Source organism: Anaerococcus nagyae (genome assembly GCF_017874535.1).
Classification (GTDB): domain Bacteria; phylum Bacillota; class Clostridia; order Tissierellales; family Peptoniphilaceae; genus Anaerococcus; species Anaerococcus nagyae.
This window is the reverse complement of record NZ_JAGGLS010000004.1, coordinates 1-57,671: the sequence shown is the minus strand read 5'-3', so window position 1 is coordinate 57,671 and position 57,671 is coordinate 1. Positions and strand designations below refer to the sequence as shown.

The 57,671-nt window shown below is 29.2% G+C and carries 56 protein-coding genes, 1 tRNA gene and 2 other RNA genes (1 of these 59 running past the window's edge); 6 read left to right on the top strand and 53 right to left on the bottom strand.

The genetic code is table 11. The annotated features are described in order from the left end of the window. The 21 genes from J2Z39_RS04245 to J2Z39_RS04145 all read right to left on the bottom strand — a co-directional run. Nucleotides 1-63: the start of a YfcE family phosphodiesterase gene (locus tag J2Z39_RS04245; protein WP_209813949.1), read on the bottom strand. Its footprint begins 420 nt before the window's first position; only the first 63 of its 483 coding nucleotides appear in the window; the start codon lies at nucleotides 61-63; the stop codon falls past the left edge of the window. Between the two features lies 1 nt (nucleotide 64). Continuing rightward, nucleotides 65-643: an RdgB/HAM1 family non-canonical purine NTP pyrophosphatase gene (gene rdgB / locus J2Z39_RS04240; RefSeq protein ID WP_117521571.1), complete on the bottom strand. Its 579-nt coding sequence runs from the start codon at nucleotides 641-643 to the stop codon at nucleotides 65-67. Nucleotides 644-693: 50 nt separating this feature from the next. Then, the gene (locus J2Z39_RS04235; protein WP_117521569.1) at nucleotides 694-2,172 is read right to left on the bottom strand and encodes a hypothetical protein; all 1,479 of its coding nucleotides are present in this window, start codon (nucleotides 2,170-2,172) and stop codon (nucleotides 694-696) included. Next, nucleotides 2,156-3,604 (bottom strand): sensor histidine kinase, encoded by a 1,449-nt coding sequence (locus J2Z39_RS04230; protein ID WP_209813947.1) that lies wholly within the window; start codon nucleotides 3,602-3,604, stop codon nucleotides 2,156-2,158. The genes J2Z39_RS04235 and J2Z39_RS04230 overlap by 17 nt, the downstream gene beginning before the upstream one ends. Further along, the gene (locus tag J2Z39_RS04225) at nucleotides 3,595-4,293 is read right to left on the bottom strand and encodes a response regulator (protein WP_117521565.1); all 699 of its coding nucleotides are present in this window, start codon (nucleotides 4,291-4,293) and stop codon (nucleotides 3,595-3,597) included. The genes J2Z39_RS04230 and J2Z39_RS04225 overlap by 10 nt, the downstream gene beginning before the upstream one ends. Next, entirely contained in the window at nucleotides 4,283-5,185 is a 903-nt protein-coding gene (locus tag J2Z39_RS04220; RefSeq protein WP_209813945.1) for an ROK family protein, read from the bottom strand. The genes J2Z39_RS04225 and J2Z39_RS04220 overlap by 11 nt, the downstream gene beginning before the upstream one ends. A 14-nt stretch (nucleotides 5,186-5,199) precedes the next feature. Then, a complete protein-coding gene (locus tag J2Z39_RS04215) occupies nucleotides 5,200-6,156 on the bottom strand; it encodes an RluA family pseudouridine synthase (RefSeq protein ID WP_209813943.1) in 957 nt (318 codons plus the stop codon). 1 nt (nucleotide 6,157) lies between these two features. Further along, entirely contained in the window at nucleotides 6,158-6,700 is a 543-nt protein-coding gene (locus J2Z39_RS04210; protein WP_245325694.1) for a DUF6648 family protein, read from the bottom strand. Between the two features lie 44 nt (nucleotides 6,701-6,744). Continuing rightward, complete coding sequence (locus J2Z39_RS04205) at nucleotides 6,745-7,167, bottom strand: hypothetical protein (protein ID WP_209813942.1); 423 nt, start codon at nucleotides 7,165-7,167, stop codon at nucleotides 6,745-6,747. Nucleotide 7,168: 1 nt separating this feature from the next. Beyond that, nucleotides 7,169-8,113 (bottom strand): tRNA modification radical SAM protein MnmL/YtqA, encoded by a 945-nt coding sequence (gene mnmL / locus J2Z39_RS04200; RefSeq protein WP_117521555.1) that lies wholly within the window; start codon nucleotides 8,111-8,113, stop codon nucleotides 7,169-7,171. Beyond that, entirely contained in the window at nucleotides 8,106-8,474 is a 369-nt protein-coding gene (locus tag J2Z39_RS04195; protein WP_117521553.1) for a DUF1292 domain-containing protein, read from the bottom strand. The genes mnmL and J2Z39_RS04195 overlap by 8 nt, the downstream gene beginning before the upstream one ends. 10 nt (nucleotides 8,475-8,484) lie before the next feature. After that, complete coding sequence (locus J2Z39_RS04190; RefSeq protein ID WP_209813939.1) at nucleotides 8,485-9,870, bottom strand: zinc-binding metallopeptidase family protein; 1,386 nt, start codon at nucleotides 9,868-9,870, stop codon at nucleotides 8,485-8,487. Nucleotides 9,871-9,887: 17 nt separating this feature from the next. Next, the gene (locus J2Z39_RS04185; protein ID WP_209813937.1) at nucleotides 9,888-10,628 is read right to left on the bottom strand and encodes a peptidylprolyl isomerase; all 741 of its coding nucleotides are present in this window, start codon (nucleotides 10,626-10,628) and stop codon (nucleotides 9,888-9,890) included. Continuing rightward, on the bottom strand, nucleotides 10,628-11,380 hold the full coding sequence (locus tag J2Z39_RS04180; protein ID WP_245325693.1) for a S1 RNA-binding domain-containing protein: 753 nt from the start codon (nucleotides 11,378-11,380) through the stop codon (nucleotides 10,628-10,630). Before J2Z39_RS04180 ends, J2Z39_RS04185 begins: the two co-directional genes overlap by 1 nt. Before the next feature lie 66 nt (nucleotides 11,381-11,446). Then, nucleotides 11,447-12,283, bottom strand: coding sequence for a YitT family protein (locus J2Z39_RS04175; protein ID WP_117521547.1), 837 nt, complete (start codon nucleotides 12,281-12,283; stop codon nucleotides 11,447-11,449). An 80-nt stretch (nucleotides 12,284-12,363) separates the two neighbouring features. Then, on the bottom strand, nucleotides 12,364-12,972 hold the full coding sequence (locus J2Z39_RS04170) for a kanamycin kinase (protein WP_209813935.1): 609 nt from the start codon (nucleotides 12,970-12,972) through the stop codon (nucleotides 12,364-12,366). Nucleotides 12,973-12,991: 19 nt separating this feature from the next. Continuing rightward, nucleotides 12,992-14,701 carry a phosphoenolpyruvate--protein phosphotransferase gene (gene ptsP, locus J2Z39_RS04165; protein ID WP_209813933.1) on the bottom strand — a complete coding sequence of 570 codons (1,710 nt, stop codon included), beginning with the start codon at nucleotides 14,699-14,701 and terminating at the stop codon, nucleotides 12,992-12,994. A gap of 66 nt (nucleotides 14,702-14,767) precedes the next feature. Then, on the bottom strand, nucleotides 14,768-15,028 hold the full coding sequence (locus J2Z39_RS04160) for an HPr family phosphocarrier protein (protein WP_117521541.1): 261 nt from the start codon (nucleotides 15,026-15,028) through the stop codon (nucleotides 14,768-14,770). Between the two features lie 62 nt (nucleotides 15,029-15,090). Further along, nucleotides 15,091-16,092: a LacI family DNA-binding transcriptional regulator gene (locus J2Z39_RS04155; protein WP_209813931.1), complete on the bottom strand. Its 1,002-nt coding sequence runs from the start codon at nucleotides 16,090-16,092 to the stop codon at nucleotides 15,091-15,093. Nucleotides 16,093-16,147: 55 nt separating this feature from the next. Then, the gene (locus J2Z39_RS04150; RefSeq protein WP_117521537.1) at nucleotides 16,148-16,591 is read right to left on the bottom strand and encodes a hypothetical protein; all 444 of its coding nucleotides are present in this window, start codon (nucleotides 16,589-16,591) and stop codon (nucleotides 16,148-16,150) included. Nucleotides 16,592-16,601: 10 nt separating this feature from the next. Next, nucleotides 16,602-17,291, bottom strand: a complete 690-nt coding sequence (locus tag J2Z39_RS04145; RefSeq protein WP_209813929.1) for a YtxH domain-containing protein — start codon at nucleotides 17,289-17,291, stop codon at nucleotides 16,602-16,604. Nucleotides 17,292-17,726: 435 nt separating this feature from the next. On the opposite strand from J2Z39_RS04145, the gene J2Z39_RS04140 reads away from it, so the two are divergent. Beyond that, nucleotides 17,727-18,512, top strand: coding sequence for an NAD(+)/NADH kinase (locus tag J2Z39_RS04140; protein ID WP_117521533.1), 786 nt, complete (start codon nucleotides 17,727-17,729; stop codon nucleotides 18,510-18,512). Between the two features lie 7 nt (nucleotides 18,513-18,519). Here J2Z39_RS04140 and J2Z39_RS04135 read toward each other — a convergent pair whose 3' ends face one another. From J2Z39_RS04135 to J2Z39_RS04095, 9 genes are all read right to left on the bottom strand, one after another. Then, the gene (locus tag J2Z39_RS04135) at nucleotides 18,520-20,049 is read right to left on the bottom strand and encodes a peptidoglycan D,D-transpeptidase FtsI family protein (protein WP_209813927.1); all 1,530 of its coding nucleotides are present in this window, start codon (nucleotides 20,047-20,049) and stop codon (nucleotides 18,520-18,522) included. Next, on the bottom strand, nucleotides 20,042-21,301 hold the full coding sequence (locus J2Z39_RS04130; protein ID WP_209813926.1) for an FtsW/RodA/SpoVE family cell cycle protein: 1,260 nt from the start codon (nucleotides 21,299-21,301) through the stop codon (nucleotides 20,042-20,044). Before J2Z39_RS04130 ends, J2Z39_RS04135 begins: the two co-directional genes overlap by 8 nt. Beyond that, nucleotides 21,294-21,797 (bottom strand): FHA domain-containing protein, encoded by a 504-nt coding sequence (locus tag J2Z39_RS04125; RefSeq protein ID WP_117521527.1) that lies wholly within the window; start codon nucleotides 21,795-21,797, stop codon nucleotides 21,294-21,296. The genes J2Z39_RS04130 and J2Z39_RS04125 overlap by 8 nt, the downstream gene beginning before the upstream one ends. A 108-nt stretch (nucleotides 21,798-21,905) precedes the next feature. After that, complete coding sequence (locus J2Z39_RS04120; protein ID WP_209813924.1) at nucleotides 21,906-23,600, bottom strand: phospho-sugar mutase; 1,695 nt, start codon at nucleotides 23,598-23,600, stop codon at nucleotides 21,906-21,908. 3 nt (nucleotides 23,601-23,603) lie between these two features. After that, nucleotides 23,604-25,487, bottom strand: coding sequence for a type I pullulanase (pulA, locus tag J2Z39_RS04115; protein WP_342589590.1), 1,884 nt, complete (start codon nucleotides 25,485-25,487; stop codon nucleotides 23,604-23,606). After that, the gene (locus J2Z39_RS04110; RefSeq protein WP_117521523.1) at nucleotides 25,477-27,732 is read right to left on the bottom strand and encodes a glycogen/starch/alpha-glucan phosphorylase; all 2,256 of its coding nucleotides are present in this window, start codon (nucleotides 27,730-27,732) and stop codon (nucleotides 25,477-25,479) included. Before J2Z39_RS04110 ends, pulA begins: the two co-directional genes overlap by 11 nt. A gap of 3 nt (nucleotides 27,733-27,735) precedes the next feature. Then, nucleotides 27,736-29,166, bottom strand: coding sequence for a glycogen synthase GlgA (gene glgA / locus J2Z39_RS04105; protein WP_209813922.1), 1,431 nt, complete (start codon nucleotides 29,164-29,166; stop codon nucleotides 27,736-27,738). Continuing rightward, a complete protein-coding gene (glgD, locus tag J2Z39_RS04100; RefSeq protein WP_209813920.1) occupies nucleotides 29,163-30,290 on the bottom strand; it encodes a glucose-1-phosphate adenylyltransferase subunit GlgD in 1,128 nt (375 codons plus the stop codon). The genes glgA and glgD overlap by 4 nt, the downstream gene beginning before the upstream one ends. A gap of 1 nt (nucleotide 30,291) precedes the next feature. Further along, a complete protein-coding gene (locus J2Z39_RS04095; RefSeq protein ID WP_117521517.1) occupies nucleotides 30,292-31,425 on the bottom strand; it encodes a glucose-1-phosphate adenylyltransferase in 1,134 nt (377 codons plus the stop codon). A gap of 156 nt (nucleotides 31,426-31,581) precedes the next feature. Between J2Z39_RS04095 and ssrA the strand changes: the two genes are divergently transcribed. Then, nucleotides 31,582-31,937: a transfer-messenger RNA gene (gene ssrA / locus J2Z39_RS04090) on the top strand. A gap of 392 nt (nucleotides 31,938-32,329) precedes the next feature. Here the strand turns inward: ssrA and J2Z39_RS04085 are convergent. The 5 genes from J2Z39_RS04085 to dnaX all read right to left on the bottom strand — a co-directional run bounded on the left by J2Z39_RS04085 (nucleotide 32,330) and on the right by dnaX (nucleotide 37,475). Further along, nucleotides 32,330-33,724, bottom strand: coding sequence for a glycoside hydrolase family 32 protein (locus J2Z39_RS04085; RefSeq protein ID WP_209813918.1), 1,395 nt, complete (start codon nucleotides 33,722-33,724; stop codon nucleotides 32,330-32,332). Between the two features lie 133 nt (nucleotides 33,725-33,857). Further along, nucleotides 33,858-34,817, bottom strand: a complete 960-nt coding sequence (locus J2Z39_RS04080; RefSeq protein ID WP_209813915.1) for a hypothetical protein — start codon at nucleotides 34,815-34,817, stop codon at nucleotides 33,858-33,860. Then, complete coding sequence (recR, locus tag J2Z39_RS04075; protein ID WP_209813914.1) at nucleotides 34,810-35,415, bottom strand: recombination mediator RecR; 606 nt, start codon at nucleotides 35,413-35,415, stop codon at nucleotides 34,810-34,812. The genes J2Z39_RS04080 and recR overlap by 8 nt, the downstream gene beginning before the upstream one ends. Then, nucleotides 35,415-35,753, bottom strand: a complete 339-nt coding sequence (locus tag J2Z39_RS04070; protein ID WP_117521509.1) for a YbaB/EbfC family nucleoid-associated protein — start codon at nucleotides 35,751-35,753, stop codon at nucleotides 35,415-35,417. The genes recR and J2Z39_RS04070 overlap by 1 nt, the downstream gene beginning before the upstream one ends. Nucleotides 35,754-35,762: 9 nt before the next feature. Beyond that, the gene (gene dnaX, locus J2Z39_RS04065) at nucleotides 35,763-37,475 is read right to left on the bottom strand and encodes a DNA polymerase III subunit gamma/tau (protein ID WP_209813912.1); all 1,713 of its coding nucleotides are present in this window, start codon (nucleotides 37,473-37,475) and stop codon (nucleotides 35,763-35,765) included. Nucleotides 37,476-37,580: 105 nt separating this feature from the next. Here dnaX and J2Z39_RS04060 point away from each other — a divergent pair. The 3 genes from J2Z39_RS04060 (at nucleotide 37,581) to cbpB (ending at nucleotide 38,491) form a co-directional block, all read left to right on the top strand. Then, nucleotides 37,581-37,671 (top strand) — tRNA-Ser (locus tag J2Z39_RS04060). Next, nucleotides 37,671-37,938: signal recognition particle sRNA large type (gene ffs / locus J2Z39_RS04055), an RNA gene on the top strand. Before J2Z39_RS04060 ends, ffs begins: the two co-directional genes overlap by 1 nt. Nucleotides 37,939-38,026: 88 nt before the next feature. Continuing rightward, complete coding sequence (cbpB, locus tag J2Z39_RS04050) at nucleotides 38,027-38,491, top strand: cyclic-di-AMP-binding protein CbpB (RefSeq protein ID WP_117521505.1); 465 nt, start codon at nucleotides 38,027-38,029, stop codon at nucleotides 38,489-38,491. Nucleotides 38,492-38,649: 158 nt separating this feature from the next. Here the strand turns inward: cbpB and J2Z39_RS04045 are convergent, their stop codons facing one another. Together J2Z39_RS04045 and J2Z39_RS04040 are read right to left on the bottom strand one after the other, a co-directional pair. Beyond that, nucleotides 38,650-40,320: a glycogen-branching protein gene (locus J2Z39_RS04045; RefSeq protein ID WP_117521503.1), complete on the bottom strand. Its 1,671-nt coding sequence runs from the start codon at nucleotides 40,318-40,320 to the stop codon at nucleotides 38,650-38,652. 52 nt (nucleotides 40,321-40,372) lie between these two features. Beyond that, on the bottom strand, nucleotides 40,373-41,080 hold the full coding sequence (locus J2Z39_RS04040) for a glucosaminidase domain-containing protein (RefSeq protein ID WP_117521501.1): 708 nt from the start codon (nucleotides 41,078-41,080) through the stop codon (nucleotides 40,373-40,375). Between the two features lie 129 nt (nucleotides 41,081-41,209). Here J2Z39_RS04040 and J2Z39_RS04035 point away from each other — a divergent pair, with 129 nt between their 5' ends. Continuing rightward, a complete protein-coding gene (locus J2Z39_RS04035) occupies nucleotides 41,210-41,362 on the top strand; it encodes a hypothetical protein (RefSeq protein WP_181965123.1) in 153 nt (50 codons plus the stop codon). Nucleotides 41,363-41,529: 167 nt separating this feature from the next. Here the strand turns inward: J2Z39_RS04035 and pyrE are convergent, their stop codons facing one another. The 16 genes from pyrE to J2Z39_RS03955 all read right to left on the bottom strand — a co-directional run bounded on the left by pyrE (nucleotide 41,530) and on the right by J2Z39_RS03955 (nucleotide 57,277). Then, nucleotides 41,530-42,108, bottom strand: coding sequence for an orotate phosphoribosyltransferase (gene pyrE / locus J2Z39_RS04030; RefSeq protein WP_209813910.1), 579 nt, complete (start codon nucleotides 42,106-42,108; stop codon nucleotides 41,530-41,532). 8 nt (nucleotides 42,109-42,116) lie between these two features. Continuing rightward, entirely contained in the window at nucleotides 42,117-43,016 is a 900-nt protein-coding gene (locus tag J2Z39_RS04025; protein WP_117521497.1) for a dihydroorotate dehydrogenase, read from the bottom strand. Then, the gene (locus J2Z39_RS04020) at nucleotides 43,013-43,738 is read right to left on the bottom strand and encodes a dihydroorotate dehydrogenase electron transfer subunit (protein WP_117521495.1); all 726 of its coding nucleotides are present in this window, start codon (nucleotides 43,736-43,738) and stop codon (nucleotides 43,013-43,015) included. The genes J2Z39_RS04025 and J2Z39_RS04020 overlap by 4 nt, the downstream gene beginning before the upstream one ends. Further along, nucleotides 43,725-44,588, bottom strand: a complete 864-nt coding sequence (gene pyrF / locus J2Z39_RS04015; protein ID WP_209813908.1) for an orotidine-5'-phosphate decarboxylase — start codon at nucleotides 44,586-44,588, stop codon at nucleotides 43,725-43,727. Before pyrF ends, J2Z39_RS04020 begins: the two co-directional genes overlap by 14 nt. Further along, nucleotides 44,575-45,765: a dihydroorotase gene (locus J2Z39_RS04010; protein WP_117521491.1), complete on the bottom strand. Its 1,191-nt coding sequence runs from the start codon at nucleotides 45,763-45,765 to the stop codon at nucleotides 44,575-44,577. Before J2Z39_RS04010 ends, pyrF begins: the two co-directional genes overlap by 14 nt. Continuing rightward, on the bottom strand, nucleotides 45,766-46,194 hold the full coding sequence (locus J2Z39_RS04005; protein WP_209813906.1) for an aspartate carbamoyltransferase regulatory subunit: 429 nt from the start codon (nucleotides 46,192-46,194) through the stop codon (nucleotides 45,766-45,768). Beyond that, nucleotides 46,187-47,113, bottom strand: a complete 927-nt coding sequence (pyrB, locus tag J2Z39_RS04000; RefSeq protein ID WP_209813905.1) for an aspartate carbamoyltransferase — start codon at nucleotides 47,111-47,113, stop codon at nucleotides 46,187-46,189. Before pyrB ends, J2Z39_RS04005 begins: the two co-directional genes overlap by 8 nt. A 53-nt stretch (nucleotides 47,114-47,166) precedes the next feature. Continuing rightward, nucleotides 47,167-47,697: a class IV adenylate cyclase gene (locus J2Z39_RS03995; RefSeq protein ID WP_117521485.1), complete on the bottom strand. Its 531-nt coding sequence runs from the start codon at nucleotides 47,695-47,697 to the stop codon at nucleotides 47,167-47,169. Further along, a complete protein-coding gene (locus tag J2Z39_RS03990; RefSeq protein ID WP_209813903.1) occupies nucleotides 47,697-48,374 on the bottom strand; it encodes a metallophosphoesterase in 678 nt (225 codons plus the stop codon). Before J2Z39_RS03990 ends, J2Z39_RS03995 begins: the two co-directional genes overlap by 1 nt. Next, a complete protein-coding gene (locus J2Z39_RS03985; protein ID WP_209813901.1) occupies nucleotides 48,371-50,173 on the bottom strand; it encodes an ATP-binding protein in 1,803 nt (600 codons plus the stop codon). Before J2Z39_RS03985 ends, J2Z39_RS03990 begins: the two co-directional genes overlap by 4 nt. After that, nucleotides 50,170-51,180 carry a metallophosphoesterase family protein gene (locus tag J2Z39_RS03980; protein ID WP_209813900.1) on the bottom strand — a complete coding sequence of 337 codons (1,011 nt, stop codon included), beginning with the start codon at nucleotides 51,178-51,180 and terminating at the stop codon, nucleotides 50,170-50,172. Before J2Z39_RS03980 ends, J2Z39_RS03985 begins: the two co-directional genes overlap by 4 nt. After that, complete coding sequence (locus J2Z39_RS03975; protein WP_117521477.1) at nucleotides 51,177-51,746, bottom strand: histidine phosphatase family protein; 570 nt, start codon at nucleotides 51,744-51,746, stop codon at nucleotides 51,177-51,179. The genes J2Z39_RS03980 and J2Z39_RS03975 overlap by 4 nt, the downstream gene beginning before the upstream one ends. A gap of 155 nt (nucleotides 51,747-51,901) precedes the next feature. After that, nucleotides 51,902-52,471: a histidine phosphatase family protein gene (locus J2Z39_RS03970; protein ID WP_117521475.1), complete on the bottom strand. Its 570-nt coding sequence runs from the start codon at nucleotides 52,469-52,471 to the stop codon at nucleotides 51,902-51,904. Nucleotides 52,472-52,527: 56 nt separating this feature from the next. Next, nucleotides 52,528-55,968, bottom strand: coding sequence for an FtsX-like permease family protein (locus tag J2Z39_RS08680; RefSeq protein WP_209813898.1), 3,441 nt, complete (start codon nucleotides 55,966-55,968; stop codon nucleotides 52,528-52,530). A gap of 4 nt (nucleotides 55,969-55,972) precedes the next feature. After that, on the bottom strand, nucleotides 55,973-56,674 hold the full coding sequence (locus J2Z39_RS03960) for an ABC transporter ATP-binding protein (RefSeq protein WP_209813897.1): 702 nt from the start codon (nucleotides 56,672-56,674) through the stop codon (nucleotides 55,973-55,975). Nucleotides 56,675-57,109: 435 nt separating this feature from the next. Further along, a complete protein-coding gene (locus J2Z39_RS03955) occupies nucleotides 57,110-57,277 on the bottom strand; it encodes a hypothetical protein (RefSeq protein WP_209813895.1) in 168 nt (55 codons plus the stop codon). Nucleotides 57,278-57,671 lie beyond the last annotated feature (394 nt).

Below are 57,671 nucleotides of genomic sequence, written 5' to 3'. Positions count from 1 at the left end.
GATAATATAGTCACTTATATATGAATATAAACCATGTGTGTCACTTGTAACTAGTATTTTCATCCTAGTTCTCACTTATATATTCTTTAAATTTATTAAATGCTTTTGCCCTATGAGAAATTTCATTTATTTCTTCTTTAGTCATTTCACCTAAAGTTTTATTTAGCCCTTCTGGTATAAATATTTGGTCATAACCAAATTCATATTCACCTATTTCTTCTAAGGTTATTGCTCCTTTTAATCTACCTTCAAAATAATGAGTATTTTTTTCTTCGTCTATATAACATATACAAGTTTCAAAATAAGCATAACGATCATTTTTATCAGAAAGCTCATTTAGTAACTTATCACGATTATCTTTATAGCTTGCATCTTCTCCCGCATATCTATGAGATTTAACTCCTGGTCTATTATCTATAGATCTAACAAACAATCCAGTATCATCTGCGATAGTTGGCTTATCTAAAATATCATTTAAAGCTTTGGCTTTCTTATAGGAATTTTTTTTTAAACTATCTCCATCTTCAACAACCTCGAAATCATCTAATCCATAGTCCTCTGGAGTCTTTAAAACTATATCATCTATCATTAATTTTATTTGATTTACTTTATCTTTATTTCCAGTTGCAAATACTATTTCCATTATTTCTCCTTTAATTATGATATCATTTTAATAAATCTCTTTCAATAAAACTAGTCAGATTCTACTATCGTATTTAAATTTTTAAAAGAATTTTCTAAAAGCTCTGCATTAGACCCTATTTGTTGATCGAATGATACTACACCTGTAGGATTAGGAGTAGATATTGAAAAAATAGGATCTTTTTCAATTTCATTGTCGATAATTTTATGAACTAAAATCTCATCAGCTGTTTGTATTAGTATATAAGCGTCATTGCCTATTATAAAATAGTCTTTAGCTTGAGAATTAATATTTTTGACTTGATCTTTATTAATATCCGAATTAATATTAACTCTTTCTTCTAAATAATTTCTAATAGGTACTTGGCTTGATGCTTTTTTCTGACTATCTTTTGTATATATTGAAGTTTGAATTACCCAAGAACCATTATCTCTTACTATACCAAAATTATTGGATTCTATTATCAGATCATCTGGATTAAAATCAGCTGATTTACTGGTAGCTTCATTAACAACCATATTTCTAAGTTGTTCGTACGCATCATTTTCCCCAGTAAATTCATCTATATTTATTAAATTATTATCCTCTAAATCTTTTGTTGATACCACGCCATATTTACTAATTGTATTATCAGATAAGCTACTTAGATAGGAAAAAGATATATAATCTAAATCTACATAATTAATTTTTATATTCATATCAAAATCTAGGAAGCTATATCTTTCACTATTCTCTTGCTTATTCATACTATCTTCAATTCTTACTGGAAAAGCTTCTATATTATCATATAAACCAGAAAATCTATTTTTAAATGATCTAACTTTCCAATATTCATCCTGTCCTCTTAAAAAGATATCCGGTGCTTTTTCGTAGCTTATATTTCCATCATCCTTAATACTTAATAAATAAGTATAATAATTGTATTCTTGCTGGTTATCAGCTAAGTCTGTTCTTTCTCTAACCCCTATTAGAACACTTGTATCATCCATTAAATCTTTTTGATTTTCTGACTGTGATCTTTCTTTGGCTGCAAGTTTTGCATATTTATCTACGATTTCAGCATCTACACTATCCGATAATCTAGATAAGTATATTATCTTATCATTAGCAATAAAAAATATCTCATCTGGACTTCTTTGTACAAAGTCTCTAGCAAAATACTGACCTTGAGAAGTATCTACTACTACTACATTTTCATTTTTATCTATATTTTCAAAATCATACCCTCTATTTATCAAATAGTCCTCTAAGTTAACATATTTTGAAGTAAAAGTAGGAGGGAAAGCATATTCGTCGTTAAAAGCTACAAGATTCTTACTAATATATAGTTTATCTCCAATTTTGGGATAATCATTATTTGATGCAGTTATTTCTTCTATATCACTAACTTGCCATGTGCCAGCAAGAACAGGTTTGTCAGTTTCTGGAGTAAGTATTAGTTCATTTAATTCTTCTGGATTAGTTTTTGAACAGGCACTCATTATTAATACAAATATGAATAGTAAACAAATTTTAAGCCTCTTTATCATCTTCTAACCTCGGAATTTCTACTATAACTGAAGTACCACTACCATACTTACTTTTTATAATTAACTTACCATCATGAGCTTTTATAATCTCTTCACAAATAGATAGGCCTAAACCTGTCTGAGATTTAGACGAGCTTCCTTTATAAAACTTACTAGAAACAAAGGCTATCTCATCTTCTTTTATTCCTTCTCCGTTATCTTTTATACTTATAGAAACATTACTATCATTTTGTTCGATTAAAATATCAATATCCCCCCCATCAGGAGTAAATTTAATAGCATTATCTATAATGTTTATAAAAACTTCTTTCATTCTATTTTTATCAGCAAATACCATTATCGACTTATATATACTTGTAAAAGTAAAATTAATATTTTCATTTGCTGCTCTTGGTGATAGTTGAGTATGAACTTGTTCTACTAATGATACTATATCAAGCTTATCTTTTTCATATTTAAAAGTACTAGATTGAAGTCTTGAAAAATCAAGTAAGTCTTCTACCATCATAGAAAGTCTATCCCCCTCTCCTTCAATAATACTTAAACCCTGATTTAGCATATCAGTATCTTTTTGAATTTCTTTAGATTGTAAAGTTACCGCCCATCCTTTAATAGATGTAAGAGGGGTTCTTAGTTCATGAGAAACAGATGATATAAATTCATTTTTCATATCTTCTTTTTTTATTATATTTTCACTCATAAAATTAAGTGTAGACCCAAGCTCAGAAAGTTCATTGTTGCCACTAGTATCTGCCTTAGCATTGAAATCTCCTGCTGCAAGTTTTTCAGAAACATCAATAAGCTTTAATATAGGAGCAACTACCTTTTGTGATACGATTAGAGATACAAAAAAAGCTGAAACAATAATAACTATTCCAAATAAAATATAAAAGATCATATCAGCCCTAACTCTTTGGTTAACTTTTTTCATTGAAGAAGTTAGTCTTAAAATACCAGCTTGGCTATCTCCTGCTATTAAAGGATATGATAATGATAGTACTTCTTCATTTGTAGCTTCATTTGTATGATTAAAAGTTGCTTTTTTACCATCTTTAGCTTCCAAAACATCAGTTTTTACCAACTCTTTACCTACTTCACTTGTTGCAGATGAATCAAATAATACTATCCCAGAATTATCTAAAATTTGGACTTGAGTTTCATTGCTCCTATAAAAGGCATTTTTATCACCAATAATTATATCATCAAGATCATATTTATTAGCGTAATTATTAAATTGTAACTGATTTATTTTTGCTTGATTAAGCATAGAACCTACCAAAGATGATTGGTAATAATTTTTTATAGAATTTAAGGCAAATATTTCAAAACCAATTACTACCGTAATTACAAAAAGCATTATAATTCTCATAATTGTATATTTATATGAAGTATTTGCCTTAAAAAATTGATTATCTGTATTTTTTATTTCCATCTATAACCTGTACCCCAGACCGTTTCTATATATTGAGGTTTAGCTGGGTCTTCTTCTATCTTAGCTCTAATTCTTCTTATATTTACATCTACTATTTTAGTATCATTACTATAATTTTCACCCCAAGTTGCCTCCATTATTTCATTACGGGTCATAGCTTTTCCCTTATTTTGTATGAAATTTTTGAGAATAGCAAATTCTGTTGGAGTTACATCTATTTCGTTTTCTACTTTATAAAAAGTTTTAGAATATAAGTCAAGAGTAAAAGGTCCATCAGTAAGAGTCTTAGAATTACTTTCTTCTTTTACTTCTGCTGTTAAATTAACTCTTCTCATAAGAGATCTAACCCTTAAAATAAGCTCTTGAGGATTAAACGGTTTTATAATATAATCATCCGCTCCTCTTTCAAGGCCTAATATCTTATCTATATCTTGAGATTTAGCTGACACCATAATGATCCCTGTTTTAGGAGATTTTTCTCTAATAACTTGGCAAACTTCGTATCCACTAATACCAGGCAGCATTACATCAAGTATAGCTACAGATGGATCCTCTTGTTCAAATACCTTAATGGCTTCTTCCCCACTTGATGCTTCTACAGTTTGATAGCCTTGATATTCAAGATTTATTTTCATAAATTGTCTTATTGAGTCTTCATCATCCAGGATCAAAACTTTGTTATTTTCCATTTTCTACCCTTTCAAACGCTATTTTCCCTGCTCCTATAACTCCAGAATCATTTAGATATTTGGCTGGCATTACACTTACATTAAGAGTGTTATTACAAATATCGTTAAATTTTTCAATCATTCCATCCCACCATATATCTTTAGAATGTATAACTCCTCCTCCTATGACTATAACCTCTGGATCAAATATATTTCTAAGGCTAGTTAAAAAATATGCTAGATCTTCTTGATATATTTCTAAAACTTCTTTAGCTTTAGGGTCTTTATAAACTCTTTTCAATATTTGCTCTCCAGTTAGTTCATCACCAGTAAGTTTTTTATAATTTTTAGTAAGAGCGGTACCAGCACAATATGCTTCAGCACAACCATGTTGACCACAAGTACAATAATCCCCACCTGGATGTAAAATTACATGTCCTAACTCTGCGCCTTGAAAATGGGATCCAGATAATAATCCACTTTTTTCATTATAAACAGCTCCTCCGACTCCTGTTCCAAGTGTTACCATAACTATATCCTTGGATTCTGTGCAAGCTCCAATCCATTTTTCAGCTAAAAGTGCTATATTTGCATCATTTTCTACAAAAACTGGAATATCTACAAATTTTTCAACAGCTTTTTTCAAATTTAGACCACTCCATCCATCAATATTACCAGCAAATGTAACTACTCCATTTTCCGCATCTATAAATCCTGGAGTACCTATGCCAATAGCTTTAGCTTCTTTATAATTTAGACCATAAATGGTTTTTTTTATATTTTCTAGAACAACATCGCGACCCTTTTTAGCTTCAGTTTCTATAGAATTTCTTTCAAGAATTCTTCCTGTTTGATCTATAAGGCATGCATTAATTTTTGTACCTCCTAGATCAATTCCTATAACCTTATCCATAATATCCTCTTTTTTTATAATTTAAATACTTTATCTTTAAGTCTTATTAATTCATTCTTCTTTTTTGATTCAAAACTTTGTGACTTCAAATATTCTAAATTCTTTATATCATTAAAAATTATTTTATAAGCTAACAAAATTTGATTATCTATACCTAGCTTATCCTTAAGAATTTTATTTGTTTTCTTATCACCATATTTTCTATCACCAATTATTGGAGTATTATTTTTAGCTAGTGAAAATCTTATTTGGTGAGTTTTACCTGTAACAAGCTTACATTCAAGTAAACTGTATTGTCCATTGCTTTCTAAAGGCTTAAAATGGGTTATAACTCTTGATCCATTTTTAGAAGACTTAATTTTATTTCTATTCTCATTTTTTTCTATGCTAGTATCAATTGTAAAAGATTCTTTAACTTCCCCTTTTACTATAGTAAGATAGTATTTTTCAATTTTATCATTCCTAATAGCCTCATTTAGTGATCTTAAGGCAAGCGAGTTCTTAGCCCCTATAACTATTCCTGCTGTATTCCTATCTAATCGATTTACTACTGCTGGATTAAAAGTTTTATCTGCTTTGTTAACTTGCTTTGTTTTATATAAATATGATAGCATAAAATCAACTAAATTATTACCATAATCATTTTTATTAGCTGAGTGTGTCAGTAGACCACTTTCTTTATCCATTAGAATAATATTATCATCTTCATAAACTATATCGAGCTTAAAATCAGAAGGCTTAAAATCCGTTTTAGTAATCCAATTATTATAATTCTCATCAGAAATATACATTTTAATTTTGTCATTTTCTCGAACAAATGTATCCGCCTTAGCTCTCTTATTATTTATTTTAAAATTTTTTTTGCGAATATTCTTTTGTATTACTGATAAAGGAGCATTTTCAAAATATTTTCTTAAAAATCTATCAAATCTTTGATCTGCATCGTTTTTTTCTATTACTATTTCAATCATATTAATAAGATTTATTTACATATGAATCAATAAGAGATTTTCTAGGTTCACTGGAAAAAACTTCATTTTCTATTAACTTTTCTAAAATAACTTTGCTTTTTGAATGTAATATAACTTTTTCTATAGAATTTACATGTATCTCAAAAATTTTTCCTTGTAATCTCTTTGACTTTAAAATTATAAAATAAGAATCAACGTCCTTATAATCAATTAATTCCAAAACTCTAAGAGTAGCTAAGTCTTTAAGATGGTAAAAATTTTCTCTTTGATTTATTAATTTTAAATAACTCTTTTTCTTTTTTGGATTATGAGATATCTCCTGTGCCTTAAGGTTAGTTTTTTTAGCCATTAAATTATAATACTGATAGTTATAAATTGCTTGACTTATATTATTTATTGTTGAAAAAGGTTTCAAATCTAAGTTTTCTATGTAAGCTAAGTTATTTGATAAAAAAGAATCCTTATCTATTTTTGACTCATCTAATAAATCTATAGATTCCTTTCTAAATGTTTCAAATAGTTTTAATTTTTCATTTTCATTCATAATAATTAAAAAACCGCCTCATATGAGACGGCCACGAGTAATTTTTAAAAGTTAGCTTGTATAACTTCAGCTTTAATTGTTTCTGGAATATCTTCTTTTGACCAATCTAAACCTACGTAAATATCTGCTTTTGCATATTCTGAAAGTTCGCTTAATTTTTCAGATAGCTTTTCAATATTGTCTTTATTTATATCTACTAGCTCATATATTCCATCTACATAAACTTTTCCTATATCATAGTCACGAGCAAGTATACCAGCTAAAAATCCTCTGAATGAGCATTTGCAATTGATATCATAAGATTTAGCATTAATTACTCTTACATTATGATCTAGAATTCTATTTCTTTCTTCATCTGTTGTAATGTAAACAATATTACTAATATCTTTTTCCTTTTCCTTATTAGCTTCTTCTACTAAATATTGTGATTTTCCTGCTCCTGATTGTCCTGCTACGTAATAAAGCATATTATTCCCCCTTAATTTTATCATAAATAACTTTATGGGATTTATCACCTTGTGTATACCCACAGCTATTCATTATCTCAATTATTTCATCTCTAATTAGCCACCATGAAGTATTCCAATTACAAAAATCAGTTTCTTCTTTAGGTGCTCTCCCAACCAGTCTTTGAACGGCTACATCGGGTTTTATATATCTTAAAAATTCTATAACATTACGCTCATATGTTTCTTTGCTAGGCATTTTAACTTCGCCATTTTTATACATTTTAGAAAGCTTAGTACCTTTTATAACAAATAGCGAATGAACTTTTACTTCTTTAATATTAAGTACATTTAAAATTCTTGCAGTTTGTCTAATATCTTTTATATCATCCCATGGTAGAGATAATATTACATGGGCACATATTCTAAATCCATATTTATTAATAAGATTGCAAGCTTCAATAAAATCAGCTAAATCTTCACCTCTATTTAATAGTTCCAAAGTTTTATAATTGGCTGTTTGAAGTCCTACTTCAATAACTATATCCTTACCAGTAATCTCACTCCATTGCTTTAAAAAGATAAGCTTATCCTCTGTAATGGAGTCGGATCTAGTAGATATAGAAACCGCTAGTATATAATCCTTGTCACAAGCTCTTATAATTTCTTTAAATTCAGATAAACTCATGTAAGTATTAGTAAAATTTTGAAAGTAAGCTATAAATTTTTTAGCTTTATATTTTTTACCTATATATTCTCTATTTTTGTTTAACTGATCATCAACTGTCATAAAAGAAGGTAGATTTTCAAAGCTGCCACCTGATTCACTGCAAAAAATACAACCACCAAAGCAAGCTGCACCATCTCTGTTCGGACAAGTTAATGATAATTTTACAGGTAATTTATATACCTTTTCTCCATATGTTTTTTTGTAGTAATCACTTATTGTATAGTAAGGATTATTCATCTAAACTTTCTTCATCATGCTCGAATGATTCAATATCTGTGTTGTAATCTTCTACAAGATTATCTATAGATTCATCGTCCCAATAATGAGTAAATAAATGAAAAACTTCTTCTAGCTCTTCTTCATCATCTACTACTTTTAAGTCAATTTCATCATTTTCAAAACTATCTTCATAATAGAAAATATATATTTCATTTGAATCACTAGATATCAAAGCTACATAATCAGTTTGATCAACTGAAAAAACATCAATCAAATAACATTCATCAGTAACTTCACCTAAATCAATTTCTATGACTGCTTTCCCATTATTTTTCAAAAATTCTAGTTCATGTCCATGAAGTTCAATTTTTTCTGCCATATAAACTCCTTTATTCATAAATGTGAGATAACACATCATCTATAACCTCTATTACATTTAAAATGTCATCAAGATTTGTAAAGTAAATGTTATCCTCTCTTTGTTTATATTTTACCCCTAATGATACAATTTTAACATTTAACTTAGAAAAAATAACACTAGAATCTAATGAGTACTGGGTTTTGATTATATCTATATTTTCACCAGTAACCGTTTTATAAGACTCTTCAAATTTTTTTGTTAAATAATTATCCTTATTCATCCAACGCGGTATATTAAGACCTATATTAATATTGCTAGCACTTATATCAGCTGCAATCTTTGTGCGTTCTAACATCTGATCCATGTTTTCTTCTGTCAGAGACCTGTATACAATTATAAAATTAATCAAATTTTCAAAGCTTCTAGCTGTTGATAGATTAATAGAACTTATTAACTGATTAGTATTTGAATTTACACTAAATGCTCCTGTAGGAATGAGCTCTACAAAAGAAGATAAGTGAGTATAGGAAATATCAGTTAAAGGCAAATTATCAAAATCTTCAAGCTTAACAAGACTGATATCTATGTCAGGTTCATATTTTAGATTTTTTTCTAAAAATTCATTCTTATAAATTTTAAAAGTATCACAAAGATCACTTTCATAATCTTCTTTTATAATAAAATCTACATATGCACTGCTTGGTATAAAGTCATATCTATCCCCACCTTGAAATTTGCATATATCTAAATCTACTTTGGACTTAATTTTCCTAATCAAGCTCATAATTGTCTTTATTGCGTTAAGCCTTACCTTATCTAGATCTTCACCTGTATGACCACCTATTAAATTTTCTAAGGATAATCTATAACTCTTAAAACTATAGTCAGGATTAAATCTTTCTACTGGTATTTTAATATTTGATAAGATAAGCGCACTAAATTCATCAGCTATACATTTTGCTTGCTTAAGATTAAGGTTAATTACATTATCACTTCTTATAATATTAGATAAACTAGTATTATAAATAGCTATACTTTGTATATTATTAGAAGAAATCAGTACATCAAAATCATTAGCTGATGTTTCCAATAGACTTGCTATTATTAAAACTGAGTTAAATAAATTAATATTTTTACCCGAAATAACTTCTCCATCATTTTCTTCTACATCTTCTACAAAAGATATATTATTTGAATCGAAATTATTATCAATATTTAAATGAAGGATAGCTTTTGGGTGCACACCTTTTTTAATATAGTAAGATCCTTTAAGATCAATAACTTCATATTGATGAAAGCAAGCTAAATCAAGTATAAACCTATCAATTAATTTAGCTGTATTCTCAATATTTTCATAAGCCATTAACTTATATATATTTTGTTTTAGATTATTTATTATATTTTCATAATCCATATATTTCGCCTATTCGCCTAGTAATATTTTTTTACCTCAGCTTTTTTTGATAACTCATTTACAACTTTCAAATAGTTTTCTTGTCTTTTTATCATTTGATAAGTACTTTTAACTTGTTCTTTCATTTCATCAAAACTTGCTTTATGTTCATGTTTATCATCAAGCTTAATTATGTGATATCCAAATTGAGATTTAACTACTTTAGATATTTCACCAGCATTAATAGAATCAAGTCCTTCTTGGAATTCTTTTACCATAACTCCCTTAGGAAAAGTTCCTAGGGATCCTCCATTTTTACCTGATGGATCTATTGAATATTTCTTAGCCGCTTCTTTAAAATCTAATCCATTTTTTATTTCATCTAAAATATCATTTGCTTTTTTCTCATCTTCTACAAGTATGTGACTTGCCGTATATGTTATAGGAGAAAATAATGTTTCTTTGTTCTCTTCATAATATGATCTTAATTCGTCATCACTAACTTCAACTTGATCAAGTATCTTATGCATTGCATAGTTTTTTAGCATATTATCACGTACTAAATCAAGTTCTTTTACAAAGTCTTCTTCCTCTTCCATTTTTTTCTCTTTTGCATCAGCAAGTAATAGTTCTTGATTTACAACTTCATCGGCTAATACATTAAAACCTTCTGGTGAATTAAATCTCTCACTATCTTGCATACCTTGCATCAGATCGTAAACATCTGATTGATATATTTTTTTACCATTAACTTCTGCTATTAACTTATTTTCTGTCATTATATCCTCTTTACTAATTCTATCCTATTATCATATATCTTAATGTCGTTATTCTTATAAAGTCTTCCTATAGCTCTTTTAAAACTTGATTTACTCATTCCAAAAGTAGCATCAATCTTTCTAGGACTAGATTTATCAGATAAATAAACGACACCATTATTATCATACAAGTAATCTAAGATTTTATCACTATCATTATTTATTTCTAAATAAGCTCTTTGTCTTAGTGATAGTTCGATCTTGCCATCATCTTTAACTAATTTTACCCTAGCTTCGATAAGTTCTCCTTCTACATGAACTCCTTTTAGTTCCTTTATCCTTAAAAGTGAATCATACTTATCATCAATTGCAATAAATGCTCCAATAGACTTATTGATTGAATAAATTCTACCACTAACTTCATCATTTTCTTTAAAATCATGGTCAGTTGATAATAGATCTCTTATCTTTGAAGTAAGATAAACATATCCATCCTCATTTTCTTTAAAGGCAACTGGATAGACCATATCTATTATAACTCTATAGGTTCTTTCAATAAACGGCATAAAAATATGGTTTTTATTAGGCATTTGAAAATAAACACCTTTTTTATCTATATTAGTCGCTTTTAAATCATAGATAGCATTTATTTTGTAAGGAAAATCACAAGTAGCTTTTAAGATGTTATTAAAATCGTGATATAAATAGGCACGAACTTTATCTCCTTGATTTAAATATTTAACTTCTTTTTTATCTATTACTGCATCTCCCAACTTAGTTGCAAGGTATGCTTTATTTTTACTAAATCTTTTGATTTTAAATTCTTTAATTGCTAACTCCTATCTTAATTCTTTAACTGTAAATCCTTCTCCTAATACCTCAGATACGGAATAAGAGAACATAAAAGCCTTATCATCCATATCTAGTATACTTTCCTTAATAGCAGGATACATTTTTGTATTTATTATAGCCATAATAATTTTCTTTTTATTAGATGTATAGCCACCTTCAGCATGTAGCAAAGTTACTCCTCTTTGATATTTATTAATAAGAAGATCAGTTAATTCTTCGTATTTATCACTTATTATAAGTACTGCAATTTTTCTATCTAGGCCTTGAATAACATAGTCTAAACTTATCAATTGTATCATTATTGATAATACTGCATATAATGATTTTTCTAACCCAATTACCATAGTAGATAAAATAATTACTGTTAAATCAGTCAAAAATAAACTAACATGTATAGGAAAGTTTGTGTACTTGTTTAAAATAGCAGCAATGACATCAGTACCTCCTGATGAACCGCCATTATAAAATATGAGTCCTAGACCAAGCGCTATAATTATAGGTCCAAATATAACATTTAAAATCATATCATTCGTGAGTACAGTTTCTGGGAATATAGTTTCTAGAAGTATAATAGTTGCGGAAACAGTGGCAGCTGATAATACAGATTTTTTTGCAAATCTAACACTTACTAGCAATGCACCTAAAACTAAAACTATAATATTTAAAACAAGATTTAATAAGCCTACATTCACATTTAATATTTGCGCTAATACAAGAGATAAGCCGGAAATTCCTCCTGCTGCTACATTATGTTGAATTAAGAAAAAGTATAGACCAATAGCCAAAATTACTGAGCCTATAATTATATAGATATTCTTTTTCATAAAATGTCCTCCGCAAATTACTACTAAAAGCTTATCACAAAAAACTTATTTATACAATTTAAAAATAAAAAAAGGAGGAACTAATCCTCCTCAATCCATGTTGGGATAAACTGGTTAAAATTATCATACATATTTAACAAACCCTTAATATCTTCATCATTTAAATCAGTCTTCTTATTATTTCGATTATCAACAATATTAGTTAATATTATATAAGCTTGATAAAGAGACAAAAGCCTAAAAAATTTAACTGGTACTTTTTCATTTTTGAAATATTCTTCAAAGACTCCATTTGCAAAATCTTTGCTTATTAAGGCAGCTTGATTTATATTTACAAAATCAAAAGTTTTATCTCCCCGTTCTTCACTATTTATATTAAATTCTATTTCATCGCCTATTTTAATATTTTCAAAATTAATTTTTCCCAAAATAGAACATGCTTTTAAATTCTTTGTTAGGTGTTTATTGTCATTGATATAATCAATTAAAATATAATCATCATCTCCAATAAATTCACTGACTCCGTGAATATAAAATAAATAATTAGCTTTTGTATTAAACATTTCATACCAGTCTGCGTTAGAACACACCTGTTTATTATGATAGTTATGAAGATATTTGCCAAATTGTATACCCAGCTTATAGTTATCATTTGCTTTATGGGTTTTCAAGAACTCACTTAAGGTCATTTAATGTCAACTTCCTTATTTACATATTGTTATGATTTTTTATTTTCTCTTCTATTTCTTCAACAGTTTCTAACTCTAGCAAGCTATTAGAGAATTCTTCTTCTTCTTTTAAGCTTGATTTTAGAATAGTATCTTTAACTTCAGCAACTTTTGAAGATGATGCTGAAAACTCATCTAAACCTAATCCTAATAACAATTTTGTAGCTTCTGTGTCTGAGGCAAATTGCCCGCACATTCCAGTCCATTTACCAGCTTTGTGAGATTCATCAATTACATGTTTAATAGCTCTAAGAACTGCTGGATTAAAATTATTATAAAGATTATTTATATTTTCATTTCCTCTATCTACAGCCAAGGTGTATTGTGAAAGGTCATTTGTTCCTATAGAGAAGAAATCTACATATTTTATAAATTGATCAGCCATAAATACTGATGCTGGTGTTTCCACCATTATACCAACTTGTAAATCTTTATTATAGTCAATTCCTTTTTCCTTAAATTCTTTTTTGATATCATCAATTAGTTCTAATGATCTCTTAAATTCTGATATATTGATAACCATAGGAATCATTATTAAAATATTACCATAAGCTGAAGCCCTGATAAGAGCCTTAAGCTGAGTTATAAATATATCTTCTCTATCCAAACATAATCTAATAGCTCTGTAACCTAAGAAAGGATTGTCTTCTTTTGGGAAATCAAAATAATCAAGTCCTTTATCCCCACCTATATCAAGAGTTCTAATTATTAGGGGCTTTTGACCTAAAAGCTCTGTAGCTTCTTTATATACTTCAAATTGTTCATCTTCGGTTGGAAAATGATCATTTTCCATATATAAAAGTTCTGTTCTGAATAATCCTACTCCATCGCAACCATTTTCTATAGCTATCTTTAGATCTTCAATATTACCTATATTTGCAGAAACTTCTATATGCTTCCCATCAGTAGTTTCTGCCTTTTTATCCTTAACTTGACTGAGTCTATTGCGTTTTTTTTCTTGTTCTTCTAGTTTTTTCTCATATTCTTTTAATAGTTCTTCAGATGGATCTAAAATAATAAAGCCTTCATTTCCATCTATAATTGCCTTTTGTCCATTTTTCACTTTTTTAGAAATATCATTCATTCCCACAAGTGCAGGTATATCAAGAGTTTGAGCTATTATTGACGTATGGCTTGTTTTTCCACCTAAATCTGTAGCAAAACCAACTACATTTTCTTTATTCATATTAGAAGTATCTGATGGCGTTAATTCTTTTGAAATTATGATTGATTCTTCATCAATTAATGATAAGTCTTTTGGTTTAATTCCTTTGAGTTTATACATTAATTGATATCCTATATCTTTATAGTCAGATGCACGTTCTTTTAAATACTCATCATCTAGTTGACTCATTATTTCAACCATTTCATTTATAGTTTCATTTAAAGCAAGTTCCGAATTTTTATGTTCATTTTCTATCTTTGAATTAATTGTATCTGAAAAATATGGATCTTGAAGTAATTCTTTATGAGCATCTGCTATGTGAATTTGAGCTTCGGAGGCTCCTTTTCTATCATTAAGCTCATTTATATAATCATCAATAGAGTTTTTTACACGTAATTTCTCTTCTTCAACCATACTATCAGTAATTTCAGATTTATCTATAGCAACTTCTTCTCTATTAAATAAATAGATAGTACCTATAGCTATTCCATTACTGGCTTTAATTCCTTTGTATTTTGTATTCATAATTATCCTTTCCTAAATATTTTAATAAAAAAAGGATACTTAATCAGTATCCTTAATTCTTTAATATTATTCTGATAAGTTATCTATAAATTCAACTAATTCATCTGCAAATTTATCTTCGTCTTCACCTTCAACGATTAGTTTGATTTCAGTTCCCTTCGCAATACCAAGGCTCATAACGTTGAATATTGATTTAGCATTTGCTTCTTTACCATCTTTGATGATTTTAACATCACCAGGATAATTTTTAACGAATTGCACTAATGATGCAGCTGGTCTTGCATGTAAACCAGTTTCATTTTTGATAACTACATTTCTTTCTGCCATAATAGCCTCCTAATATATTCTATATAATTATTATAGTGGTTTGTTACTTAATTTTCAACTTGCTATAGTGTAGACTCTCTTTGCTTAATGGTACAGTCCATTATCCAATCTTCATGGAGTATATCTTCTTCTTTTTTGATTCTTTTTATAAGAGCTCTTATTGCTATTGCTCCTACATCATAATAAGGTATCTCAACGGAAGTTAAATTCGGTCTATAAATACTTGCTATAGTGCTATCACCAAATCCTGCTACTGATAAATCTTTTGGTACATGAATTCCATTGTCTGTACAATAATCAATTAATCCAATAGCCACTTCGTCATCAAGACAAGATACAGCACTTATATCATTTTCTTTACATACTTTAATAGTCTCCTTACCTATTTTATACCCATCATCACTACTTCTGCCTTCTGTATTTAAGATATAAGTATTTTTTTCATTCTCTTCACAAGCTTTCTTATAGCCTTCCAATTTAGCATTATTTAAGGCATTATCTTCATCTTGATTTATAAATAATACTTTTTCGTGTCCTTGATCATAAAGATATTTAACCAAATTATATTCTTCTTTCGCGTAATCAACTTTTACTGAACTAATTGTCTTAAATGATTGATATCTATCTAATAGTATGAAAGGTATCCTTGTTTCTCTAAGTTTTAGTAAAGTATCATCTGATAAATTTTCAGTTATAACAACTAGACCTTCTACTTGTTTAGTTGCTAAAAAAGCAATTGAATTATTTAAAGCTTCTTCACTTCCATAAGAGCTTGATAGTAAGATATCGTATTTGTATACTCTACCTATTTCTTCAATTCCTCTTATCAGTTGAGCCATATATTCTATTCCTATATCTTCAACTATTACTCCAACTAAATTTGACTTTCTCATAACTAGCGATCTAGCTAATTCATTTGGTTTAAAATCTAATTTTTCTATGGCATCTAATACTTTTTTTCTTGCTTCTGGACTTACAGGCTTAGAATTATTCATAACCCTAGAAACTGTAGATATAGAAACACCCGCAAGCTTAGCCACGTCTTTTATGGTAGGTTGTCCCATAGTCACTTCCTTTCCTAACAAAAAAAGGTCACCTATCGATGACCTTTGTTGTTTTTTATCTACCGGATATTACATTTTTAACTATATCAACAACATCTATGATTAAGCTTGAGTAATCACTAACAGATGCAATACCAGCACCTACTGTGTCAATACTATCTACTGCAGTTTCTCCGACATAATTTACAGTATCTCTAATGTCATCAGTAATACTATTTACATTAGTCATTGTATCATTTGCTTTAGCAATTGCCATTCTTAGATTAGGATCTTGAACAACTGTGTTTACATTACTTACTAAACTATTAGCTTGATCAACAACACCAGGAAGTTTTTCGATTACTTGGTCGATGTTATCTTCATTTTTATCTACAACTCCTTGGAATTTTTTTACTAGTTGATTAACACTCTTAAGTGTTATAATTAAATACACTAGAGCTATAATGCCTACTATAGTAAGTATAATATTTCCAAGAAGATTAAAGTTAATTGTTAGCATTTAATTCTCCCTAGTTTTTTTTCTTATTTTTATTTTTTGTATCAATTTCTACTTTTACTTTTTCATCAGCAGCTTTTGCTTCATTTACTTTTGCTTTTGCCTTATCAGCTGCCTTATCTGTACTTTCTTTTACTTCTTCTTTACTTTCTTTAGCTAAGATTTTGTTGTTATCATGTTTTTCATCTACAACTTCTTTAGCATCAGTAGCACCTTCTTTAACATCTTCTGCTACGTCTTCAGCTGTATTTGTAACTATTCTTCCTACTTCAGAAGCTCCATCCTTAACGTTATCTTTAACATTGCTAGCTGTTTGAGCTACAGATGAACCTGTTTGTTTAGCAATTTCTCTGCCTTGTTCAAATCCTTCTCTTACTGGTTCTAAATCAGTATAAGCTCTATATTTAAAGTCTTCATAAGAGTCTTTTGCATTATCAACCATATCTGAAGCATTATCAACTAAATCATTTGTTGTTTCTTTTACAGTTTTAACTGTTTCATCAAATGCTTCTCCGATATCTTCACGAGTTTCTTTACCTGATTTTGGTGCAAGTAATATACCAGCAGATACACCAACTAATGCTCCTATAAGAGCACCTTGAGTTCTCATTCTGCTATCATGATTTTTTGCTTTCCAAATCTCGTACTTGATTTCTCTTTGTTTAGAACGTGCTTGTTCTTCAATATAATCTGCTATTGACATATATATCTCTCCTTTAAGTTTTGCTAATGTATATATACCCACTAATTTTTATGTATAACACATTTATTATATAAATAAAAACAATCCTAAGGTGGCCCTTACTTTAATACCTTCTTGTTTGTGAAGGTGGGCAAGCTGTCTAGCATTTCTGAAGTCCACTCAGCGGAGGCTTTTCATCCAAACTAGAACGACGCAATCCCTTATAAAAGTTGTAGGTTTAAATTCGGACCCATTCGCCTTAGGATGTTATAATTATAATATAGACAAAAATTATTTGCAAATAAAACTTTTTCACAAATTCTACTTATATCTTATAAACAAGATATTTACACTTATGCAAATTATTTCATAAAATGTTTATCTTTTTTAGAAATATATAAATTCATACAATGCATTTCTCCTATGTTATAATGTATCTATGAGAGGATATGATAAATGAATAATGTTATAAATGTAATTAGAAATAAATCAAAATATAGTAAAAATGTTTATTATAAAACAAAAGAAATTTTAGAAAATTATGGATATCAAGTTAGTAGCACTTATGATTCAAATGCTTGTTTAAACTTAATTATAGGTGGAGATGGGACATTTTTAAAGGCAGCTCATGATACAAACTTTACAAATACCCCCTTTATAGGAATTAATACAGGTCATCTAGGTTTCTACCAAGAAGTAGAAGTTAATGAGATAGAAAAATTTGTTAAGGCCTTTAAATCAGGAAATTACCATACGCAAGAGCTTACTATCTTACAATCAACAGTTAATAAAAAAAGAATGGATTCCTTAAATGAAGTTGTTGTAAAGAGCAATAGAAATCAACTGATAAGATTAAAGGTATTTATTGATGGCAATTTTATAGAAAATTTCTCAGGAGATGGTTTGATAATTGCTACTCCTCATGGTTCAACTGCTTACAACTTATCTTGTGGAGGATCGATTCTTCATCAGTCTTTAAAAGGATTTTCATTAACTCCAATTGCCCCTGTATATTCGAATTTAAACAACGCCTTGGTTAGTCCAGTTGTCTTACCTCACGATGCAACTGTAGATATCCTAGTATCAAAAAGAGATAATTATCATACAGTATTTTTATTTGACGGAAAAGAATATTCTAGTAAAGATTATAAGATCAGTATTAAGGTTTCTAATAAGACAATAAAAAAGCTTATCCTAGATAAAAATCACTACTGGACTAATATCAAGAATAAGCTTTTATAATCTTATACTAATTTAATTTAACCTGATTAAATATATCAAACATCAAATCTCTGGCAATTGGAGCTGCTGTCACACCTCCAGTATCTCTAGAATCCTCTAAAACTATAGCCACTGCAATTTGTGGATCATATGCCGGTGCAAATCCAACAAACCAGGCATCTATGAGCCCATTTGATTTATCAGCACTTCCTGTTTTACCAGCAACTTGAATCCCATTTATGTATGCAGCCTTTCCAGTTCCTTCATTTACTACATCAACCATCATATCTCTTATAGTCTCTGCAGTATCTTTATCAGTAACTTTAGATAAAACTTTTTCTTTAGCTTTATATATTTTTTTATCATCCTTGCTTATAATTTCTGCTACCATATAGGGTTGCATCATTTTACCATCATTTGCTATAGCTGAAGTTACCATCGCCATGTGAAGTGGTGTTACCTGACTCTTGCCATAACCAAACCCAGTCATAGCTAAGTCTACTTTATTAAGCTCTTTATAAGGGATAATGGAGTCATATTTTTCTAAGTCAAAAGGATAGCTTTGGTTAAACATAAATTTATCTGTAGTTTTACTAAAGGCTTCTTTTCCTATGGCATCTGTTTTTGCTGCAAAATAGGTATTAACAGAATAAATAAATGCTTTTCTTAAATCAAGAGCACCAAATACCTGATCACCAAAGTTTTTAATTTTAAAATTTTGTATTGACTCGCTTCCTTGATCAGTATAATTTTGATCTATATTATTATCTAATATTGAGCTAGCAGTAACAATTTTAAATGTTGATCCTGGTCTATAAAGCCCCGCTGTGGCTCTATTAACTAAAGGACCTTTGTTATTTGCAATCAAGTTATCCCAATTAGCATCGACTGAATTCGGATCAAATGTAGGATTAGAAACTAAAGCATAGACTTCACCTGTTTTTGGATTCATAACTACAGCAGCACCTACATAATTGCTCATATAATTATAAGTTAGATTTTGTATGTTTTGATCAATGGTAAGATGTAAATCATTACCTGTGTCATTTTTGACAACCATTTTTCTAAAGCTACTCATATCATCATCTCGTAGATTGAGTAATTCTTTATTAAATGATTTTTCTATACCAGTTTTACCGTAGGTCTTGGAGTTATAACCTGTAATTGTTGAACTAACCTTACCATAATTATAATGGCGGATAGAGTTGCCTTCATAGTCTTTATCACTATAGGCTAAAACATTTCCATTTCTATCATAGATACTTCCTCTATTAATAGCATCCTCATTAACCCATAATCTTCTATTATTATCATTTTGAGCAATTGATTTTGCTTTAAACAATTGAAAATATACTAAATAAATAGCTAGGCCCATAAATAAAATTACAAAAAATATCATCACAAATAGCAATCTCTTATTTAGAGTTGACTTTGATAATACCTTTAGTTCCCTACTATTTTTTATCCTCTGTTTTTCCTCACTTTGCTTAACTTTATCTATAATACTTTTATTAGAAGACCTCTTTTTACTGGCCTTACGGTTTTTCTTATCAGTCATCTAATTCATCTCCATACTTAATTTCACTTGCACAATATTGTAAACATCCTAGGAGTATAAATCCAGAAAGCATGGATGAACCACCTTGTGATATAAAAGGTAAAGTTACTCCTGTAAGAGGGATTATCTTTAATACACCTCCTAAAATTATAAAAGTTTGAAGGGCAAATAAGACTCCTATACAAAATGCAAGTGCGCTGTAAAATTTATCTTGTTGGCTTAGAGAAATTTTAAAGGCCCTATAAACTAAGATCATAAATAAAAGTATAACGGCAATCCCCATAAATATACCCATTTCTTCTGATATAGCTGAAAATATAAAGTCAGACTCTGCAACTGGTATGTAGTCTGGATGACCTAAACCTATACCTGTACCAAAAAGTCCCCCACTTGCAAGTGCAAATAGTGCTTGCGTTATCTGATAGCCGGTAACATTTATATCGCTCCATGGATCAAGCCATGTTGCAACTCTTATTCTAACATGTCCAAACATAAAATAAGCAAGTATTGAACCAAAGATCATTGCTACTATGTTTATAGTTATTAAGACCCTATCTTTTTCAAAAACAAACTGGCTAAGAATCATAAGCCCAAAAAATATTAGAGCAGTACCTAAATCTTTTTGTAAGAATAAGAACCCTATAAAAATATATATAACTATATTCATATAATATCTTCCAAAAGGTTTCATAGATATTTCATTATATTTTGAATAAAAACTTGCTACATAAAATGCTAGTGGAATTTTTATAAACTCTGATGGTTGTATAGTAATTGGTCCAAGTATAATCCAGTTTTTAGCTCCTCCTATGTATGATCCAAAGACTAAAGTTGCCATAAATAACCCTACTGAAACAATTACATAAAAAAGTCTTATATTATTCCAAAATTTAAATGTTTTCAATAAACCAAAAGTTATAAAAAACAATACTATACCAACTATATAAAATTGTAGTTGTCTTTTGCCAAAAGATGGATCAAGCCTATAAATAATGGCAACCCCTATAGCAAACAGCATATTTACAATCATCAACAATATATTGTCAGCATTCGTGATTTTATTCACTAATGTTGTTGATAAAACAACCACTACCAATAAGGCTAAATATGTATAAAAGTCAGTGCTAGTAATATTGTCTATATTATAAATTAATGCCAAAGATAGTGACAAAAAGGTAAATAGAAATAGTAACACCAAAGACTTTTTTTGATACTTTTTCTCTTTTTGATCTATATCTAATTGTTTACGCATCTTCTTCACCTTGCACAAATAAGAATTGCATTTGTCCTATATGAATTATATCATTAGTCTTAAGTTCTATAGCATCTTCAATTCTTTCATCATTTAAAAAAGTTCCATTGGCAGAAGATAAATCTTCTAAAAAATATATATCTTCATCTTGGATAATTCTTGCATGAAATTTAGATAGATATTTATCTTTTATACAGATAGTATTTCTATCATCACGCCCAATAGTATTATCTTCGCCTATAAAATAATACTCTTGGACTATAAATCTAAAGCCATCTGTTCTATTTAAAAGCTTTAAGTAAGTATCAGATTCCTGTTCTTTTTTTAGTGTAGTTCTCACATCATAATAAATAATTCTTATAATAGAATATATGAAATAAAAAACTACAATTACAAATATGTATTTTAATATTGTAGAAAATAATTGATATAATGTTAAATTTCCGAGTACCTTCACTGAAAAAACATCATCTATTGCTTTAAAAAATTTCTCCATGATATCCTTCCTTATATATTAGTACATATATTTTACCACATATTAATTATTTTTGAATCAAGATATATATGCATAAAAAAACTGGAGTTTATGCTCCAGTCTTAAAATTTACTCTACAGACTCAATTGTTTCTTGCATTTGTTTAACTAATTGATCTTTTTTGTCTTCTGCTGCTTTTTCACTAGTATCTACTGCATTTACATATATTTTGATCTTTGGTTCAGTACCAGATGGTCTTAGTGCTAGCCAAGAATTGTCATCAAAATAATATTTAAGAACATTAGATTTTGGAAGGCCTGTTTCATCTAGCTTATAATCAACTATTTTTTCTGTACAAAGACCAGCAAGACCTTCTAGTGGATTGTTACGAACATATTCCATAATTCTTCCAATTCTTTCCTTGCCATCTAATCCTTGAAGAGTTATAGATATTACATCATTTGCATAGTATCCATGTTCTTTATATATTTCATCTAAAACATCAAGAAGCGATTTTCCTTGTTTTTTATAATAAGCTGCCATTTCTGATATCATCATTGCAGAATTTACAGAATCTTTATCTCTAACAAAGTCCTTATAGTTATAACCAATAGACTCCTCAAAACCAAATACAAATTTACCTTCACCACTTTTTTCAAGTTCATTTGCTACTGCATAGATATTTTTAAATCCTGTCAACACATCGTATTTTTTTACGCCATATTTTTTACAAATAGGAGCTATGAGATCTGTTGTTACCAATGATTTTACTACAGCAGCATTTTCTGGCAATTCACCATTCTCCTTAAGCGCTGATAGGATGTAATTTGTGAGTAGAGATCCTATTTTGTTTCCTGTTAGAAATACATATTGACCATTATCGTCTTTAATTTCAACAGCACATCTATCCGCATCAGGGTCTGTTGCAAGTAACAAATCTGCTCCAACCTCTTTACCAAGTTTTTCCGAATATTCAAAAGCTTCTGGCATTTCTGGGTTAGGATAACCTACAGTTGTGAAGTTTGGATCTGGGTTTTCTTGCTCAGCTACAACATGAATATTTTTAAATCCCCTCTCATCTAATATACGTCTTACAAGTTTGTTTCCAGTACCATTTAGTGGAGTGTAAACAATATTAATATCTTTATCTATATCATTATCATTTATAGTACAAGCTAAGATTTCTTTCACATAATTTTCGATTAGACTATTAGGTACCCATTCTATAATTCCATCTTTTAATCCTTCTTCAAAATCTACACGTGGTATTTCAAAAAAGTCTGGATGCTCTTCTATATGTCCTAAAATTTTATTAGCTGTTTGATCCAAAATTTGACTTCCCTCAGAATTGTAAGCCTTATAACCATTATATTCCATTGGATTATGACTTGCTGTAACCATTACCCCAGCACTGGTTTTTAAATGTCTTACTGTATAAGATAAAACTGGAGTCGGTTGGATTTCTCTATGTATATAAACCTTTATTCCATTTGCAGCAAAAACTTCTGCAGCTATATGAGCAAAGTCCTCTGATTTATGACGTACATCATAAGCTATAGCAACTCCAGCTTTTTTTGCTTGTTCACCCATTTCAGCAATAGTATCTGCAAATCCTTGACTAGCTTGAGCTACCATATAATCATTCATTCTATTAGTTCCAGCTCCAAGCTTTCCACGTAAACCAGCTGTACCAAACTCTAAAGATGAATAAAATCTATCTTTAATCTCCTCATCATTGCCTCTTATTTCTTCTAATTCTTTATGAGTATCTTCATCAAATTTATCATTGTTATACCACAATTCATAATTTTTTTTATAATCCATTTTTTATTCTCCTATTTTATAAACATTTACCGAACGTTCTTCTAAGCTTATAGTCTTTACTTTACTATTATCTTTACCCTCTTTAGAGAAAATTCTCTTAATTTCTAGATTTTTACATTCTAAAAAAACTGATATCTTCTCTTTACTAATATTTAAAGTACTATTGCCAGCATTAATTGCTACTAATATATAAGTCTTATCAGTTTTAATTTTATAAGCTATAATCGAATTATCTAAGCCATCTATAAAAGTAAGATTTTCTCTAATTTTATCTGGATCAGATTCGTTAAAAACTTTTAATTCTTTTCTTAAAGATATTATATCCTTACTATAATTAAATATGTTTTGATTATCTTGTTTTTCTTTCCAGTTAATAGCATTTATAAAAAGTGGTGAATTGTATGAATTTCTATCATTGTGCTTACTATGATTAAACTCATTTCCTTCATAAATAAAGGGCTTACCATAGGATAACATTATTAATCCCATAGCAAGTTTTACATAGTCATTAATTTTATCCAAATCATTTATAGATACTTGTAACTTATCATATAAAATCAAATTATCATGACAATTAAAGTAATTTATAGTCTCTGAAGCATAATCGCAAAATCCATTCCTACTCTTATCATAATTGATTGATCCTGCTATTCCCTCTTCAATGAGGTTTTTTAAACTATAATTACCTTGTACATACCCAATGCCATATGAATCAGTGTCTCCCTTTATTGCATCTCTGTAAACATCATTAAAAACACCAAATCCATTAGACCTTTGGCTACCTTTAACTGTATGCTTATCATAAGCAAGTGTAGTATCTAATGCCATCCAAGGTTCTCCATAGATTATTAAGTTAGGGTTTATTTTTCTTAATTCTTTTAAAGCAAGCTTTATGGTATCAACATCCACTAAAGCCATAAGATCAAATCTAAAACCATCTATTTTGTATTCATTAACCCAATGTTTTAGAGAATCAATTATTAGCTTTCTTGCAAAAGGCCTTTCACTAGCTAGCTCATTGCCTACTCCAGAGCCATTGGAAAAAGTACCATCATTATTCATCCTATAGTAATAATTAGGAGCTAGAGTATTTAGGTTAGAGTCATAAGATTTGAAGGTATGATTATAAACAACATCCATAATAACAGCTATATTTTTTTGATGAATGGCTAAAATCATCTTCTTTAATTCTCTTACACGTGAAAGTGGATTATTAGGATCAGTCGAGTAAGAACCTTCTGGTGCAAAGTATAGTTCTGGATCGTATCCCCAATTGTAATTATCGTCATCAAAAAATCTCTCATTTGATTCATCAACTGATATAAAATCATATATAGGTAAAAGCTGAACATGAGTTATTCCAAGTTCTTCTAGATTATCTAGACCTGTTTTAAATCCATTATATCTTGTATTTTTTTCACTAATTCCTAGATATTTCCCACGATTTCTCACACCGCTTGTCTCATCTGCCGTATAATTTTTGACATTCATCTCATAAATTATAGCTTCATCTTCTACTATAATTGGAATCTTACTAGACTTAAAATCTTCAGGATTAGTCTTGTCCATATCTATTACTACAGAATACATGCTATTTATAGAGCTTGTAAATGAGTATGGGTCTGTCACTTCATATTTATCCTCGACTATATAAGAATAATAGTAGCCTTCATAGTCACCTTTTAAACTTAATTCCCAAATACCTATTTTATTTTGTTGCATAGCATATATTTCTTTTCTAGGATTGCTATAATCCTTAGATAAAGATAATTTAACCTCTCGTTCTGGTGCAAACACTCTAAACATTGTTTTTTGCTTAGAATAAATCGCACCAAGCTCATAATCTTTTATATCTTCATAGGTTAATTGATCAATATTACTTATCAAAATTTAATTTCCTCTTCTCAGTGTAATCCATATCAAATTCATTGGCCCAAATAATATTACTAATTTGCTGCTTAACCCATTTTTCTTTATCTAAGTAATCTTTAGATATTTTTTCGCGGGCATCAATTAGTGATTTTAGGTCATAGAATACATTAAAAGAATCATTATACATGAGGATCTCATTATAGATTATTTTAAAGTCATAAGGAAATTGCTCATATGATTCCTTTAAAAGTCTTTCTGTGGTATATTTTACTATTTCGTTTTGATAAATAAAATCATTAGCATTATAGAAATTGTTTTCTTTTATAGATTTTATTTTAAGATATGAATCCCCCATAAAATAAAAATCATTTGTTTTATCTACATTTTCTGTTATACCGCCTCTGCTTGTTACTAAATTTGACATATTGAATAACGCATTTAATGTATTAAAATTTTGATTATCTAATAAGGGATGATTAAGATTACTATAAACATCTGCAGCCGGATACAAATATCTTAAATCTCCAACAGAAAGATCTTCTACAAATATAATTTTGATTTTTTCTCTTATAATCTTATCTGATTCTATTAAATTTTTAAGAGCAAAGATAAATTTTATAGTTTCTTTAGCTATAAAATAGCCTTCATTTGCTTTGCCTGAAAATACATATGTCCTAGGAACATAATAAGCATTAGCATTATCTCTTAGATAGTAAAACTGATAGGCAATTGCCATAGCATTAAGTATTTGTCTTTTGCTCTCATGCATAATAGATAGTTGCATATCAAATATAGAGTGCGGATTTATTTTTCCTCTACCTTCTCCCAAAAATTTGATTAATTTAAGTTTATTTTGGTATTTAATTAATTCCAAATCATTTATTAAATCTATATTATTTTTTAATTCTTCTATATTTCTTAAAGATTTAGGATCAGTTATATCTATATAATAAGATAATAAAGTTTTATCAAGATATATATTGGCACTTTTTGAATAAAGAAATCTATCTGTACCAATATTTTTATAACAAACATTTTTCGAATTTTTTTTATCTTCACTTAGAATTTTTGATAAGAAAATATAATCTTTGCTGAGGGCCATATTAATGTATTTAAACAATACTAAACCATCTACTATAAAAGGTGTAAAACCATCTTCCTTAGCTAATTCATTTTGAATCTTAACCATAGTTTCAAAAATATCTTTATTCATTTTTCTAATTTCATCTATAGGATATCTTTCAAAGCTATCATCTGTTGTAGAAAATACAATATGATGGAATATTTCCCTAGTATAAGCTATTGCCTCTTTGATAGTAAAATTATGCTCATCAGTTAAAATCCTTATAAATTCTATCAGCGCTAAAGTAGGATGAATATCGTTTATAACTACATCTGTCTTTTTGTTTATAGTTCTAATGTCATCATAGTATAAAATAAAGCGACGAACGAAATCTCTCATCGCAGATGCTGAGAAAAAATATTCTTGTTTAAGTCTAAGCATCTTACCTTCATAAGTAGAATCATCTACATATAAGAATTCTGTTATAGATGAATTATTTATATAATCATCATAAGCATTTAATAAATCCCCCTTTGAAAACTCGTTAATATTTACACTTAAAGTCGAGTCAGACTTAAATAGTCTAAGAGTATTTATAAAGCTTGCATCTTTTGATACGACAGGCATATCATAGGTTACAGTTTTATGATCTCTTCCATATATATTAATAATATTTGTAAAAGATTTTTTATGTTCCCAATTTGTTCCATATCTTAACCAAGAATAAGAAGATTCAACTTGTTTGCCACCTTCAATAATCTGTTTAAAATTTCCAGATTCATACCTTAAGGCATAGGCTGTTGTTTTAATTTTTTGATTTGTTAGGGCATTTATCAAGAAACTTGATCCTATACCCATATCACCTATACCAAGGTCAGGCTCAGGATCATATGATATTATGGTTTCATAGTCAAAGCCAATTTCACTAAGAGCCTGTCTAATCTCCTGTTCAATATCCAGCTTATAAATAATATTTTCTAAAAATCTTCCTGGCAGATATTCAAAGCTAAGGATATAAACTTCATAATCTTCTTTATGTCTTTTTGTATCAACCCATCTAGTACCTATTATTTCCATAAGATATCTGCATAAACAATCGTAGATTTCGTTTTTTCTAGCTGTCTTTATATCTTTAGCATAAAAAGAATACAAATAATTTTGTATTCTTTCTATAATTATATCTTTGCTTGTAATCATAAATTATGCTCTAATTTCTTCATATAGTTTCAAATACTTATCTGCAGACATCTTCCAATCAATATCTTGGTTCATAGCATTTTCTATTAATCTATTATGAGAATTTTTATCATTTTTATAAATATTAGTTGCATTTTTTATAGCAAATAGTAATTCATGAGCATTAATATTTGAGAAAGAATATCCTGTCCCTTCCCCCGTATATTCGTTGTAAGGAATAACGGTATCTTTTAATCCTCCTGCCTCACGTACTATAGGAAGTGATCCGTATCTCATTGCTATTAATTGACTTATACCGCAAGGTTCTGAAATGGATGGCATCAAATAGAAATCACTTGATGCATAAATTTTATGAGCCTCTGCTCCACCAAAATAAATTCTACTCGCCATTTTCTCAGGATACTTCCAAGCAAAGTATTTAAACATCTCCTCATAGGTATAATCGCCTGTACCAAGCACTACAAATTGAATATCTTCCTGTAGTAATTCATCTAATATATAGCGAACTAAATCAAGACCTTTCATTTCATTAAGTCTAGAAACAAGACCAATCATTGGAACATCTTCTCTTTGTGGTAATCCATACATCTCTTGGATAGCAAGCTTATTTAAAACTTTCTTGTCTAGGGAATTAACATCATAGTTTTGGTCGATTAACTTATCCGTAGCTGGATTCCATTCCTTATAATCAATTCCATTTACAATTCCCGATAATTTATAATCATATTGTCTAATAACACCATCTAAACCTTCTCCATAAAATGGATAATGGATTTCTCGTGCATAATTTTCTGAAACCGTATTTACAGCTGTTGCATGAATTATACCGCCTTTCATAAAGTTTATAGCATCATAAAATTTTAAATCATTTTCATTAAAATAGCCACCATCTAGACCAGCGATCTTCATATTATCAGAGTCAAATACACCTTGGTATTTTAAATTATGTATAGTAAATAAAGTTCTGATATCATCATAATAGCTGTCTCCATGCCTAAAGTCATTTACAAATACATTAACTAAAGCTGTATGCCAATCGTTAGAGTGGATAATATCAGGCTTAAATTCAATTTCCTTTGGTAGTAAAGTGCAAGCCTTTGAAAAGAAAATAAATCTTTCAGCATCATCATCAAAACCATAAGGATAATCCCTATCAAAATATTCCATATTATCTATAAAATAGAAGGCTACACCTTTATAATCTAATTTATAAACTCCAGCATATTGATGTTTCCAGTCAAGATCAACATAAAACTCTGTTATCTTTTCCATTTTTGAACGATAAGTTTCATCTATAGATGCATATAAAGGCAAGACTACCCTTACATCCAATCCATCTTTAATAAGTTCTTGAGGAAGAGAACCTGCAACATCTGCAAGTCCTCCAGTCTTTATAAAAGGTACTGCTTCACTAGTTAGATATAATATGTTCATTCATAGCTCCTGGTTTCTAATACTTCATTTTTACTTGACGCATATGGGTGAGTCCTATTACCAAATAACTTAACATTTTTACCAATTTGGGTGCCTTTATCTGTAATTACATAATTTATTATAGAATCTTCACCTATAACAGAATCTTGAAATATTATAGAGTTTTTGATGACAGCTCCCTTTTTAATTGTAACACCTCTAAAGATAATAGAGTTTTCAATTTCGCCTTCTATAATTGATCCATTAGCAACTAAGGAATTTTTAACTTTACTATCTTTTGTATAGGAAGTAGATGGTTCATCTTTTGACTTTGTATAAACCAAACCATCCTTATAAAATAGCTTATCATAATACTTTTTATCTAAAAGTTTGAAGTTTGCATCAAAGAAAGAATATATATCCATAATAATCTCAAGCTGATTGTTAATTCTATAAAAATCTTTATTTATATCTCCAGGAAATTCAAATAGTGCTGCTAATATTGATGAAATATTATTGACCTCAATAGCATATCTTAAGACTTTTATAAATACTTCCCTTTTAATAAGTATAGATCCTGCAAATAAATCAAACTCATCATTTAGTCCAAGATTGACGCCTGGATTTATTGGCTTATCATTCTCATCTGAAATTATAATTTTTCGATTTAAATAAAATCCATTTTCGTCCGTAGTTTTTTTAGTAAATATCAAGGCGTCAGCATTTGAAGATTTCATTTTTTCTTTTGCATCACTGATATCAACTTTATTAATATACATAGGATTTGTTATAAATACATATTCTGCATTACTTTCTTCAAATGCCATCATAGAATCATAGTAAGTGGTAACTTCTGAAGGATTGGTATCTGTAAAATCTGGAGGAGTTATTGTTAGACCACCATGGCGTCTATTAAGCTCCCAACTTCTACCATTTCCTATGTGATCTAGAGTAGACCTCATCTTATTTCCTGCAAAAAGTATAACATTACTTATGTCATAATTAGATAAATTTGATAATGTAAAATCTATAATTCTATATCTACCAGCAAATGGGAGCATATAGTCAGGTCTTACCTTACATAATTCACCGTAGCTATCTGGGTTAAACTCAGAGCTATACACTAAAGCTAAAACATTATCCATTTTATTCCTCTCCTATTCCTTCAGAACTTACAAGATATACCTTATCAGTTTCGGCATCTCCAATATTTTCTGTTATCTCTATATCCTCAGCTACCACACAATTATAAATCTTGACCCCTGATTTAACCTTTGTCCCATTAAGCAAAACAGAATTGTAAACTTCTGCACCTTTCTCCACTTTGACATTTGAGGATAATACGGAATTTTCAACTCTACCATCAATATCACAAGCTTCATTTACCAAAGCATCTTTAAGTTCACCATTTGGGCCAATTCTATGCGGTGGCAAATTAAGGCTTGTTGTATAAATTTTCCAATCCTCATCATATATATCAAGTTCATTATTAGGATCAATCAAATCAAGATTTGCTTGCCAGAAGCTTTTTACTGTACCTACATCTTTCCAATATCCATCGAATTTATAAACATAAATTGGTTCACCATCTTCTAGCATTTTTGGAATAATATCATGCCCAAAATCATTTGTAGAGTTAGGATCTTTATTATCTTCTATAAGAGCTTTTCTTAAAATTTTCCAATTAAATACATAAATTCCCATGGACGCAAGATTTGATTTTGGTTCTTCTGGTTTTTCTTCAAACTCAGTTATTCTACCATCATTATCAGTATTCATAATTCCAAATCTACTTGCTTCATCCCAATCAACTTCCATTACAGCAATAGTTGCATCTGCACCTTTTTTCTTATGAACATCAAGAAGTTTCCTATAATCCATCTTATATATATGATCTCCAGATAATATTAAAACATATTCTGGATTAACTTGATCTAAATAATTTATATTTTCATATATAGCGCTTGCAGTACCTTCAAACCATTTACCACCTTCTTCTGTATAATAAGGTGAAAGAATTCGAAGTCCACCATTATTTCTGTCATAATCCCAAGCAGAACCAATCCCTAAGTGCTTATTTAAAAGTTGTGGTTTATATTGAGTTAAAACACCTATATCTTTAATCTCTGAATTGGTTGAATTACTTAAAGCGAAGTCTATTATTCTATATTTCCCGCCAAAAGGAACAACCGGTTTTGCCATGTCCTTCGTAAGTGCTTTAAGTCTAGAACCTTGTCCGCCAGCCAAAAGCATAGCAGCTGTTTTATTTGAGTTTCTCATGTGCCCTCCTTCACAAATAAAGTCATATATTCTAATTAATATATAGATACCCGAAAAAAACATTATAAAGAACTAAAAAACCTTTTCTTAAGAAATATTTTACATAATTTAATTTTTTTGACAATTAAATCATAAAAAGTATAATGTAAGCTACATGGGGATGCCTAGGTTTCGACGTGGTCGAATAATCTTTAGTAGCAAGTCGTTTTCTGACACGTAAATCAGTATTTAAATATAAACGCAAACAATAATAGCGAAGCAAACTTCGCACTAGCTGCCTAAGAAACTGGTAGCAATGAATTGTAGGTTTGTCGTAAACTTACAATTTGTTTCATAATTATAGCGACAACTCTCATACCAAAGCTTTGAGATATGAGCAGTAAGATGAAGCTAGCATAAAAACTATTTGTAAGTTTAAGAGTCTTTATGCGAAATCTTTAAACTTACTAAGCTTGTAGAAGCTATTGAGGAGGCTTCCGCGGACATGGGTTCGATTCCCATCATCTCCACCATAAAAAAAGAGAACAGGTTGGAATTGCAACATTTAAAATATATGTTGTCCCCAACCTGTCCCCAATAAAAAAATAAAAAATACTTGGTACAATAAACAAAAAGAGAGGACATTTAGTCCTCTTTTTTCTTACCTTTCACTTCTTCTCTTAACTTATCTTTCTTATTATTTGGAGGTGTACAGTCGACATCTTACTGTCTTTTTCTTTTAAAATAAAGCTTGGTAATTATTAAATGTATGCACACTCCTAACAATTACTCATATAAGGACTATTTAAATCTTTATTTACTTTAAGAAACTAATCTATAGTATGTCGCAGGAAAAATTATTTTAGTATACACAAAAAGGATTTATTATTTTGCAACAACCCAAAAATTATTTTAATACCTCTTTTTAGTTCCAATTTATAGATTTTAATTTATATAAATTTCCTTTTATTGATGAACTAAAGTATTTTTCTTTAGCATAGATCCTAGAAGATAATACATATTCTCCATCATTTACAAATATTTCTATTGAAGATGAGTCAGAAAATATCCTCAAATTATTCATACTTTTTATTATTACTTTTCTATCATTTCTTCCATAACCTGATTCATCTATATATAGATGAAGTATATCATTATTATAAATTAATTTTACATCTTTTCTTAAATATATTTCAAATTCTTTCTCTAAATTATAAGATATGAATTCAAAAATATTTTCTTCATAAGAGTGATATTTTATAATATCAACATTGTCTTTTCTTAGAGCTTTTAATTCTTCAATAGGTGATTGTAAAATCTTATTATCCCTAGCTTTAATCTCTCTCGGAATTGTCAAACAATGTTGCCAATAGTTCTCTATTGTAGGATTGCTATAACTAGCATCAGGCATCCCCATCCATCCTATCAGAATTCTTCTACCTTTTTTATCTTCAAATGTTTGAGGTGCATAAAAATCGAAACCATAATCTAGCTCAGCAAATGTTCCTAGATTATATTTTTTACTTTCTAAATCAATTTCAATTGGAAAATACCCAGATTGGTATACATTTTGATAGTTAAATTCTTCACTTTTTAGACCTTGTGGACAAACTAGTAGGTATTTTTTACCATTAATATCAAAATAATCAGGGCACTCCCACATATAACCAAAATCATAGGACGTTGTTATCTGCATATGATAGGTAAATGTACTCAAATCACTTGATTTATATACTAGAACTAATCCATTATTATCATTACTTCTTGCTCCTAAAAACATATAATATAAACCATTTTCTTCATATATCTTGGGATCTCGCACATGACAGCTCATATTATTCGGATAATCTTTATTGGATAATAACAGCTCTTTTTCGTCAAAATTATATCCATTATCTGATACTATTTTTATAGTGTTGTGTTCTCTTCCTTTGTAGATATAATCATAAGCGCCATTATACTTTACATTTCCAGTGTAAAAAAAGTTTATTTTATTATCTTTTATAACGGCTGAGCCTGAATAGGCACCATCTTTATCTAAATTTGAATCAGCAAATATAAAAGGCTGTTCATAAGTATAATTTATAAAGTCGGCTGTTGTAATATGTCCCCAAATTATATTTTTTCCACTTGCATCAAATGGATCGTATTGAAAATAAATATGGTATTCTCCATCAAATTGACAAAGACCATTGGGATCATTCAACCAGCCTATTTTTTGACTTATATGATATCTTAATCTAAAATAGTCATTTTTTACTGTCTCTAATCTACCTATGGTTTTATTAAATCTATTTTCATAAAACTCTTTACCATACATACTAATTAATTTATAATCCTTAATTCCTTCAGTTTTTTAGTTTTAATAAAATCAATATATATTGTATATTAAACCAGTAAATAAAAAAAGAACCATCAATTAAATGGTTCTTACAATAATAATTTATCTTTGCTTATTCACTCATATAATAAAAGTCATCATCTGGTATAATATCTCCTAATAATGAAGTATCTAAATTTTTCAATCTATCAAGGAAAACTTGATAGGTACCTTTCATTGTATCGCCCTCTATAAAAGTTAGACTTTGATCATTAATCGCTTCTTTAGCTTCTCTATCTGTTAAATTATACATATTTAATATCTCATCACTTGCTACAGGATCTTCTTTTAGTTTATTTGATACTTCTTTGTAAGATTGTAAAAACTGATTAAAAACTTCTTTATTGTATTTTAGGTAGTCCTTATTTACGATAATAATTTCACTTACAAATTCACCTTGAGCTATAGGAATCCAATTAGATAAATCTGATGTATAATAATCATTACCTTCTAATTTTTGATAATACGGATCTTTCATAATAGTTAAAAAATTATGAGATTCATCTAGTTTTTTAACTATATCATTCATATCTTTATAATATTCTATATTTAATTTTAAAAATAAATTTAATGGACCTACTTTTTTATCTACCACATTAGATAAATTCCCTACAGGATCTGCTATATACAAATTTTTCTTCTTTAAATCATTTTGATCATTAATTACACTATCACTGACTAATTTTATATTATCTATAGAACTTATTGCAGCTATCTTAATATTTTGATTTGTATGATTATAAAAATATGGCCCCAAATAACCAGGAACTATTGCTATATCAAAATTTCCTTTTTCTATATCATCTATATAGTTGGAATCTTTAGAAGTCCTTATATTAAAATTTTTATTATCCATATTATCTAAAATTAGTCTTGAAGTAAAGCTTGTAGGATTTATATCAATTTTATCTGACTTAGGATTTTCTTCGCTAACTTCAATAGGATTGGGATCTATTGCTTCTTGACTTTTTCCCTTTGAACAAGAAGTAAATACTAATAGCAATGCCAAAGTTAAAATAATTTTTTTATTCAAGCACTTCTCTCCTATCTTCTATAGCTCGTTCTAAGGTTAATTGGTCAAAATACTCTAAGTTTGATCCAACTGGTATGCCTTGAGCTATCTTACTAATCCTTACATCCTTATCAGCCAATAAATTTGATAAAAATAAGGTGGTTGTCTCACCTTCTATTGTAGATGATATAGCTAACATAATTTCATTAATTCCTTCATCATCTATCCTTTTTATTAGCTTATCTATATTTAATTCTTCTGGACCAATATTATCTGATGGGGATATAAGGCCCCCAAGAACATGATATTTTCCATGAAAAGCGCCAGATTTCTCAATGGCTATCAGATCTTTTACATCTTCTACTACACATATATAATCTTCTTGTCTAGTAATATCCTTGCAAACACTACAAATATCATTTTCAGTGAGGTTGCCACATATTTCACATTTATGAATTTTTTCCTTTACTTCTAAAAGCGCCTTGGAAAATTCTTCTATATCATTTTCATTGCGCTCAACAATATTCATTGCTAAGCGCTCTGCTGACTTGCGTCCTATAGTTGGTAACTTTTGAAATTCTTCTATTAAATTATCTAAACTTTCTGGAAAGACTGCCATTACATAAGTCCAGGGATATTTAGTCCACCTGTAAGTTTACCCATAGATTCACTTGAATATTCATCAGCCTTTTTCATTGCATCATTAACTGCTGCAATAACTAAGTCCTCAAGCATTTCACTATCTTCTGGGTCAATTACATCTGGGTCAATTTTTAGAGAAACTACTTCTCTTTTCCCATTTACTGTAGCTTTTACTACTCCACCACCTGATGTTGATTCAAATTCTCTTTCTTCTATATCTGCTTGAGTTTTTTCCATTTCTTCTTGCATTTTTCTCATTTGTTTCATCATATTATTCATGTTTGGTTGTCCACCACGGAATCCGCCTTTTGCCATTTTATTCTCCTATTCTATAATTAATTCATCGCCAAAGATTTCTCTAAGCTTATCAGTCTCATCTACTTTGGGATTCTTATTTTCTTCTGCTTCTTTTATCGTTTCGTCTTTATCTATATTATTGTCCATATTATCATATGAATCAACATATAAATTATAATTTGCCCTTAAAATACTTCTTAGATTATTTTCAATATTTCCAAGCTTCGTTTCTATAAATATCTTATAAAATTCATCTTTGACATAAATAATGAAGTCTTTATTAATGATTCTATAGTTAAATCCTTCTTCTGCAAACAATCCATTTAATACTCCACCAGCTGTCTTTATAAGCATAGATTTTATCTCTTCTTCTTGATTAGCATTTAGCGAAGCTTCAGAGTTTTGTGAAGTATTCTCTTTTTCTTTTTTATTTTCTTTACTGGATTCTTTTAAAGTAACATCTTTATCTTGCACTTTGGTTAGATCTTTTTGACTATTAATTTCCTTACTATGATAATAACTATCTTCTGCCTTAAAATTTTGATTAGAAATACTACTTATATTTACCAGTTTCTTATCTAGAATAGAATTTACTAGATCTACTACATTTTCACCAGAGTTTTTTTCTAAGTATTCAATTCTTGATTCTATATTATTTATATTTTTAAGATTTATAAGTCTTAGTAAGCATACTTCAGTAAGAACATCAGTATTTTCAGTCAATTTCATTTTATTTGAATACTCTATTAGTATATCAAGATAATCACTTATTTCTAAATCACTAATTTCACTCGCTCTTTTTTTGATAAAATCTATATAATCCTCATTATCAAAATAAGAGTCATCATTAGTTAATTTAAAAATCATTATATCATTAAAATAAGAAATGAGGGCATCGAGTATGTCCTTATTGGGCTTATTATTATTCCTTAAGTTAAATAAACTTTCCAGAGATTTCTTCGAGTCTTTTGTAATTATTGACTGAGTAAGCTTGTCAACTTCATAAAAATCTACCACGCCCAATATATTCTCAACTTCAGCTAAGCTGTAAGAGTCAGTTCCAAACGAAACTACTTGGTCCAGGATACTTAAAGCATCACGCATAGCTCCATTCGCCTTTTTTATAATTAATTCAATAGCTTCATTTTCAATTGATATATTTCTATCAGAAAGAACCTTATCTATCTGCTCTTTTATTTGCCTATCACTAATCTTACTAAACTCAAACTTTTGAACTCTTGATAAAATAGTTTTAGGAACCTTATCAATCTCTGTTGTAGCAAGGATAAATATCAAGTGACTTGGTGGCTCTTCCATAATTTTAAGAAGTGCATTGAAGGCTTCACGAGTTATCATATGAGCTTCATCTATGATATAAACCTTATATTTTAATTTATTAGGTGGATAAATAACATTATCTTTTAGATTTCTTATATCATCTATCCTACGGTTGCTAGCAGCATCCATCTCCACTACATCAATAGTAGTTTCATCTTCAATAGCCTTACAATTTTCACATTCTAAACAAGGTGAGCCATTAATAGGATTTTTGCAATTTATAGCCTTAGCAAATATCTTAGCACAAGATGTTTTACCAGTACCTCTTTCACCTGAAAATATATATGCGTGACTGATCTTACCAGTCTTAACCTGATTTCTTAGAACATCGGTGACCCTATCCTGACCTAAGACCTCATCAAAAGTCTTGGGTCTATATTCTCTATATAAAGCTTTTGCCATAATCTTCCTTTCCATAAGTTATTATACCATAAGAAGTCCAAAATTTTTTCTTCAAAATTTTGCATTTTTTTTAATTAGTCGTATAATTATAAATGTTAATCGCATGGAGAGCTGTCCGAGCGGTTGAAGGAGCACGATTGGAAATCGTGTATACATTTTTCGTGTATCATGGGTTCAAATCCCATGCTCTCCGCCATGCACTAGACGGGGAACTAGCGGTGCCTTGTAACCTGCAATCCGCTGTAGCAGGGTTTAATTCCCAGCCGAGGGATATTTTCTATTTATAAGCCTACTAAAGATAGTGTTGACTGATGGGTCTTACGCAACAGGAAACTGTGAACCATGTCAGGACGGGAACGTAGCAGCATTAAGCAGATCTTTCTGTGTGCCGTAAGGTCACCTATCACGAGCTAGACTTTTTTAGAAACTCTAACTAGGATTTATTTCAAAACTGGGTGTGCTTACATATCTTACCTCTGAGTCAGTACTCAGGGGTATTTTTTTCTTTACTTATGTTTTTTTTAGTTTATAATTTATATAAGGAGCAAAAAATGATAGGTAAAAATATAGAAGAAATGTTTAAAGAACCTACAGAAAATATTATGATACCAGCAAGCGATGTTGCTATTGTTAGAGAAGATGATTCCTTGGTTCATGCTATCCTTGTTCTATCTTCCTCTGGCTATCAAACTATACCTGTATTAGATAAAGATGATAGAGTTCGAGGATTAATCTCTATTTCTAATATAGTTACTAGTCCATATGGTTTATCAATTTTTGATGAAGAAAAATTATCAGAGCTTACAGTATCTCAAGTAATGAATCAAATGGTTCCTATTTTATTTGATAATTATAATCTTGAGGATGTCCTTAGATTATTGATAAATAATAACTTCGTATGTGTGACTCATAAAAATGGATACTTTTTAGGTATTATTCCTAGAAAAGTTGTCCTAGAAAGATTTACAAATATAGCCCATAATTTAGAAATAAAATATGATTTAATAGAAAAATAACTTTAAACATTTATATATAAAATAAAAGAAGCTGTTGCAATTAATAGATATCTATCGTTCCATCATTAGATGCACTACCAGAAAGTTTGGGCACGCCGACTCATGAAAGTCAACCTTTTTGTGAAGGTGCTCGAGTGATTTTGGAACGATTTATCTATTTACAACAGCTTCTTTTTAATTTGGAATATCACTGCTCCATAAGCTTCTATTCGTATTTTCTCATTTTTTTCAATACTACCATTTATATTTCCACTTTCCCCATAATTTAAATTATGACTATTAATTAATTCTACTAAATTATAAGGACTCACTATAAAATATTCTACATCAGTTAAATTTACAATTATAAGCATTCTCTTATCATTAAATTCTCTAATATAAGCATAAATACTATAGCCGCCTATATCAAGAATCTGTGTAATAGAACTTTTATTGGATAGAGCTTCATTATTTATATAAGTCCTAGTTAAATCTTTAAAGAATTTATTAAAATATTCCTGACCCTTATCTAATTTTTTGAAGTTAAGAGAATTGTAAATAGAAAATGTTCTTAAATCAGCAAACTCATCTCCCATAAAAATCATTTTTCTAGAATTAAGTGTATATATTAAGGTTAATAAGCTCTTTAATTGGTCAAATTTATGCATATCACCGTGCATTTTCATGGCTAGACTAGCTTCTTCTAAATAGGAATCAATATATGAAAAACCTAAGATTCTATCAGAATTATTTTTATTAATTAACTTATATATATCACTTTTATAATTATTTCTGTCATATGGTTTCTTTTGGAAAATTCTTATAAGACTTCTCATAGAATTATCAAAGATATAGTCAAAATCAAAATCTAGATCATATATACCATTGTAACTTGCTATAGATAAGCTTTTTTTACTTCTTATAAGTTCAATAATTTCCCTTAATAAAATCTCACCTGCAGAATTTACTCCTCTATTTTTATCACCTTGCCAGTAAATTATATTCTCTATATTAGAAATACATATACCATCAATATTAAATTCTTTGATCCAATAATTTACCACCGACAATAAATAAGATTTACTAGCATTTTTTGACAAATCAAAGTTCATAGATCCATAGTAATTATATCTAATGTCATTATAATCGTAATCATATAATCTAGTAGAATCAAAATCAGCTAAATAATAAGGATCAGGATCAAATTCGCCTAAATCAAGTTCTAAAATTAATCCAATATTTTCTTGATGGCACTTGTCTATAAATTCTTTAAAAATATTTATGTTTCCATAGCGATCACTTAAGGCAAATAATCCTATGCTCGAATAGCCCATAGATTTATAATTCTTATATTCTGTAATGGGCATTAATGATATATGGGTGAAGTTGTTGTCTTTAGCATGATAAATTAAATCTTCATAATGCTCTTTAATAGATTTACTCTTATCTTTTAGTAATAATCCTAAGTGTACTTGGTATATATTAAGTGCATCTTTATTTACCTTATTATTTTCAAATTCATAAGTATCATCACTAACTAAGCTACAATTTTCATCTACTAGTATTGATCTAGAAAATGGATCTAATTTTTTAACAGTATTACCATTAGAATCATAAACCACATATTTGTATCTATCATTTGCTTTTGCATTTTTTATAGTAAGGGAAAAAACTCCTGTAGGGTATTTTCTTAGCGACTGTTCTTGCCAATCATTAAAATCTCCAATTATTTCAACCTTACTTGCATTTGGAGCAAAAAGTCTAAATATATATCCAATGTCCTTTTTATGAGCTCCAAAAAATTCATAAGCATTTTTTGATTTTCCTTTTAAATATACTTTAGTATCCATAAATCACCTCGAAGTTATTATATATTAAATAAAGTTTTTACAAAAAAACAGGCTACTTGCCTGCTTCTTGATTAAATTGATCTATCATATTATTTGACACTTCTATCATCATCCAGTTAACTTTTTTTGACCAATCAGGATCTGTTGCATAGGATTTTCCAATAGCATCTGTCGATATACCATTATAATAATCACCCCTAGAGGAAAGATATTTTTCTTTTAAGTGTTTTGCCACTGTATCTATAGAATCTCCTGGTGTTTTAAAATCTGTAGCTTGATTGTAAGGATCTAAATCCACTGCATTAAAACCAAATAAATTGTTCTTTTCTAAAAAAAGTTCACTTGTTCCATTGCCGGTCTCATGCTTGGCCATAGCCATTAAGAGTATAGCATTAACTCCATAAGTATTCTCTGCTTTTTTAAAGTCCTTACCAAGACCAGAAAGTCCTGTTCCTTCCAGACCAGTGTCCAATTCCTCTGCTGTAAAATCATTTTTCTTTAATAGATATAACATATTATCTGAGGAAATCTTGCTAGATCCCTTATCATAAAACTCATCTAGATCTTTTTCTAGTTGTTCATATTTAACTGCTCTTGATTTTAATAACAGCCTTGACTCATGTGAAATTTTGTTTACACCATTATTTAGACTAATACTTGTTTCTTTTTTACTTGCATGTGATATTGATTGAGGCAATATTAAAAAGCTTAAAGAAAGTCCTAATAACAATTTTTTTAAATTTATTTTATTTCTCAACATAATTTAATCCTTTTTTCTCTCTAAATTTATTATACCTTCTACTTAGTGGTTTTTGCTATTCTTGACAACTAAAAAATTTATGTATAAAATAAACATAATAAGTAAACGTTGTAATTTTAGGAGATAGTCATGTTTAATAACCCGATTGAAATCCTTGCATCTTTAAAAGAAATATTATTTTTTGCCTTTGTACCACTTAATCTAGTTTATTTTTCTTTGATAAAAATTGATGAGAAACTTGATAAAAAGCTAGCAGAAAGAAAAATTTCAGAAAATGTATGATAAACAATTAATAGATGCGGTGCTATCTGTAATTTTACTGTTATGCCTAATTTTTACTATAGTAAGGATAAAAAATATACTAAAAAGTATAAATGATAAACTTGATAAGCTATAGAATTTTATAATAAGTGCTGGAGAGTTTAATATTAACTTCCAGCACTTATTATTTATTCAGTAATTTTTCTAGAACCTGGTTTAATAGCTGGTATATCCTTTAAATTATCTGGTAAATCATCAGGATCCCAAGTACTTACATTTATTTTTGTCGCAGATATTACTGGAACACCGTTGATTTGATCTTTTCCTGATCTATTAACAATTGATGTAAGAGCTACTACATCTGCCCCATAACTTCTTATAACATCTACTGTTTCAAATGAAGATTTTCCTGTTGTAATAACATCTTCTACTATTATAACTTTAGTACCTTCTTTGATTTGAAAGCCACGACGTAGGGTCATTTCATTATCTACTCTTTCTGTAAATATAGCATGAACTCCAAGAGCTCTTGCTACTTCATAAGATATAATAACCCCACCCATAGCAGGTCCTACACATAAATCTACTTCTATACCAGCTTCTTTAAGATTTTCTGCAATTATTTCTGCTACTTCTTCACAATAAGCTGGATTTTCTATAAGTTTTGCACATTGGATATATCTATCTGAATGTTTACCACTTGATAATAAAAAGTGTCCTTCTAAAAGTGCATCTGATTTTTTTAATAAGTCTAATGTTTTATCCATAATTACTCCTATATAATTCCTGTAATTTCTTTTATATCTGTTATGTTTTCTTCACTCATATAATTTTTTATACCATCTACTATATCTATCATGGTATTATAATCTATAAAGTTTGCAGTCCCAACTTGTATAGCACTTGCTCCTGCCATAATAAATTCTATAGCATCCTTATAATCCATGATCCCGCCCATACCTATAACTGGTATATCAACTGCATGAGCAGCTTCGTAGACCATTCTAAGCGCTATTGGCTTTATAGCTGGTCCTGATAAACCAGCAGTTTTATTTACAAATACTGGAGCCTTTGCTTTTATATCTATTGACATAGCATTAAATGTATTTACAAGTGATAAAGCATCTGCTCCAGAATTTTGGGCAAGCTTTGCAAAATCTGGGATCGAACCAACATTTGGCGAAAGTTTTACTATTAATGGCTTATCAGTTGCTCTTCTAACCTTGCTAATAACCTCATCTGCCTTTGCTGGATCAGTTCCAAAAGCCATACCACCCTCTTTTACATTTGGGCAAGATATATTTAATTCTATCATTGGAACTTCTGTATCATTTAGTATCTCGGCACCTTTAATATAATCTTTGACACTATGACCGCCAAGATTAGCTATAGTTACAGTATCTTTTTCTAGCATAAAGGGAAGCTCTGTATTTATAAAATAATCAATACCTGGATTTTGTAGTCCTATAGAATTCATTATTCCAGATGGTGTTTCATAAATTCTTATACCTTTATTACCCAAATTTTTATGTAAAGTTAAACCTTTAGAGCATATGCCACCAAGTTTATTTAAATCTATATATTCAGCAAATTCCTTTCCAAATCCAAAGGTACCACTTGCAGCTATGACAGGATTATTAAAGTGTACTCCTGCAATATCCACTCCTAGATTCATGAAAATACCTCCTTAGAATTAAATACTGGGCCATCTTTACAAACTCTTAAAAACTCTCCATCACTAGATTCAACAGTGCATCCTAAGCAAGCACCTATCCCACAAGCCATATGAGCTTCCATAGAAATCTGAAGTTCAGCACTTGTATTTTTTTCATGGATTGACTTTAACATCCCATTAGGACCACAAGCATATATTAAATCATAATCATTTGGATCAAATAGCTCCGTTACAAATATTCCATCTTTTTTAAATGATGCACAGGTGATTTTATCTACATGTGGTCTAAATTCATCTATAAAATAAGGATCTTCCGTAAAGCCTGCATAAAAGTCTACTTTGCTTTCTAGCTTTTTAACTAAAGATAAGAGCGGAGCAATACCTATACCACCAGCAACAACTGCAATTTTTCTATTTGTACTATTTTCTAAATTAAATCCATTGCCTAAGGGACCTAATAGTTGTACTTCATGCTCAGGCGTAAGGCTTGCCATAATATCTGTTCCTTCTCCTACCACTTGATAAAGCAAAGTAAGTGAACCGCAAGATTCATCACAAACTCCAAAAGGACGTGATAAAATGGGCTCGTTTCTAAAAGACTTGGTTCTAAACATAAAAAACTGACCAGGTGCTGCACTTAAATTAACATCTATTACCATCTTATAGATATTCTTAGATATTTCTATATTTTCTACTATTCTTCCCTTTTTATAAGCTTTCATTAGCTAAAATATCCTCTCTGGTTTTAATTACAGCTTCTCTAGCATATTTTCCAATGTTGTCTTCGCCATCTTTATGCTCCATATAAGCTTTTAAAACTTTTCTAGAGTTGTTAACAACGCCACCATTTTTATTATTTAACAGCTTATAAACATTAAGGCTATCAGCTCCTTGAGCACCAAAACCTGGTATTAGAAAAAAGTTATCTTTATATCTTTGTCTTATCTTTTCTACTTCTTCAGTATGAGTTGCACCTACTACAAGTCCTATAGGGCCATAACCATTTTCACCTATATACTTTTCATTTATCTCTTGTAACCTATCTCCAACAGTATAGAATAATTCTTCATCACCTGTTTTTAAAACTTCAAAGTCATTTGCTCCTGGATTGGATGTTCTAAGAAGAACAAAAACACCCTTATCTCCACTTTCCAAATATTTTTCATATGGACTTATGGAGTCCATTCCCATATATGGATTTAGAGTTATAAAGTCTGTCTCGAAATCTCCCTCAAAATGAGCTTTTGCATATTGTTCTGCAGATGCTGCAATATCGGATCTTTTTACATCTCCAATTGATAATAAATTATTATCTCTTATATATTTTAAGGTTTCTCTATAGGCAATCATCCCATCTATACCGTAGGATTCATAATAAGCTATCTGTAATTTATATATAGCTGTAATATCTTTTGTAGCATCTATAATTTCTTTGTTAAAGTCAAACAAAGCCTCACTAATAGACTTATCTTTCTTATATTTTGCTGGTATATAGTCAAGTGAAGTATCTAAGCCTACACATACAAAGCCCTTTTCTTCAACACTTTTATATAATCTATCAATTATTTTCATATTTTAGGATCCCTTTCTTATAAACTCTTTTTATTTTACCATGTAAATTTTCGCCAATCATTAGTGAATTTTTTGATTTTGAAACTATATCTTCTTCTGTATAAACAAATGAGTCATCTAAATCTATAAGGGTAAAATCAGCTTCATAACCTGCAATAAGTTTTCCTTTGTTTAATTTTAACAATTTTGCGGGATTTGTTGACATTATTTTTATTAATTCATTTAAAGATATTTCCCCACTTCTTACTAGAACGTCATAACAAGTAGAAAATGCAGTTTCTATTCCTATAAATCCTGGAGCTCCCTTATCTTTTTCTTCTTTGCTATGTGGAGCATGGTCGGTTGATATAGCATCAACTACACCAGATTTTATCATATTAATAAGAGTCTTTCTATCATCTTCACTTCTTATAGGTGGATTTACCTTGACTTCTTCACGTTCCTTATCACTTAATAGCAAATGATGGGGAGTTACTTCGCAAGTTATAGGAGCGCCAAGTTCCTTAAAGTATTTTATAGCAGTGATAGCCCCCTTGGTTGAAACGTGTGAAAAATGAGTTGGACAATCTAGCTTATAAGCGTAATAGCAATCTCTGATAGTCATAGCATCTTCAGCTATTTCATAGTCTATATCAGAAATGCCATCTACTTCCTCATGAAGTGTCATCGTAAGCCCTAGATCTTTTGCTTTAAGCATTGCCTTATACATAACTTCATCATCATTTACACCGTGACCATCATCCGAAATAAATTTGACAGATTCTGGAACTGAGTCTAAGTGATCTAAAGTTTTACCATCAAAATCTTTTGTAATAGTATAAACTTGATCAATATCTATTAAATCAAGGTCTTTTCCCCTTTGCATTATATCTTCATATACTTCAGGAGTGGATACTGTTGGCTTGGTATTTCCCATAAGTAATACTGATGTATAGCCACCAGAAAGAGCAGCTTTTGATCCTGTTTCTAAGTCTTCTTTGTAAGTAAAACCTGGATCCCTAAAGTGTACGTGCATATCTACAAAAGATGGTACAAGAGCAAGATTCTCACAATCTATTATTTCAGTTTCATCATCAATATCAAATGGATCTACAATTATTCCATTTTTAACATAAATAGCTTCTTTTGAAATTTTAATATCATCAAAAGCGTATAGATTCTTAAAAACTTGTTTCATTTACTCCTCCACGTCATATATATGAGAGCAATATCCGCACTTATATATTTTTTCATCTCTATTAATTAAGATAAACTTACTTTTTACATTTCTTTCAGAAGTCGATATACACTTTGGGTTTTGGCAAGTTAGAATTCCTTCTACTTCTTCTGGTAATTCTAAAGTCTTTTTTTCTATAACTTTATCATCTTTTATAACATTTATAGTTGCTGTTGGATCAATTATAGAAACAGCATCTAGATTAATATCCATATAATTTTGAATTTTTATTATATCTTTTTTTCCTAAGAGCTTAGACTTTGCACTTAAAATTATAGCTACTTCATCATCTAATTTCTCAAGCTCAAGTAGTTCAAAAATCTTAAGACCATTACCTGCTTTTATGTGATCTATTACTATTCCATTCTGTAAACTTGTAATCTCAAGCATTGTTTGCCTCCAATAATTTGTAGATTAGGGCCATTCTTGCATACATACCATATTTAACTTGGTTGAAATAAACTGCTCTTGGATCTTTATCTACTTCTGTAGCTATCTCATTTACCCTTGGAAGTGGGTGCAATACTATAGTATCCTTACGAGCTTTATTCATTTTTTCCATATCTAATACATAGGAATCCTTAAGTCTTGTATATTGACTAGTTGAAAAGAATCTTTCTTTTTGGATCCTAGTCATATATAATATATCAACTTCTCCAATCACATCATCAAGATTTGTCACTTCATCATAATTATCATTGTCTTTAAAAACTTCTTTTTTTACATATTGTGGAAGTTTTAATTCTTCTGGAGAAATAAGTATATATTTATTATTATCAAATAAGTTCATTATCTTAATTAATGAATGAACAGTCCTACCATATTTTAAATCTCCTACTATACCTATTGTGTGATTATCTAAAGTATGTTTATATTGGCTTATGGTCAAAACATCTGTTAAAGTTTGAGTTGGATGTTGATGTCCACCATCACCCGCATTTATTATTGGACAATCTGCCGTCAAACTAGCCAGATAGGCAGCACCTTCTTGAGGATGTCGCATAGCAATTATGTCTGCGTATTGACTTACAACTTTTACAGTGTCTTGTAAAGTTTCACCCTTAGTTGACGAAGATACATTTGCATCTGAAAATCCAACTACAGATCCTCCTAGTCTTAGCATAGCTGATTCAAATGATAGTCTTGTCCTCGTGGACGGCTCAAAAAAAAGAGTCCCTAATATCTTTCCCTCACATACATGGGAAAAATCTTTAGGACTCTTTATAATATCATTTGCTAAATCAACTATTTCGTATATATCATTTTTACTTAAATCATCTGAGTTTAATAAATTTTTAATATCAATCATATTACTCTCCTCAAGTTTAAAATTGTAACACGAAATACTTATTCAAGTCAAGCCTACATATTAAGTTTTTTTCTAAGTTCTGTTATAGAATCATTAGTTACATTTGCTCTATCAATATCTAAGTCCTCTAATATCTCATCCATCTTACTTTTATTGGTAAATTCTATTTCCATAAATGGATAAGGATAAGTTTTCTCATCCCAAATATCTAAATCAAATCTTTGTCCTTTATATAAATAAGAAGTACGTTCCTTATCACCTTCATATTGGAGCTTTATATCTAATTGATCTAAGATTTTTATCATCATTGCCACAGAATCTATATTAACAGTATATTCATTATTGACTCTAAATTCATCATCTCTTTCAATTTCTTTAAAGGTTAGCTCAATAGCATTACGTTTACCATCAACTCTTGTTTCACGAATACGAAGATAACCATTTTCAAATTCTCCACCATCAGGCACAAAAGTGTAATTTGTTTGAAATTCGTGATTTACTTTTTCCGCTCCAAGAGCTATTAACTTTTCTTCCATTTCATTTAAATCAATATTTAGTACTTTAACTTCTATTTCTCTTTGCATTATACAATCCTTGCTGGGGTAAAATCAATATAATCTCCTGCAACGCATGAGATAGTAATATCCCCAAAATTTCCTTCTTTTATCAAGCTATGACCTACGCCATGTAAATGTCCATATATAATATATTCTACCGGATACCTACAGCACATTTCAAAGAACTCATTTAAGCTTCTATCTTGATTTATAGGCGGATAGTGGAGCATAACTATTTTTTTATTATCACCACTAGCCCTTATCGAATTTTCCAAGCGCATTAGCTCTCTAGTAAAAATCTTTTCGTCATGGTCACTAAAGTCCTTATGATCCCTAGGTATCCATCCACGAGTCCCACAGATATCATAACCATTTACTTCAAAAGAATTATTTTGTAAATATCTTAAACTTTCTAATCCTAAGCCATTAATTTTATTTAAAGAAGACCACCAATAATCATGATTGCCTTTCATCAATATCTTTGAACCATTAAGTTCATCAATTTTTTTAAGATCAATATAGGCATTATCAAGATCCATAGCCCAGGATATATCTCCTGGGATAAGTACAGTATCATCTTTATCAACAACTTCATTCCAATTATTAAAAATACGTTCTTGATAATTTTGCCAATTTAAACCGAAGACTTCCATGCTCTTTTCATTTGTATAGTCAAGATGTAAGTCAGCTAGTGCATATATCATAACTCCTCCAAATAAATCCTGTGATAGTTTATTGCCTCACTATATAAAATCTCTTCTTCTCGCTTATGGCAAGTAAAATAAATAATCTGTCTATTGTACGATTCATCAAGTAAATAAAATAAGGCTGATCTAAGTCTATCAAGGTCATAATTTATAAAGGCATCATCAAATATTAGAAAATTATCCAAAGTCGCTTCGTTTATAGAAAATTTGAGAGCAAAATTTAGTTGATCATAAAATCCAGTCGAAAGTTTATCTATATCTAACTTTATACCATCATCCCTAATTATTTGAGGATTAAATTCCTTATCATAAAATATTTTATCATATTTACCTTTACTTATGGTGTTGATTATTTGTGAAATTTCACTTTCAAAGTTATTAGAGTTTTTAGAAGCATCTTCCATAATCTCGCTTATATAAGATTTTGCTATATTAATGGCTTCAATCTCCTCTTCCATATCTTTAAGATTTGTTTCTAACTTATGGAGTCTATCTGTTAAATCAACTTCTTTTTGCAGTTTTTCTTCTGCTGAGGCTAATTTTTTTTCTAAATCTATATTGATTTTATTTAAAGATTCTAATTCATTTTCAAGTTTTCTAATCTTATTCTCTGTTTCATTTATATCCAAATCCTTAATAGCCATAATATTTTCATGGGATTTTGTTTTATCTTGATTTTGGAGAACTCTTAAAATCTCCTCAATTTTTTCTTTTTCTTTACTTAATCTCATATACTCTAGATAATCTTCATCTCTTTTATAATTTAAAGTATCATCAGAACTACTTATATTAGAATTTTTGTCAATTAATATAGAAATAAGTGGCAAAATTATTGCCAAAGTAAATAAATAATATTGCTTAGTATAAATTCCTAAAAATACTAATATTAAACATATGAGTATATAAAATCCTATATGTGAAGTTTTATTTGTATCAACTTCTTTAACTTCATCGTAGGACTCATAATTTTTATATTTGTCTAATTCTGCATTTACATAATTAAGCTCATTTTGATATTTAATTTCATCTTCTAGATTTTTATAAGCAATATTTTCCCTATAAGCATCTCTATCTTTTCTTAAATCTTTGAGAATTCGAGTCTTTTTTTCAATATTATTCCTATTTTTATCAAGCTTTTTAAAGTCATTATAATAGCTAGAACGCAAACTTTTTAGATCCAAGATTTTCTTAGATAATTCATCTATTTCATTAATTGTCTTTGCATATGGCTTAGTATAAGCTCTCATTGTTCCGATATTAGCAAGCTTATTATCTAGAAAATTTAAAGCATCATTGGCAGAGAAATTATAATCATCTTTATTTATAAGCAATTCTCTAATTTTATTTCTAGAATTTTCACTTGTTTCTTGTCTTTGAAAGGCTGTTATTAGATTTTTATAAAGTTCATATTCTAAACCTAGCAGGAATTCTCCTGGATAATTTAGGTTAGACTCCTTTACTTTCATGACTTCGTTTATCGAAAAATCATATATTTCATAGGCTCCATCATCAAAATTTCGACTAATCCTATAATCCACACCATCTTTAGAAAAAATAGCATAACCAGCATATTTATAAGAATTAATTGGCCTATATATTTCTTGTTTTTTATTAAAATGGCGGACACGACTTCCTTCATCAAATCCATATAGAATACCTTCTATAAAACTAGTTATAGTTGATTTCCCAGACTCATTTTTGCCATATATAAGATTAAAACCACTTTCTAGGTCAATGCTAGTGTTTTCAAATTGTCCAAAAGAAGTAAGATATAATTTTTTAATTGAAACTGTCATTTCTTACTCCTTAAGATCGCCTCTATACCAACTTCTCTAGCTCTACTTTTTGTTGGATCAACATCATCTTTGAACTTATTCTCAAATTTTGACAATAAAGAGTTTGGATAAAGTTTTGCCATATTACCAAAATTTTCCCTATAACTTAGTCTTATAGATGTGTAGGAAGCATTTATACTTTTCTTTATTTTATCAATATTTAAATCATCATTAGATTCAAGGTTAAGTCTTACAAAGTTAACTTTATCTGTTAAAGATGCATTGATATTATTAATAATCTCATCAATATTATCAAATTCTTTAGCATTTATATCTATGGAATTAAACTTCATAAGTGATGAATCAATTTGAGAAACTAGACCATTTTCATAAAGAATATATCCATAATCATAAGTATCTGAAAAATCATGTGGTTCTATACTTCCTGAATAATATATATTATAAATATTTGATGCCTTATGAATATGACCTAAAGCTACATAGTCAAAACCTATTTGATTAATCTTATTTGCATCTAAGTCCAAATAATTTGTTTTATTTAAAGAAAGATCTCCATGAGCTAATAGTATATTAAAGAAATCCTTATCTAAACTTATATCATAATTAAAATCTTTCTTATATATCCTATCTTTATAGGAAAGTCCATAGACTCTAATTCCATCTTTTTCAAAAAGTGATAAGTTATCTTCAGTAAAAACATGAAGATTATTTGGCTTATTATTTAAAAAAATAGTATTAAACTCATCAAAATAATCATGATTTCCTGTAACATAGTAGATATCTTTACCATAATCTTCAAAAATTCTAAAAAGATTTTTGAAATCCTTAGATGAGAAAAAAGACCTTTCAAAAAGGTCTCCTGCAATTAAAGCAAAGTCTGTATCTTTGTTATTTATAAAAATTTGTTCAAAGGACTTCCAGGTATTTTCTCTAATTATATGTCCTAATGAATTATCAAAAGTTGAATTATCCGCCAAATGCACATCAGCAAGGTGGATAAATCTCATAACACGTTAATACTTTCTATAAGTTTTTTACCATCTTTGATATCGAAAACTGTCACAGCTCCATTTTCAATCCAGAAATTATCAAAGTTTTTTGTATCTTCAAGTATCCAAAATAAAGCTGCTCTTATTGTAAGATTATGGCTTACACAAAGTGCATCTTCTCCCTTTTCGACTAGTTCATCCAAAAATTCACTAGTTCTTTTTATAAGATCTTCTCTACTCTCATCTCCAGGAAATTTAATACTTGCAGCATCATCTGTATGTTGGTCCAAAAACTCTGCATACTTGCTTTGAAATTGTTCATATAATTCACCCTTATATGGTCCAAGATCTAATTCATCAAGTCTCTCATCAACTGTATAATCTTTAAATCCAAGCATATCTGCAGTTTGTTTTGCTTCTTTAAGACTTGAAGAATAAACATGGTCAATATTAAATTTTTCTAAGCTACGACGAGTTTTAAGAAGTACATTAAAGCCACTTTTGTTATTAAAAACATCACTTGCTGAATCTTGTTTTGTAATATTTGCCGCACTTACACCATGTCTAACTAAAATAATTTTCATCTAAATCTCCTTATATATTTTCCATAAAAAAACAAGGCAATAGCCCTGCTTATAAATTTACTTGCACCTTCTTAAAAAGTGCTAGGGTTTCGCTAATCTTATCTACATATAATATATACCTAATTTAGAGCAAAATAAACCCAGTTTTTATAATTTTATAAAATATTTATAGCTTCTATTAATTTTTTACCATTATTAATATTGAATACTGTAATTGAACCATTTTCAAGCCAAAAACTATCCCAATCATCTAAATCTTTTAATATCCAAAAAAGTGTTGATTTGATAGCTATACCGTGCGAAACACAAAGAGCATTTTCATCTTTTTCTACAAGTTCGTCAAGAAATTCGCTTGTCCTTTTTATTATATCAATTCTAGACTCACCACCTGGATATTTAACATTAAAAACATCTTTTTCTTTTTCTTTAAAGAATTGGACTTCTTCTTTTCTCATATCTTCAAAAAGTTTTCCCTTAAAATTCCCAAAATCTAGCTCATTTAGTCTAGTATCAATTGTATAATCTTTATATCCAAGTTTTTCTGCTGTTTGCTGGCTACGCAATAAATTAGAAGTATAAACATGATCTATATCATATTTTTCTAAATTTTTGCGTGTCTTATCTAAAACACTATAACCACCTTTATGGAGTATAGTATCGTCAAGTGAATAATATCTTCCTATATTTGCTTCACTTAGACCATGTCTTACTAAAATAACCTTCATTATATATTCCTTATCCTTTCAAAAATTACAAGTAAAAACAAGGCCAAAGCCCTGTTTTACTCTCCACTGCTCATAGCTTCTGCCATGTCAATTTTTTTAAGCTTTTTATGAACTACAAATAGTAAAACTATCGAAATTCCAATTGTTATTAGCCCACTTATTAAAAATGAACTCGGATGAACCCTATATGATAATAATATATTTTCTGGTGCTACTACATAAATTATATACCTAAACATCGCATAACCTAAACCATATCCTACAATTATACCAAGTATTGTAAGCATAAATATTTCTCTAAAAATATAGCTCGTTACTTCTTTTGGATAGAATCCTAAAACTTTTATAGTTGCAAGTTCTCTTTTTCGCTCACTTACATTAATATTTATTAAATTATATAAAACTACTAAGGCAAGCAATACTGAAATTAATGTAATGACAGCTATTACAATATTCAGATTATCCATAAGTACATCCATAGATGCATAAATTACGCTTGCATCAATTATAGAATTTACAGCCGATTCATCTTCAATATTTTCTATAATCTCATCAGCATCTCCTCTTAAATAATAAGCATTAGTTTGAGGATATTTGCCTACTATTTTTTTAAATTTATCTTTACTAATAAATATATAATCGCCAGTATAGTTTTCAATTATGCCTGATATTGGCAGATCAAAGTACTTTCCCTGATATTGGATATTTAGATTTTCATTAGTTTTTAAATTTAAAACATCCGATGCCTTTTCAGATATGACAGCATCTTCATTAGTTAAATCAATAGAATCTCTTTTTGGACTTCTTAAGGTAAAAAAGTCCTTAATATTATTATCTTCTGGAATTACTAAATTGAACTTGCGACTCACACCATTCCTTTTAATAGTCATTTCTTCAAATCTAATAGGCATAGAACTGTAGTTTTTGATTACTTCTTGGAACTTTTTTAAATCACTATCCTTGGCTTTTTCATCTACCATGGCTATTACATCATAATGACTTATCTGATTTTGTTGTAAATTAACAGTATCTTTTATCGAATCTATCATAGCAAATCCAAAAAAAGTAAGAGCTGTGCATCCTCCTATACCAAATAGGGTCATAAGCATCCTTGACTTATACCTGAATAGATTTCTTGAGGTAATTTTTTGCATAAAGGATAGCTTCTTCCAAATAGGACTTATTTTTTCAAGCAAGATTTTCTTACCACTATCGGGAGATTTTGCTCTTAATAAGGCTGCAGGTGTCTCTTTTACAGTTTGATTTGATGTAACAAAAATAGTTACAGCAATTAAAAAAGTTGATAATATTACTGCAAAAATTATATATGGAAGTGAATTTACATAATCTACTGATAGATTAGAAAATCCTGATGAATAAGCATCAATTATAACACCAGCTACTACATATCTACCTATCAGGGAACCTATTATCGAACCTATTAGTGTTGGTATTATTCCATAGATGTAAAATCTTTGACTAATTTGATTATCAGTGTAACCCAAGGATTTCAATGTTCCATTTATCATCCTTTGCTCATCTATATAGCGTTTCATAGTTGTAAGGGTTACAAGCATTGCTACAAGATAAAAAAATGTTGGAAATACTTTTGTAAGCTCATCCATATTTAGACTATTTTGATGATAAGTCTTTATACCTTGGTTGTCATAAATTGTTTCTATATCATAAACTGGATTACTTAGCCTTGATAAAGTATCTTTATTTTCTTCTATATCCTTTTGTCCATCTTTGATTTCACCCAAGGCATTAGTTTCTTTTTCTTTGAAAGCTTTATAATTTTTTTGATATTCATCCTCACCGTCCAAAAGTTTTTGATAAGATTTTTTTAGTTCCTCTTTACCTTCAACTTCTCTATTTTCCAGCTCCTTTTTACCATTATTGTAGTTAGCCCAACCATTATCTATATCAGCTTTTTTTTGGTTTATCTCATTAAGTGCCTTATCTAATTGCGCCTTTCCATTTGCTTTCTTATTTTCTAGTTCACTTTTCCCTGATTTTAACTTAGACCAACCATCATTTAACATTTGTCTTTTTTGTTCTATATCAGCTTGGCTTTTATCAAGATTTTCTTTTTCTTTATTATATTTATTTTCTAAGTCTTTACTTTTTATCTGATAGTCTGATAAATCTCTTTTATATGCTTCTCTTGAACTAGCTAATTCAATTTTTAATGCATTAATATCTTGATCATTAACATTTGTTGAAGTATCTGGTGAATTTTCTTTTTGTTTTATAAGATCTTCTAAGTGTGCTGATTTCTGATCTATTTCGGCTTTTGTTCTATCTAGTTTATCTTTGCTATCTTTTAATTTTTGACGATAAGGAGAAAACTCTGCATTTAATTTATCATAGCCTACATTCATTTTTTCCTGACCACTTTTTAGTTCAGCTTCTCCAGCTTCTAATTCTTCTTGCTTTTTATTTATTTGATTTTCCGCTGTTTTTATTTCATAATTATATTCTTTTAGATTTTGCTCGTATTTAACGCGACCTTGGTCAAGCTTTTTTTGACCATCTATAAGCTCAACTCTGGCATTCTCTAGATCTATTTTTCCCTTAGCAATTTGATCATCTAAAGTTTTTTTACCATTTTCATAATCTCTATATCCTTGATCTAGCTCTGCTCTTGATGATTCTAGTTTATTTTCACCTTCATCTAATTGATTTCTGACATCATTTACATCTTTTTGAGCCTTATCTAATTCTTTATTGGCATCTTTTTTTATATCTTTAAGAACTTCATGTGGTCTATTTTTTATAGCCTCTTCAATATTTTCTTGTTTTCTCTCAACAAAATCCTTATATTCACTAGAATTTTTATCAATTCCCTTAGTTTTTTTATAGACAATATTTGCTTCCCCAAATTTATCTGTATCAAAGTTTTCATCTAATATATATCCATAACCACTAAGCTCTTTTTTGGCAGTAAATGAAAGCTCTCTCATATCTTCCATAAAATAATCGGAACTTTTAAAGAATCCAACTACTTTATAGGAAAGATTATTCATAGTCTTTTCATCAGTTTGGGAATTCTCTATATAGGAAAACTTTAGCTTATCTCCTATTTTATAATCGTTTGAAAGGCTTGTATCAAGGGCAATTTCATTTTTATGCTCTGGCATTCTACCTTCAATAACTGCCGATTTAGATATAGATTTATTATAGGATTTTAATCTGATTAGATTTTCATCTTCGATTAAATCACTTGTTTTAACCATAGTCATCTTTTCTATATCAGGATCTCTTTTTAAAATCATTTCATCTTCATAATCTAGACCGTAAGTTGATCTTACTATAATGTCAGGATGGACATAAGTCTTTAATGAGTTATTTAAGGTTTTTCTCATACTTGCACCTGTCATTGTTAGGGCAACAACTACAAGAGATGCTAGTCCTACCATAGTTGCAATTGAGATTACCTTACCCTTTGTATTTTTAATATCTCTTAAAATATTAGTTATATATGTCTTATTCACTAGATCACCACTCAATATTTTCAATTGGCTCTGGCTTAGTATTTGCCTTATCTTCTATAACTTTACCATCTCTTAATTCTATTACATAATCTGCCATTGGCTTTATAAGAGAATTGTGAGTTATTATTATAACTGTAGCTCCCATTTTATGAGAAGCATCTTGTAGGAGTTTTAGGATGTTTTTCCCAGTTTCATAATCAAGTGCGCCAGTAGGCTCATCACACAATAAAATTTTTGGATTTTTAGCAAGAGCCCTAGCTATAGCAACTCTTTGCTGTTCCCCTCCTGATAATTGAGCCGGAAAGTTCTCTAATCTATTATTTAAACCTACATTTGCTAATACTTCACTTGCATCAAGTGGATTATCTGATATTTCACTAGCGAGTTCAACATTTTCAAGTGCTGTAAGATTTGGTATCAAATTATAATGCTGAAAAACAAAACCTACCTCATTACGCCTATAATTTGTAAGTTCCATTTCGTTAAGTTTTGCTAAATCTTTATTATCTATTAAAATCTGTCCGCTTGTAGCCTGCTCCATACCACCTAATATATTTAATAGAGTCGTTTTTCCAGCACCAGATGCTCCAACTATTACCAAAAGCTTGCCTTCATCTAATCTAAAGCTAATGTCCTCATTTGCAACTATGGTATTTCTACCAGATTTATACTCTTTTGTTACATTATTTAATTCTATATATGCCATAATTAGCCTCTCTAACTTGTGTATAATAGATTATTATACCAAAATAAGCATTTATAACGATACTTATAAGCTATAGTAATTTTAGAAAGTTCTTTTCATTTAAAAACCAATCAAAATTAATGTTAAATCTTGAAGCAAAATTACTAATTTTTATATTTTTAAAAGCCTCAATAACTTCATCTAAACCATAATTTACTATAAGCTTATTAAGATCAATAGTCCATTTATATTAGAAATTATAATTTCTATAGGTATTACATTAGTAAGCAAGTTCCATTCACGAGTGATCTTGTCAAAACTATTATAACTGCTTGAGCACTTACTAGCATAAGTACTTGTTTTATGGATATTTAATAGTCTTTCTTCTTCTTCATAATCTTTAACTATATTTACCTTTTGCTCATCTGGTCTTTTCTTTTCAAATATTTCTGTCTCCTAACGAACAATCACACCATTTTCACGAACAGGATAGTGCCTTGTATAGCCTTCTTTTATAAGTTCATCAACACCTGACCTAAATAATTTTATTCCATCTGTTGAATGAGTTATAACCTCAGCAAAATAAATTACTAAATCACCAGACAAAAATAAAAAATAAGTCATTATTCCTTTAGATTTGAAACTCAAATTCTTATCATTTAAATATTCATTATCAACAATGGTAAAATTTTCTATTTTTTGAATTATTTTAGCTATAATAATATTATCCTTTATTTATGTATAGAAATTTTAGGAGAATATTCTCTAATTTTTACATTTATTAAACATTTATTAAAAAATGAAGAATATCCCGCGTATGCGGGATAAACACACCGACTTCTCGATAACAGCTAATTCTTACAGGATCACCCCCGCGTATGCGGGATAAACCTTTCATATATAATAATGATGAGTGTAGCTCAAGGATCACCCCCGCGTATGCGGGATAAACTTAAAATTATCTTGGAAGGTCAAGGCAAAGATAGGATCACCCCCGCGTATGCGGGATAAACGCAAC

Coding starts and splice junctions, on each gene's coding strand:
- J2Z39_RS04130 (WP_209813926.1), bottom strand. CDS start 21,301: ATGCGTAAACAATTAGATATAGATCAAAAAGAGAAAAAGTATCAAAAA.
- glgA (WP_209813922.1), bottom strand. CDS start 29,166: ATGAACATATTATATCTAACTAGTGAAGCAGTACCTTTTATAAAGACT.
- J2Z39_RS04035 (WP_181965123.1), top strand. CDS start 41,210: ATGTTTAATAACCCGATTGAAATCCTTGCATCTTTAAAAGAAATATTA.
- J2Z39_RS03975 (WP_117521477.1), bottom strand. CDS start 51,746: ATGAAAATTATTTTAGTTAGACATGGTGTAAGTGCGGCAAATATTACA.
- J2Z39_RS04140 (WP_117521533.1), top strand. CDS start 17,727: ATGAATAATGTTATAAATGTAATTAGAAATAAATCAAAATATAGTAAA.
- J2Z39_RS04185 (WP_209813937.1), bottom strand. CDS start 10,628: ATGACAGAAAATAAGTTAATAGCAGAAGTTAATGGTAAAAAAATATAT.
- J2Z39_RS04025 (WP_117521497.1), bottom strand. CDS start 43,016: ATGAATCTAGGAGTGGATATTGCAGGAGTACACTTTAATAATCCTGTC.
- glgD (WP_209813920.1), bottom strand. CDS start 30,290: ATGGATAATGTTTTAGCTTTAGTGTATAGCTCTGAGTTTAACCCAGAT.
- J2Z39_RS04195 (WP_117521553.1), bottom strand. CDS start 8,474: ATGGCAGAAAAAATTGAACTTCATGGACATGAACTAGAATTTTTGAAA.
- J2Z39_RS04155 (WP_209813931.1), bottom strand. CDS start 16,092: ATGGGACAACCTACCATAAAAGACGTGGCTAAGCTTGCGGGTGTTTCT.
- J2Z39_RS04020 (WP_117521495.1), bottom strand. CDS start 43,738: ATGAAAGCTTATAAAAAGGGAAGAATAGTAGAAAATATAGAAATATCT.
- J2Z39_RS04085 (WP_209813918.1), bottom strand. CDS start 33,724: ATGTATGGTAAAGAGTTTTATGAAAATAGATTTAATAAAACCATAGGT.
- J2Z39_RS04125 (WP_117521527.1), bottom strand. CDS start 21,797: ATGGAGAAATTTTTTAAAGCAATAGATGATGTTTTTTCAGTGAAGGTA.
- J2Z39_RS04210 (WP_245325694.1), bottom strand. CDS start 6,700: ATGAATGAAAATGAAAAATTAAAACTATTTGAAACATTTAGAAAGGAA.
- mnmL (WP_117521555.1), bottom strand. CDS start 8,113: ATGAATAATCCTTACTATACAATAAGTGATTACTACAAAAAAACATAT.
- J2Z39_RS04070 (WP_117521509.1), bottom strand. CDS start 35,753: ATGGCAAAAGGCGGATTCCGTGGTGGACAACCAAACATGAATAATATG.
- J2Z39_RS03970 (WP_117521475.1), bottom strand. CDS start 52,471: ATGAAGGTTATTTTAGTAAGACATGGTCTAAGTGAAGCAAATATAGGA.
- J2Z39_RS03960 (WP_209813897.1), bottom strand. CDS start 56,674: ATGGCATATATAGAATTAAATAATGTAACAAAAGAGTATAAATCTGGT.
- J2Z39_RS04095 (WP_117521517.1), bottom strand. CDS start 31,425: ATGAGAAACTCAAATAAAACAGCTGCTATGCTTTTGGCTGGCGGACAA.
- J2Z39_RS04205 (WP_209813942.1), bottom strand. CDS start 7,167: ATGCTTTATTACGTAGCAGGACAATCAGGAGCAGGAAAATCACAATAT.
- J2Z39_RS04040 (WP_117521501.1), bottom strand. CDS start 41,080: ATGTTGAGAAATAAAATAAATTTAAAAAAATTGTTATTAGGACTTTCT.
- J2Z39_RS04120 (WP_209813924.1), bottom strand. CDS start 23,600: ATGGATTATAAAAAAAATTATGAATTGTGGTATAACAATGATAAATTT.
- rdgB (WP_117521571.1), bottom strand. CDS start 643: ATGGAAATAGTATTTGCAACTGGAAATAAAGATAAAGTAAATCAAATA.
- pyrF (WP_209813908.1), bottom strand. CDS start 44,588: ATGAAAATAATTGATAGATTATATAAAAGTGTTGAAGAAAAGGGCTTT.
- J2Z39_RS04230 (WP_209813947.1), bottom strand. CDS start 3,604: ATGGAAATAAAAAATACAGATAATCAATTTTTTAAGGCAAATACTTCA.
- ptsP (WP_209813933.1), bottom strand. CDS start 14,701: ATGAATACAAAATACAAAGGAATTAAAGCCAGTAATGGAATAGCTATA.
- J2Z39_RS04145 (WP_209813929.1), bottom strand. CDS start 17,291: ATGTCAATAGCAGATTATATTGAAGAACAAGCACGTTCTAAACAAAGA.
- J2Z39_RS03995 (WP_117521485.1), bottom strand. CDS start 47,697: ATGCAAAGAGAAATAGAAGTTAAAGTACTAAATATTGATTTAAATGAA.
- J2Z39_RS03990 (WP_209813903.1), bottom strand. CDS start 48,374: ATGATATATGCACTAGCTGACTTACATCTTGACTATACAAATGAAAAG.
- pyrB (WP_209813905.1), bottom strand. CDS start 47,113: ATGATTGATATTAAAAATTTATTAAACTCAGATGATTTAAGTAAAAAT.
- J2Z39_RS04010 (WP_117521491.1), bottom strand. CDS start 45,765: ATGAAACAAGTTTTTAAGAATCTATACGCTTTTGATGATATTAAAATT.
- J2Z39_RS04215 (WP_209813943.1), bottom strand. CDS start 6,156: ATGATTGAAATAGTAATAGAAAAAAACGATGCAGATCAAAGATTTGAT.
- J2Z39_RS04160 (WP_117521541.1), bottom strand. CDS start 15,028: ATGGCAGAAAGAAATGTAGTTATCAAAAATGAAACTGGTTTACATGCA.
- J2Z39_RS03985 (WP_209813901.1), bottom strand. CDS start 50,173: ATGACAGTTTCAATTAAAAAATTATATCTTACTTCTTTTGGACAATTT.
- J2Z39_RS04175 (WP_117521547.1), bottom strand. CDS start 12,283: ATGAAAAAGAATATCTATATAATTATAGGCTCAGTAATTTTGGCTATT.
- J2Z39_RS04190 (WP_209813939.1), bottom strand. CDS start 9,870: ATGGATTATGAAAATATAATAAATAATCTAAAACAAAATATATATAAG.
- pyrE (WP_209813910.1), bottom strand. CDS start 42,108: ATGGATAAAACATTAGACTTATTAAAAAAATCAGATGCACTTTTAGAA.
- J2Z39_RS04005 (WP_209813906.1), bottom strand. CDS start 46,194: ATGCTTGAGATTACAAGTTTACAGAATGGAATAGTAATAGATCACATA.
- J2Z39_RS04220 (WP_209813945.1), bottom strand. CDS start 5,185: ATGGATAAGGTTATAGGAATTGATCTAGGAGGTACAAAAATTAATGCA.
- J2Z39_RS04225 (WP_117521565.1), bottom strand. CDS start 4,293: ATGGAAAATAACAAAGTTTTGATCCTGGATGATGAAGACTCAATAAGA.
- cbpB (WP_117521505.1), top strand. CDS start 38,027: ATGATAGGTAAAAATATAGAAGAAATGTTTAAAGAACCTACAGAAAAT.
- J2Z39_RS04150 (WP_117521537.1), bottom strand. CDS start 16,591: ATGCTAACAATTAACTTTAATCTTCTTGGAAATATTATACTTACTATA.
- J2Z39_RS04045 (WP_117521503.1), bottom strand. CDS start 40,320: ATGGATACTAAAGTATATTTAAAAGGAAAATCAAAAAATGCTTATGAA.
- recR (WP_209813914.1), bottom strand. CDS start 35,415: ATGGCAGTCTTTCCAGAAAGTTTAGATAATTTAATAGAAGAATTTCAA.
- J2Z39_RS04235 (WP_117521569.1), bottom strand. CDS start 2,172: ATGATAAAGAGGCTTAAAATTTGTTTACTATTCATATTTGTATTAATA.
- J2Z39_RS03980 (WP_209813900.1), bottom strand. CDS start 51,180: ATGAGATTTATCCACCTTGCTGATGTGCATTTGGCGGATAATTCAACT.
- J2Z39_RS03955 (WP_209813895.1), bottom strand. CDS start 57,277: ATGACTTATTTTTTATTTTTGTCTGGTGATTTAGTAATTTATTTTGCT.
- J2Z39_RS04170 (WP_209813935.1), bottom strand. CDS start 12,972: ATGACCTTAAGTGAGTTCTTGAAAACCCATAAAGCAAATGATAACTAT.
- dnaX (WP_209813912.1), bottom strand. CDS start 37,475: ATGGCAAAAGCTTTATATAGAGAATATAGACCCAAGACTTTTGATGAG.
- J2Z39_RS04110 (WP_117521523.1), bottom strand. CDS start 27,732: ATGATTACAAGCAAAGATATAATTATAGAAAGAATACAAAATTATTTG.
- J2Z39_RS04135 (WP_209813927.1), bottom strand. CDS start 20,049: ATGACTGATAAGAAAAACCGTAAGGCCAGTAAAAAGAGGTCTTCTAAT.